We start from the raw sequence: 43,899 nt of genomic DNA on the forward strand, positions 1-43,899 counted from the left end.
CGTTCGATCGAGATAGCGATTGACCACGGCGTTGGCATACTCCGGCAGGTTTCGATGCCAGAGATCCATCAACAGAAAGGCAAGATCATAGAGGATGTCCGAGGTCGCAAGGCCTTCGTTGAAGTCGATGCAGTCGAACATGCGCGGACCCTCGGGCCCGAGGAAGATGTTGTGCAGATGAAGGTCGCCGTGGCAGTGGCGGATCATGCCTTGGCGCTCTCGTTCGTCGAGTAGAGTTGCGTGGCGATCGAGGGCCTCCCGGAAGAGCCTGTTCAGACGGTTTGTATCGTCGGCCCAGAAGAGCGGCACGGCGGAAAAAGCTGCATGGTTGATATCGAGAACGGCGGCGAGGTTGGCTTCGCCGCTTCCCGCGTGCAGCACCTCCGCCATCCCGTGAAAGTCCGCAATGCGCTCAGCCGTTTCTTCCATCAAGGTCTTCGGCAAGCTGCCCGTTTCCGCCATCCTGTCGAACAGCTTGTCCTGCGAGAAGCGGTGCATCTCGACCACGTAGTCGATAGGGGGCGCTTCAGCGTCGAAAGCGAGTTTGCCGGTCGTGTCCCGGCCGATGGTCCTCACACCGAAGTAGATCTCCGGCGCGGTTCGGGAGTTCAGCTCCACTTCTCTATGGCAGTATCGTTTTCTGAGATCGAGCGTCGAGAAGTCAGCATAGGGCAGCTTCACCGCGCGCTTCAGCTTGTAGGCCCTGTCGCCGGCCAGGAAGATGAGGGAGATGTGGGTTTCGATCACCTCGACAGGCGAGGTGATGCCATGGCTCTCGGGATCGCGGAGAAAGGCGATGGCGGCGGACTGGTCCTCGACTGGCATGCATCCCTCATATCTGACGGCTGCTTCAGTCTCACTCATCCGTTGCTCAAAGGCCAGCGTCTGGCGCATGGACCTTTGTCGCAGGAAAGAAGGGCCGGCGGTTGGCCGCCGACCCCTTCATAGCATTACTCGATGTCGAACTTGACGCCCTGGGCGAGTGGCAGAGTGCGGCCGTAGTTCACCGTGTTGGTCTGGCGACGCATATAGGCCTTCCAGCTGTCTGAGCCGGATTCGCGGCCACCACCGGTTTCCTTTTCACCGCCGAAGGCGCCACCGATTTCGGCACCCGAGGGGCCGATGTTGACGTTTGCGATGCCGCAGTCCGAACCGCGATCGGAGACGAAGGCTTCGGCTTCGCGGATGTCGTTGGTGAAGATCGACGAGGAAAGGCCCTGCGGTACGTCGTTGTTCAGTGCGAGAGCATCGTCAAAGTTCGAGTACTTGATGACATAGAGGATCGGCGCGAAGGTTTCCTCGACGACCGGGCCGCATTGTTCCGGCATCTCGACGAGGGCCGGGCGCACGTAGAAGGCATCTGCTGCTTCATCAGAGCGAACCCGATCACCGCCATGAACCTTGCCGCCATTGGCCTTGGCAGCTTCCAGGGCGTGCTGCATGCGCTCGTAAGAGCCCTTGTCGATCAGCGGTCCGATCAGATTGCCGGCTTCAAGCGGGTTGCCGATGGTCACAGAGCCATAGGCTTTGACGAGGCGCGGGACCAGCGTGTCGTAGACGCTCTCGTGGACGAAGAGGCGACGCAGTGTGGTGCAGCGCTGGCCGGCGGTGCCCATGGCGGAGAAAGCAACGCCGCGCAGCGTCAGATCAAGATCGGCGGTCGGGCCGACGATGGCAGCATTGTTGCCGCCGAGCTCGAGGATCGAGCGGCCGAAACGGGCAGCGACACGCGGGCCGACGGCGCGGCCCATGGCGGTCGAACCGGTTGCCGAGATCAGCGGGACCTTAGGGTTGTCGACGAGGATCTCGCCGATGTCACGTCCGCCAATGAGGAGCGTCGAAAGATTGGCGGGAGCCTTGCCGCCTTGCGCGTTGTAGCGCTTCACGGCCTTTTCGAAGATCGCCTGGGTGGCGATGGCAGTCAGCGGGGTCTTTTCCGACGGCTTCCAGATCGTCGAGTTGCCGCAGACGAGCGCGAGTGCTGCATTCCAGGACCAGACGGCGACGGGGAAGTTGAAGGCCGAGATGATGCCGGTGACGCCGAGCGGATGCCAGGTTTCCATCATGCGGTGTTCGGCGCGTTCGGTCGCAATCGTCAGGCCGTAAAGCTGGCGCGACAGGCCGACGGCGAAATCGCAGATGTCGATCATTTCCTGGACTTCGCCCAGGCCTTCCGAGGTGATCTTGCCGACTTCGATGGAGACGAGGCGGCCGAGTTCGGTCTTGGCGGCGCGCAGTTCTTCGCCGAGCAGGCGGATCAGTTCGCCGCGCTGCGGTGCGGGCACGAGGCGCCATTCGAGAAACGCCTTGTGGGCAGCTTCGATCGCCTTGCGGGTGTCGTCGGCGGAGATCTCGGCGACGGCTGCGATGGTCTCGCCGTTGATCGGTGAGCGAACTGAAAGCGTGCCGCCGGTCAGCGCCTTTGCGTCGACGCCGAAGCTTGCCATCAGCGATGCCGTTTCGGCGGAAAACTTGAGAGTGGCGAGTGTCATGATGGTCCTTCCGTCAGGTCTACCTGGTTCTTGTTCGTTCAAAATCGTGCGCCGGTCAGATGCGCCACCTGGGCGCCGGCCTCGTACCATGCTTCCTTGAGGGTGCGGAAGGCCGGTGCGTGTGGATCAGTCAGCGGTAGGGGCAGTTCGTCCTCTGACATCTGGCCGAGAATGTGGCTTGCGATGGTCTTGCCGAAGACGGTGCCGGGTGAGATGCCTCGGCCGTTGTAGCCGGAGAAGCCAATGACGCCCGGAGCAAACTTGTGGAAGCGCGGGAGCGCATTGGTCGTCATGCCGATCTGGCCATACCATTCGCTTTCGAAGGCGATGTCGCCGATCTGCGGGAAGATCGCTTTGAGTGCGCGTTGTGCCCAGGCGCGATGGATCCCAAGGCCGGTGCCGCGCAGGGCGCCGACGCTGCCGAAGACCATGCGGCCGGCCTTGTCCATGCGAAAGGAGGAGAGCACTTCCTTGGTATCCCAGCAACCCTGGCGCTCCGTCAGTATCGACTTACGCAAGTTGTCGCTGAGAGGGACAGTCGCAAAATTGAAGTAGGGGAGATGAACCTGCTCTTCGCGTACGGCGGCGAAGGGGCCGTTGCTATAGGCATCCGTTGCGACGACGATCCACTGGGCATCGACAATGCCTTCAGCCGTGGTGACCCTCCAGCCGTCGGCTGTCTTGTCATAGGCTGCAACCGGGCTTGCCGTGTGCAAAACCGCTCCGGCCCTTTGTGCCGCATGAGCAAGGCCCCGGGCGTAAGCGAGTGGTTGCAAGGTGCCAGCCCGGCGGTCAAGGAGGGAGCCCTGGTAGGCGCGGGTGCTGATCTTGGATTCCGTTTCTGCCTTGTCCAGCAAGTCGACGGGCGCGCCGCGGCGTTGCCATTGCTCGGCGCGCGCCTCGATCTCCTTCTGGCCGGCGCTGCCTACGGCGCAATGCAGGGTGCCCGAGCGCTCCAACTCACACTCGATCCCGTGGCGATCGATCAGCTCCATCACGGTCCGCGGTCCGTTGCCAAGAAGGTCCAGCAGCCGCTCGCCATAGACTGGGCCGAGTTCGCCCGGCAGGTCGTCTGGCATGACCCACATGCCGGCATTGATCAGGCCGACATTGCGGCCCGCACCGCCAAAGCCAATCTCCTTCGCCTCCAGCAGAACAACGCTGGTGCCGGCTTCGGCGAGGTGCAGGGCTGCGGAAAGGCCGGTATAGCCCCCGCCGACGATCACGACATCCGCAGTTGCGCCGCCGCGCAGGGGCGCCGTCTGGGGCGCGGCAGGGGCCGTCTTTTCCCAAAGTCCGTGGGAGCGAGGATCGTTCAGCATGGTGTGGCCCCGAGATCTGCGATGTGCCGGGGCTGGCCGCACGAGACCACTGCGTGTCCCATGTCATTCCGCCCCGTACAGTCTTGTGATTTCTAGAAGAGCGTTCTACGCCATTCCAGCGATAAATTCTCAAGAGATCATTCCAAAAAGGCATGACTATGCTGCCTGCCCGCCGCTTCCTTCCATCGCTGTCGCTGCTCACTGCATTCGAGGCCGCAGCCCGGACGGGGAGCATCACGGCGGCGGCACGGGAGCTCGATCTGACGCAGAGTGCGGTCAGCCGGCAGATCAAGGCATTGGAGAACCAGCTTGGTGTCGAGCTGTTTTTACGCGAACGCCAGACGATCCGGCTGACAGTCGCCGGTGATAGCTATGCCCGGGAGATACGGGAGGCGCTTCGCCGCATCTCCAGCGCGTCCCTGAACCTGCGCGCCAATCCGCATGGCGGAACGCTCAATCTCGCAATCCTGCCGACATTCGGTGCCCGTTGGCTCGCCCCGCGCCTCGGGCAGTTTCTGGCCACCAATCCCGGGATCACGATCAATCTGGTGACGCGACTGTCGCCATTCGACTTCCGACTGGATTCGATCGATGCGGCGATCCATTTCGGCGATGCCGTCTGGCCGGGTGCGGAACTGACACTCTTGATGCGGGAGGAGACGATTCCTGCATGCAGCCCGGACTTCAAACAGGCGCATGAGATCCAAGCGCCATCCGATCTTCTGCGCGTGCCTCTGCTGCATCTCACGACCCGGCCGGATGCCTGGGAACGTTGGTTCACGGAAACCGGCGTCGCCTTCGAGAATGTGCATGGCATGCTCTTCGACCAGTTCGCCACTGCATCGCAGGCGGCGATCGGGGGGCTTGGCGTGGCGCTGCTTCCGACCTTCCTGATCCAGGACGAGCTTGCACGGGGCGAGTTGGTGGCCGCAGTCGATCGCCCCATGCAGAGCGCGCAACGATACTACCTTGCCTTTCCGCGGGAAAGGGCGGCCTATCCGCCGCTCGTCGCCTTCCGGGACTGGATCGTCAAGGAACTTGCCGGGAGCTAGTGGTGGCTGATCATAATGAACTTGCTGCAGCCGCAATCCAGACGGCGAAAGCGAGATGGGTGAGATGGTGCAGGGTCTGGTCGGTGCCGAAAAGCCACCAATAGGCGGCCTGGTCCACCTTGAAGTGGTAACGCTGCTGGACCAGTGCCTTGCTTCTATCGATCAGTCCGTGAACGGCAAGATCGACAACCGCAAGCCAGGCGAGTTGCGGCGCCATCGTTAGGCAGATCAACAGGGTTCCCAAAGCATGCACGGCGATATGCGCGAACAAGGGTGCCATCCACCCTTCGATCCGCTCCTTGCCTTGTGCCATCCAGCTGGTCTGTAGCAGAAAATCGGCTAGGAGATGCTTGATGACGAACAGAGCGACGGCCCAGATCAGAAGATCATTGGCGATTTGCTCCGGTATGATGGGCATGAGTATTCCTTCGGCTTCCTATTCTGTCCGAAGATAGACCACTCTTCAAAACGCTGTGAAGCTGCCATTTAGTTTACCCAGATTTGGGCTTTGCACTTCCTTTACGCAATCGGCGTGTTTCGGAGCGCGAAATTAGGGAGATAGTAGTGACTGCCTCTGTCGTCACCAGCCGTCAGAAAGCACCTTTTCCAGCATGTCCGCGAAGAAATCGGCGCTCTCTTTGCCAAGGCAGAGCGGCGGCTTTATTTTCAGAACGTTAAGATGATCGCCCGTCGGTTGCATGATGACGCCGAGATCAAGCAGGCGGTCGCAGATGGCCGCAGTCTCTTCCGTCGCAGGTTCCAGCGTCTCGCGATCACGCACGAATTCCAGGCCGAGATAGAGGCCCATTCCGTGCACAGCGCCAACGATCGGGAAACGCTGGCCCAAAGCTTCAAGCCGTGCTTTCAGATGGTCACCGGTGTCTCGGGCATTTTGCTGCAGTTTTTCGTCCCGCATGATGTCGAGGACGGTCATCCCGACGACGCAGCTTACAGGGCTGCCGCCGGAGGATGAGAAGAAATAGCCTTCTTTTTCGAGGCTGTCGGCGATCTCGCGCCTGGTGATCACGGCGCCGAGCGGCTGGCCGTTGCCCATGCCCTTGGCCACCGTGATGATGTCCGGCACGACGCCCTGCTGTTCGAAGCCCCAGAAATGATGACCGAGGCGTCCGTATCCGACCTGAACTTCGTCGGCGATGCAGAGACCTCCACGCTCGCGAACGAGTTGATAGACGTCCCCGAGATAACCCGGCGGGAGGGGAATGCCACCGGCATTGCCGTACACGCTCTCTGCGATGAAGCCGCCCAGCTGTCCACCAGCCTCCTCGATCTCAGCGATTTTTGCCGCGACCGCCTGAACATAGCCATCGGTTGAACCCTCGCCGCGATACTTGCCGCGGTAGGTGTTTGGCGAAATCACCGGGTGCACCCAGTCCGGGCGTGTTTCCAGGGCGCGCGGATTGTCGGCGAGCGAGGTCGAGACCGCGTCGCTCGCAACCGTCCATCCGTGATAGGCCTCCAGGAGGCTCAGGATGTTGCGGTGGCCGCTATGGGCCCAGGCTAGCCGAAGCGCGAGATCCACGGCTTCGGAGCCGGAATTCACGAGGAAGACTGTGTCGAGGCCCTCCGGCGCGAGTGACGCGAGGCGATCCGAGAATTCGGCGACGGCGGCGTAGTGAAAGCGCGAGTTCGTGTTGAGCATGGCCCATTGTCTGCCGACCGCCTCGGCCAAACGTGTATTGCCGTGGCCTAGGATCGTGACATTGTTGACCATGTCGAGATAGGCGCGGCCGTTCACGTCGAAGAGATGCTCTCGCCAGCCCCGTTCGATCTGTGGTGGGTCGGCATAGTAGTTCTTCTGCGGCTTGGCGAAGCTGTTCTTGCGGCGTTCCAGAAGCGCATGGCTCTCCGGTGCCGGCGCATTGACGCCGACGCCGAGCAGCGTCGAAGGCGAGGGGCATATGCGGCGCCAGACAGCGCTTTGCTGCGGCTTGGCGAAGAGTGGGGGGACGAGATCCGGATCGCGGCAAAGCTGAATGCGCAGGCCGCCGACCCCGCCCGCTGCGCCGGCAACCGCACCGATCGCGTCGCCCGCCTTTACGGCCGTGCCATTTTCCAGGCTGCAGTCGATGCCATCCAGATGAAGCGACAGATCGGTCGATGACAGGATCAGGTGATGGCCGTCGAGCAGAATGGTTCCGTCGAACGGAGCGAAGGCTTCCGTTGCACCTGGCAGGCAGACGTCGATATGCAGAGCAAACGTTGCTGGTGGCGTTGGCGACAGTGGCTTGGTGTAGGACAGACGGAATTCGCCATAGCGGGTCGAAGAAACGCCCGTCTCCATCGCCGCGCGAGCCAGCAGCTTCCAGTCGATCTCCGGGTCGCTCCAGGTGTCGCGCGGCAGGTCCGGGCTCGTCACCGTCAGGTCCGTCAGGCGGAAGTCTGCGGGTGCGAGCGAGGGAAGAAGCGGATGGGACATCGTGAGCTCCGGCTCGTCCGGAAGCATGTCGGCGGCATCCAGGATGGCCGCTTCCATCAACGGATAGGGCACAGAGGTCGCCACCTCGAAAATCGTCCGCTCGTGCTCGATATTGCCGAGCACATAGTCATTGTCGGGGTCGATCGATAGCTGCTGTTCGCTGCTTGCGACAAGCACGCCTGCGCGCGCGACGATCAGCGGCCATAGTGCCTTCAATTCCACCTCGTTGAGCGGGTAGCGCGCGTGGAAGGCCTTGATGGCGGGCAGGATGAAGAAGGGGTCTCCATCGGCGTGGTGCAGGAGTGCGGCGCAGGTCACCGCGAGGTCGGCCACCAGCCATCCATAGAGAACATCACCGAAGTCGATGACGCCATCTGGCATCAGGCGGCCGGTTGCATTCGGTGTGGCCACCACGTTGTCGTCGGTGATGTCGTGATGAATGGCTTGAATGCGCAGTTCGGAGGCGAGTGGCTGCAGGCGCTTCACGGCCACGATCATCGCTTTGGCGATACGGTCCCGCTGTTTCTGGTCCGCGACCGATTTCAGGAGATGCAGTGCGACCGGGCCTGCGCGGCGCAGATCCCACTGCAGTTCCCGTTCCAGCCCGCTGTGACGGAAATCCTTGAGCCCGCTTGCAATCCTGGCGACCACGTCACCGAAAGACGCCACGACCTCAGGAGCAAGATATTTCTGGCGCGTCAGGGGCTCTCCATCCAAATAGGACAGGAGCCTGACCCAGTAGTAGTGCCCGCCAACTTCGATCTGGGGAATATATTCCCCGGTCAGGGCCGGGATCGGTTCGGGTATGCGCAGGCCGAGATCAAGATTGCGCAAGTGCTCCATGGCCCTGTTCTGGGCATCCAGTTCCTGCTGAGGATATTCCGCCCGTGTCACCTTGAGAACGAGCCGTTCTTCGCCGGTGTCGATCAGGAAATTGCGGTCCTGCTGGCTGCCGAGTTCCCGGATCGTGCCGCTGAAGCCGTAGAACTCGTTGAAGACGACCCTCGCATCGGCCAGCGTGACGTTCGGGCGCGGCAGTTCTGTGCGCTGGAGCAGAGCCGAGTCGGCCATACGTTTCCTCCCACGGGAATCATGTCGGGAGATTAGCAGAGCCTAGTGTCGCGTCTATCCCGCAGAACCGTGTGGGCAAACGACAAAGGGCGCCGTTTCCGACGCCCTTTTTATGCTCAGCCCATGCGCTCGGAGGCGTAGGAGCCTGGGCTTGCCGGGAAGACCACCGTACGGTTGCCATTGATGAAGGTGCGGTGATGGATATGGGCGTGGATCGCACGCGCCAGCACCTGGCTTTCAACGTCACGGCCGATCGACACGTAATCGTCTGCCGACTGCGCGTGGGTGATACGGGCGACATCCTGCTCGATGATCGGGCCTTCGTCGAGATCGGCGGTGACGTAATGGGCGGTGGCCCCAATCAGCTTCACGCCGCGTTCGAAGGCCTGCTTGTAGGGATTGGCGCCCTTGAAGGACGGCAGGAACGAGTGGTGGATGTTGATGATTTTGCCGGACATCTTCTGGCACATCTGGTCCGACAGGATCTGCATATAGCGTGCGAGCACGATGAGTTCCGTGCCGGTCTGCTCGACGAGATCCATGATGCGGGCTTCGGCCTCGAGCTTGTTGGCCTTGGTCACCGGGATATGGTGGAAGGGGATGTCATGGTTCACGACGACTTTCTGGTAGTCGAAATGATTGGAGACGACGCCGACGATCTCGATCGGCAGCGCCCCGATCTTCCAGCGGTAGAGCAGGTCGTTCAGGCAATGGCCGAAGCGCGACACCATCAAAAGGACCTTCATGCGCTTGGCGGCATCATGCAGGTTCCAGTTCATGCCGAATTTCTCGGCGACGGGAATGAAGCCCTTCTCGAGCTTGGCTTCGTTGGCGCCTTCCTCAGAGATGAAGGAGATGCGCATGAAGAACTGGCCCGTATGCAGATCGTCGAATTGCGAGCTGTCGACGATGTTGCAGCCCTGCTCGGCGAGATAGCCGGAAATCGCCGCCACGATTCCGCGGGTCGATTGGCAGGATACGGTCAAAACATAGCTCGTCATCGGTTCTCTCATCTCCTCGGCATGGCGCAGGCGCCGTGTCTCTATCGCATGTCCGGCACGATCGGAAGCGTGCCGTGTTGCTGATCCTCATCGTCTTTCAAAGGCTGTCGGCAAGCGCGCCTGCGGTTTCCGCACCTTTGCGATGGGCAGAGATTAGGGCAGGAAATGCAAAACCCCGTTCCCATTGCGTCTTTCCAGGGCGCATCTTCGCCGTTTCGTCTGGTGATCAGTGTGAAATCTTCTGAGCTGTTCTTGCCACTCACCGGCGATCCGCTCTTGGGGATTCAGGAGCGCTTCCCCAGCGTGCTCCTCAAAGTGTGATTTGAAGCGCGGTCTAGACCACACGCATGAATGCTCTTGCTAGAACCAGAATGACATTGTGCCGGGGACCCGTTAAAACCTCCGCGATATCCAGGCCAAGACAGGTTTGAAAATGATGAAACGGAAAATGACGCTTGGCCTGATTTCCGCTGCGCTGGCCATGGCAATGCCAGTCAATTCACTTGCTGCCACAAGCAGTGCCTGCTTTCGTGGAATAAACCTCGCCGGGGCGGAATTCGGCAATCTGCAAGGTGTATTCGGCGAAGGCTATATCTACCCCTCGCTTGAAACGGTCACCTATTTCGCAGGTAAGGGGTTCAATACGGTGCGGCTCCCGTTCCTTTGGGAGCGCTTGCAGCCGAAGCTGAACAGCGACTTCGACCCCGCCGAGCTCAGCCGTCTCAAGGAAACCGTCGCAACGATCGGATCCTTCAATCAGACTGTGATCCTCGATCCCCACAACTACGCACGCTACTTCGAGAAGCTGATCGGGACCGAAGAGGTTCCCGTGTCCGCCTTTGTCGATTTCTGGCAGCGTCTGGCGAAGGAGTTCGAGGGAGACCGACATGTGGTCTTCGGCCTGATGAACGAGCCCTTCGACATCTCGTCGACGGATTGGCGTGATGTCGCCAACGAAGCGATCGCGGGCATTCGCGAGGTGGGTGCAGACAACCTGATCCTGGTTCCGGGGACGTCCTGGACGGGCGCGCATAGCTGGTTCGGCGACTGGTATGGTGGGGCGAATGCAGAGGTGCTGTTGAGCATCAAGGACCCGGCTAACAATTATGCCTTCGAGCTTCACCAGTATTTCGACGACGATTTTTCCGGGACTTTGAACAATTGCAGCCGCGCAGCCGATGCCGTCGATGCCATCCGCGAGGTCGGCGAATGGTTGAAGGAAACCGGTCAGCGAGGCTTCCTCGGTGAGTTCGGTGTTCCGGGTACACCGGAATGTACGGCGGTGCTGACGGAGGTTGTGAAGCTGCTTGATGAGGACAAGACATCGTGGATCGGCTGGACCTATTGGGCGGCTGGTGACTGGTGGCCCGAAACCGAAGAGCTCAACATCCAGCCGACCAAAAACGGCGATCGACCACAGCTCAGTGGTCTCGCACCCGTGCTCAACGACTTCGTCGGCGCGGCGGACGGTTGCCCGGGCCTCGAGCGTCCCTGAGGCCGCCAGCCGCCCGAAACAGTGCAGAGGTTAAGCTGGTATCAACAGTTTTGGTATTTGCTCGGCGCAGTTCCGCACATTCGAAAGAGCTCCCGATTGGCCTTACCGGATCACATCGAGCTGGTCACGCAGACGCCTGATCTGGCGCATGACGCCGTCACGGTTGTCGTGACTGTGCCGACCTTTCGGCGACCGGTGCACCTTATCAAGACGCTTGAAAGTCTGGCGGCCCAAAGGACAAACCGTCGCTATGCCGTCGTGCTGGTCGACAATGACAGTGATCACCGCGAGGGTGTGGTGGCGGCCCGGCCGCTGTTTGAAACGGGGCAGATCAACGGTATACTGATCGTTGAGACGCTCAGGGGAAATTGTAATGCCTACAATGCTGCCTGGCTGACGGCGCTTCAGCACTTCCCCAACATGAGCCATCTGCTTGTTATCGATGATGACGAGATTGCCGATCCGGACTGGATCGAGGCCATGAGCCGCACCAAGGAAATGTTTGGTGCCGATCTGGTCGGTGGCCCGCAAGTGCCGGTCTTCCCGACGACTGAAACCGGCGATGTGCCTCGACATCCGGTGTTCACGCCGCCTTATCAGACGACTGGGCTTGTCCCGCTCCTCTATTCCTCCGGCAATCTCCTGGTCTCCCGCGTTCTGCTTGAGGCAAATACCTATCCGTTTCTCGATCCGAGGTTCAACTTCACCGGTGGCGGGGATGCGAACTTCATCGATCAGTCGGTGCGCAAAGGTTTCAAAGCCGCTTGGTGTCACGAGGCGCCGGTCCTCGAGACCGTGCCTGCAAACCGTCTTGAGCGATCCTGGCTGCGCGCGCGCGGCATTCGCGATGGTGTGATCTCCAGCCTGGTCGAAAAAGGTCGGCGCGCCAGCGAGCCCTTGGGGGGCTTCCGGGTGTTCCTGAAGAGCATTGCCCTGCTGACCCTCTCGCCGTTGAAGGCGATCATGGCCGCTCGCCGCCTCGGATCGCTGCAAAACAGCCTTTATTTCGTCCATGTCGGCCTTGGCCGGACGCTCGCACATTTCGGATATGCCGATGAACAGTATCGACATACGGACGGGCGCTGACCCTGACGTCGCGGGGCTGAGGCCTGCCTATCCCGCGCAGATGCTGCGCCGGGCGGCCGTCGTCGTGAGCATCCTGTTGTTTGCGGTCATGCTGATCTCGTTCCAGCCTTTCTCGCCGGTTCACGAGGGTGTGGAAGAAGGCGGCAATCTGGTCAATCAGCTGGGTTTCGGCCTGCTCGGCCTCATTGCGCTATGCTCACTGCTGACGCTCGCCGATCTGCGCAGGCTGCCGTCCCTAATCGGTCCGGTCTGGTTGCTGATGATCGGTTTTCTTGTGCTCTCCGGATTCGCCGCTCCAGATCCGAGTGCGACGTTGCGCGGCATCATTCTCACCCTGATCGTGATGATGACCATCGTGACCGTGCTGGCGCTGCCGCAGGATGGAGATGGCTATGCCCGCATGTTGAGCGTGGTCGCAGGCATCCTGATCTTCATCTGCTATGCTGGGCTACCCTTGGTCCCCTCTCTGGCAACCCATGGCTTCGACGCGCTGGAGCCTCAGAATTCCTATCTCTGGCGCGGGGTCTTCACGCACAAAAATATCGCCGGGCCGGTCATGGCGGCATTCGCCTTTGCAGCCATCTACCTCTGGCGACGCGGCGACCGCTGGGCCGGCGTGGTGATCGGGGTGTCGGCCCTGATTTTTGTCAGCCAGACGGGCTCCAAGACCACGCTTGGACTGGTGCCCGTTGCGGCGCTCCTGGTTCTTGTTCCGAGTGCGATCGGGCTTCGCGTGCTGACACCGATCGCGGTGTTCTTCTGCCAGCTTGCCTTCGCTCTCCTGACCTTTGGTTCCGTCCTCATCGAACCGATCCACCAGTTCGTTCTGTGGCTCGGCATCGACCCGACATTTACCGGCCGTGTCTCGATCTGGAAATTCGGGCTCGATGCACTGGCCGATCGCCCGCTCACGGGCTTCGGCTATGAGAGTTTCTGGAGTACGGATCTGGTCCGCTATGCCGCCAATCCCTATTATCTCGACTGGGATGTGCGCGGCATCGTGCATGCCCATAACGGCTATCTCGATATCGCGATCTCCATGGGGATACCTGCCCTCATCGTCGCGCTGGCGGTCCTGATCCTGCTTCCGCTGGTCGACTATATGCGTTGCAGGCCGGCCCGGGAGAACAGGTTGCTCGCGGACTTCTTCATGATGATCGTGTTCTTCACGACGCTGAATGCGATGATGGAGAGCTTCTTCTTCCGTCGCATGGACCCGGTCTGGATGCTCTGCTTCTACGGGGTGATCGGCCTTAGGCTCGTGGCGAGAGTGCCCATCCCGCGAACACTTGCTTGAGCTACCTTTCGTTCAGGCCTGCGCGTCTTCGCGGCGTTTCCACAAGCGTCTCAAATTCAGGCCAAGGGCGAGCAGGACGCCGATGCCAAATCCAGCGATCAGACCGCCGAGTGCTATGACCTTGCGAGAGGGACCGACCGGATCCAGCGGTGGGCGCGCCTCCGACAGGACCTGAATATTGGCGAGTGTAATTGCTTCCTGTTCCCCGGTTTCGCGGGTTCTGAGCAGGAAGGATTCGTAGACAGAACGGCGTGCCGCCGCCTCGCGCTCGAGTTCCCGCAAGGTGACGAGGCTGTCATTGTTCGATGCTTGGGTGTCCTTGAGTTCCCGCAGGCGGCTGGTGAGTGCCACTTCCTGCTGGAGGGAGCGGTCCAGTTCGACCTGGAGGGCGCTACGGATGCGGCCGAGTTCCTCACGGATCTGGTTGAGCATCCCGCTGGCCTGCGATTGTGCCTCGATATATCTCGGGTGTTGCGGTCCATAGCGGGCCGCGATCGATTCGAGTTCCTTGCGCAGATCGGCATAACGCGTGCGCAGGACCGCGATTGTGTCGGAACTCACGTCTTCGGGGAGCGCCAGTTCACCGCCGCTGGAGGCTGCCATCTTCGCGATGCTGGTAATCTTGGCGCGCAGGCCGGCGGTTTCGACGCGCAGCGAACTCAGTCTTTCGTTCAGCAGTTTCAGATCGTTGTCCACGATCGGTCTGCCGTCGACATTCACGAGGTCATTCGAATTGCGGAAGCTTTCAGCGGCCTTTTCCGCCTCTTCGAGCTTCATGCGCAGGTCGGTAAGGCGGCTCGACAGTTCGTCCGATGTGCGGCGAACAGCGTCCGATTGCATCGAGGCCAGTTCGCGCTGAAAGACGTCGCTGACAATGTTGGCCAGACGCGCGGACTTCTCCGGATCCCGCGTTTCTGCGGAGATCGAAAAGATGAATGTCTTCTGATCCCGGTTGACGTTGATCACCTCATAGAGGTGGTTCAAGACCCGAGACTCGACGTTCTGGGCGTCACCCTGGGACGCTGTCGACCAGAGGGCGCTCAGGCCGGAGGGGCGGAGGGTGCCGTTGAATTCCGGGTCCTGCTTGAGATCGGCTTGCTCGATGACTTTCAGCAAGACACTGTTCGACTTGACTATACGTGCCTGACTTTCGACCACGGCGAGCGAGGCATCGGTCGGCAATTGATCGGTGGTCAACTGGTCGCCGACGGTGCGGATCTGTCTTGGGTCGACGAGGATGTCACTGCTGGCGACCCAGAGTTTCGGCAGGGTCATGGCATAACCAGCACCAAAGAGGCCGCCGATCACGGTCGAGGCAATCAGAATGCGATGGGACCGTTTGAGAATGTCGATGACGAGGAAGGGGTCGATCAGAGGCTTCCATTCGGCTTCGTCCCTCGGGACGGTGTTGCCGTCGCGGTTCTCATCCAGACGACTGGCCGTGGAGATTTCGGGCGAGGGCTCCTGCGTCGGGATGGCGGCCGGAGTGGGAGGTCTGGTTTCCCCGACCTCCATGCTGTTCACCTGGCCCTCGAGCATGGATACGCGGGCGCGCAGAAAATCAAGGTAGTCGTCGTGGCGTTCCAGCATGTCCCGCAGGGAAGGCCGCCCGACAGGGGTGTCTGCGGAGTGTCCGGATAGGCGCTCTGCGCCTGCGGCGCCGGGCTCTTTGCCTCCGTGACTGGTGCGATCATCGCGCAGATACATGTCAGCCCTTGCTTCGGGAAATGGTTCGCGTTGCGCAAATTTAATTTTTTATCAAAAACAAATGGTTAAAAGATCGGAAAATTAACCGTTGGGACGTAGCTTCTGCAGGTGTCGCCGCCGTCCGAAATGTGACCTGCGCCTTCAGCAACTCTGGACACCACGTGAACGCGATCCTTCGGCACCTTTCTGCAAACAGACAGCTCCTAAACTCCTATTTCTCGGTCATATCGGGATCTGCGGGACGGCTGGTTGTCTCTCTCGCCTATTTCGTCGTGCTGGCCAACACGCTGCCCCTTGCGGATTACGGCATCTTCGCCACGGCGTCGGGCGCCGGGCTCGTCCTCTCGCGGCTCCTGGCGCTCGGTTTCAGCTCACCGCTTTATCGCATTGCGGTCGTCAAGCCGCGGCTTCTCGGCGTCTACACGGTTGGCTATCTGCTCGCTTCTCTTCTCTCCCTGCCGCTCGTCGTCGTCGCGGCGCTGCTGATCTATTTTCTGTTCTTCTCCGACGATGTCGGCCTGCTCACCTTTTCCCTGGTGCTCATCGCCGAGATTTTGCTATGGCGGTCGGCCGAGATCGTCATCATCGTCAACAATGGGCTCAAGCGTTTCGGGCTCGCTGCTCTCCTGGTGATCTTTGGAACTGCTGCACGCGCGGCGGCCGCTGGCCTCTTCTGGAGCCAAGCCTCGGTCCAGGACCTCGACCATTGGGCGTGGTGGTATACGGGCGCCAATGCCGCATCGCTGGTCGTTGCCCTCTACTTCTACCCCCGCGTTCGGCTGCGTTACGATATGCGGCTCTATCTTCGGCGGGTGCAGGATTCTCTCGCCGTCGCGGGTGCTGAACTGCTGTTCTACCTGCAGTCGGAGCTCGACAAGCTGATGGTGCTCGGGATTGGTGGGCCGGCCGTTGCCGGTGTCTATGCGATCATCATGCGGGTCGTGGACCTGACTGCGCTGCCGATCCGCTCCTTCAACACGATCCTGGTGCAGAAACTGATGCAGAGCCCTGACATGTTGAGGTCACCCAAGGTCAGGGTCCTCATCGAAGCGGGCTTGATGATCGTCTCCGTTGCCGGGCTCGCAACACTCGCCTTCCTCCTGCACCTTTATCCGAATGCGCTCGGTCGCAACGTGGCACCAGTTGCCGAGTTGCTGCCGCTTGTTTTGCTCGTTCCGGGGTTTCGCAATCTCGCGGAGTACCAGGGGGAGCTGATGTATGCGCGTGGGCAAAGCTGGCTGCGTACGCTGTGTCTTGCACTTCTGACGCTGAGCAAGGCCGGGATGATCGCGCTCCTGCTCAACAGTTTTGCACATGAGGGGCAGGACTGGATCATCGCTTTGAACGGTGTCTTTGCCGGCCTCTATGTTATCTCGGCGATCTTCACCTACTCGAGTCTCAGGTTGCCGGCCAAGCGGGTCTGACGTTCTCGCCGCGAAGCTCACCAATCGTGGTCAAAGGCCGAGGATCCGTCTGATTTCTGCGGGTTCAAGACCCAGGAAGGACTGCATGCCGAGCGCGACCTGTTCAGGTGCCATGTCGGCCACGAAGGCGCGGAATTCGGCTTCCGTTGGCGGTGGAGCCAGCCAGAAGACCTTGCAAAGCTCCGTCTGGTCGTGGAAGTGCCCCGCGCCGTGCTCGACGTCATCCACGAAGCGGCCGTACATCATGCATTCCGAGAAACGGCGCTGCTTGCCCATTGCCGCGATCCAGTGCTCGCCCGTGACGCTTTCGATCCGCGCGCACATGTCCCTGATGCTGCTTCGCCTCCAGGCGATCATCGTGCCGACATAGTCGTTCGTGGAGCGCTGCGTTTCGGGCAGGCCGAACAACTTCCCTGCATTGGCGGACCAGCGGCGATGTTCGCCCATGGAGTCTGCCGTCAAGGCGCCCGGCCTGACCAGCAGGCGCAGCGCATCGTCACGCCAGAGCTGGCTGCAATCATAGGGCCGAAGGAAAGCAACATCGGAATCCAGATAGAGAAACGCATCGTCCTCGACCAGGTCGGCGATGGCTATCCGGCGAAACTGCTGCACATGCCAACCGCGAAGCGGCTTGGTCTTCAACGATAGCCAGATGCGACGTCGGCCCATGGTCAGCGGATCGGGAAAGACCTTCAGCCAGGATGGCAGGAGGTCCTTCTCTCCGATGATCACCCTGCGCGGCGATTGCAGTTGCCGGAACAACGGAACATCGCGGTCTTCAACGAGCACATAATGTTTGCTGTATCCCGTGACATGCGCGTCCAGCGTCTCGCAGAGCAAACGAAAACGTTCGAAATCCGCATGATAGCTCGCGGTGACAATGGCTGTCCTCATGACCGAGCTTCCTTTCCGCCTGATGTCGCCCCGGTCAGCATGTCGAGCATTCGCCCGATACCGGCATCCATCAGCTCAGCTTGTGCCTCTGCAAAGAGCCGGCCATCGAGCCGCTGAAGGTCGCCCGCCCGTGCCCGGCGGATCTTCTCGTTAAGCGCCGCAGCGAAACTCTCGGGATCATCTGCAATGGTGCAATTGTCCGGGATCGCTGCAATGCCGCGAACCGAGCTTGTCGTCGCCACGCTTGGCAGGCCGAGCGAGAAGGTCTCGATCGTCTTCAACTGAACGCCCGTGCCTGCCCGACTGATCAGCGGGATCACGGCGCTTTCAGCGACGAAATCGGTCGCGCGTTCTACCCTTCCGACGAAGTCGACATCGGGCCAGGTGGAGGCAAGATCGGCCGGCGTGCTGCCAGCGACACTGATGCGCACATCGTCGAGCAGCCTCGGCTTCACGTTGTTCAGAAACCATTCGAGGCCGATCCGATTGGGATGCCATGTCCAGGTGCCCAAGAGGGCAAGATCATGCGCCAGTTTTCTCGTCTCCGGGAGCTGCGTCGATCTCGCAATGCTCAAGGGAAGGAACACGGAGCGGTCCGGCGGAACGCCGAGATCCACCGCGTCCTCGGCAGCGAAGGTCACGACGCCGGTCGACCGGTCCCGGAGCCTGTGCTCAAGTGTCTTCAGAAGGCTCGCATCACGGGCGAACAGAATGCGCTTGATCAAGGAGCCGGCATTGCGGGCGTTCTCGGCCGACGAGCGATGCTCGACATTGTGAGCGACAAAGATCGATGGCTTGCCGATGAAGATATCCGGAAAGGCTCCCGCGAGGGCGACGCCGTTCAAGACATAGGCGTCGAACGGGCCGGCGGCTGTGATTGCGCTTCGCACAGCCTCTTTTCGTATCACACGCAGTTTCGCGCTCGACATCGGCAATCCTGTCGCGAGGGACATGAGTAGCCATTTGATCTTCAGCCAGGGACCAGCCTTTTCGGTGCGCACCTCCACCTCGCCCAGAACTGCCTCTGCATCCGGAGCGACGGCCTGACCCGGCCAAGCGCAGCCGATGACCGTGGTGCGCACGCCTGCCCGTGCCAAGCCTTCCAACAGGGCTGCATTGGCAAGTTCATAACCTGTTGAAGGATTGGATTGTGCAACGAGCGACGTGACGAAGACCAGATGCAAGGACAAATCGCCACCTATGCGAGACACGATACTTTTTCGAGATGCAATTCTTAAACCTTATTCTCAGTTAGGGGCGTGAACATTCCTTTAAACCTGGCCACTTCAGTACCCCATTAACTCCGAATTCATGCCTCGACACCTAACGTTTCACAGGTTCGTGACGGGGCTTTGCCTATTGAAGGCAGACGTCCCTCTCGGTCTCGTAAGTTGTTCATACATGTCACGGGTGGCCAGCCTTGCGAGGTAAGGGCGCATTACGTGATCGGAAGCACGGCGCATTGCTTCCCTTGTTTCAGTTGTTTGCATGCCGGGTTGGTCCTGCTGCCATGCATCTTTGATTGGTATTGCGTTCTGGGAGTGCAGCGAGAATGGACGCCAGATTACAAGAGAGCCGGGATCTGCCGCTTGCGGTCGATCTGGATGGAACGCTGATCGCGACGGATCTTCTATGGGAGACGATCTTTCTTGCCTTCAAGACCAACCCGCTCATCGTTTTTCTGCTTCCGATCTGGGCGCTGGGTGGCAAAGCGCGTCTCAAGCTTGAGCTGGCTCGACGGGTCACGCTCGACGCATCGCGGCTGCCATATCGTCAGGACTTCCTCGACTATCTCAGGGCGGAACGGGCTTCAGGCCGCACCATCGTTCTCGCGACCGCAGCGGCGGAGCCCCTGGCGCAGGCGGTTGCCGCGCATCTCGGCATATTCTCCAGGGTATTTGCCACACGCGATGGGATAAATCTCGCCAGCAAGGCGAAAGCCGCGGCGCTGGTCGACGAATACGGGGAATACGGGTTCGACTATGCGGGCAATGATCGCGCTGACCTTGCGATTTTCGACCGCGCCCGCAACGCCGTCGTCGTTGCGCCTGACCGGGCGGCCTCGCGCTTCCAGCAGGCGCATGACACCATGCGTTTCGACGCGCCCCGCACAGGCCTCAAGACCTACCTCAAGATGTTGCGTGTGCATCAGTGGCTGAAGAACCTTCTGGTGTTCGCTCCGCCGGTGCTGGCCCATGATTTCCTGATTGCCGAAACGATGTTTTCGGCGACGCTGGCTTTTATCGCCTTTTCGGCGTCGGCCTCGGCGATCTACATCATCAACGACATCATCGATCTGCCGCTCGATCGCGTGCACCCGCGCAAACGGCATCGGCCGTTTGCCAGCGGTGCGCTGTCCATCCCCTTTGGCCTTGCCTGTTCTGCCGCGCTTCTGGCGATTGCGGCGGCGATCTGCTTCTTCCTGCCGCCGATGTTCGCCGCGATTATCGCTGTTTATATCGTCACCACCACGGCCTATTCGCTGGCGATCAAGCGGATGCTGCTGCTCGACGTCATTTGCCTGGCCGGCCTGTACACGCTGCGCCTCTTGGGCGGCAAGCTGGCGGCGAACATCCCAATGTCCTTCTGGCTGATGGCCTTCGCCTTGTTCTTCTTCCTCTCGCTCGCGTTCCTGAAGCGTTATGTCGAACTGCAGCATTCTGGAGCCCCGGAGCAGTCACGCATCGCCGGCCGCGGATATCGGCCGGAGGATATCGGCATCGTCGGACAGAGTGGCGTGTCTTCCGGTTTCACGGCGGTTCTCGTTCTCGCGCTCTACATCAACAGCGATGTCGTCGGGAACCTCTATTCCGAGCCCTGGCTGATCTGGCCGCTGGTGCCGATCGTGCTCTACATCAACATGCGCGTCTGGGTTCTCGCCCATCGCCGGGAAATGAACGAAGATCCGGTCGTTTTCATCGCCTCGGACTGGCGCAGCCAGATCTTCATTGCGATCGGTGCGGCACTCCTCATCGTCGCCGGGATGGTGTGATGCTGGGCGCTTTCGACAGCTTTGGACGGGTCGATCGGCGACAGCGCATGGCGCTACCGGTGGCCGACGCCCTCGCAAGACTGCGGGGCCCGGCTGATGGCGCTGGTTTGTCGCTTCTGCCGTTCGGCAATGGTCGGTCCTATGGGGACAGCTGCCACAATGACGGCGGCGCGCTGGTGCCGATGCGTGCGCCCTCGGCCGATATGTCGCTCGACCCCGAAAGCGGTCTCCTCGACGCTGCCGCAGGTGTGACGCTCGAGGATATCATCGCTCTAATCGCACCACATGGCTTCTTCCTGCCTGTGACACCGGGGACGCGTCATGTGACGCTCGGCGGGGCCATCGCTAACGATGTCCACGGTAAGAACCATCATCTGCGCGGCACCTTCGGCTGCCATGTGGAGAGCTTCGAACTTCTGCGTTCTGATGGCGAAACCCATCACTGTTCGACAATGAGCAATCCAGCTCTGTTTGCCGCAACGATCGGGGGCATGGGACTGACCGGGATTATCACCCGGGCACGGCTCAAGCTGATGCGTGTGTCTTCGCTGGATATTGACGAAGAGGTCGTCGCCTTCGCCAATCTTGACGACTACTTCGATAGGGCCGAAGACGCCGATCGGATCAACGAATATGCGGTGGCCTGGGTCGACCAGTTGGCGGCGGGTCGTTCCGCAGGACGCGGCGTGTTGATCACCGGCAACCATGCCGAAAACGGCAATCGTGACGTCGAGACGCGGGCCAGCCGACTGGCGGTCCCCTTCGATCTGCCATTCTCGGCCCTCAATCGCCTCAGCCTTTCGGCTTTCAACGCAGCCTATTTCACGGCGAAGAGCCGGAAACACGGCGTGCACCGGGCGAGCTACGGAAGCTTCTTTTATCCGCTCGATGGCGTCGGTCACTGGAACAGGCTCTACGGTCCGCGTGGCCTTTTCCAGCACCAGAGCGTCATTCCGTTCGAAGCCGCACGGCAGACGATCCCACTGTTGCTCCAGGCGAGCCGGGATGCTGCTCACGCCTCCTTCCTGACGGTGTTGAAGCGTTTCGGCGATATCGGTTCTCCGGGTCTCCTGTCTTTCCCGCGACCGGGCTACACGCTGACGATGGACTTTCCCAACCGCGGCGCGCGGACGCTTGCTCTCCTTGCGAGGCTGGACGAGCTGACGATCAATGCCGGCGGTCGCGTCAATCCCTACAAGGACCAGCGGATGAGCCCGGCCACCTTCAAGGCCGGCTTCCCCAGCTGGTCCGAACTCGAGACGTGGCGCGATCCGGGGTTCTCATCGAACTTCTGGCAACGCGCTGCACTGCATTCACCGCACTCATGACGAGACCGGACAGACCATCCGACGAGAGGACATCATGAAATATATTCCCTTCATCCTGTTCACGGTGATGACCAATGCCGCCGCCCAGCTGATGCTGAAATACGGCATGATCACGCTGGGGCCGATCAGCTTTTCAGCGGATACGATGATCCAGCGGATCTTCCAGATCCTGTTCAATCCGTGGGTGTTTTTCGGCCTGGCCATGTTCGTGGTGTCGATGGCTTCGCATCTCTACGTGCTCTCGAAGGTGGATCTTTCCTTCGCCTATCCATTCCTCAGCCTTGCCTATGTCGCCGTCGCTCTCTGCGCCTGGCTTCTGTTCAAGGAGGAGCTCGGTACGCTGAAGATTGCTGGCATCGCCTTCATCTGCATCGGCACCGTCCTGATTGCCCAAAGCGGCAGTAGCAGCACCAAAACAGCGGAAGACAGCTCGATTGCGAAGGCGGTCGAGACCTGAGCTTCAACCAATCTGACACGATAAAAAACCAAGAAGAAAACGGGGTTTAGAACATGAGACACATCATTTTCGGTGGAGACGGGTTCGTTGGACGCTACCTGGCACCCAGACTGCTTGCCGACGGTCACGAGGTCGTCGTCGCCGATATCGTAAAGAGCGACCTGCCGCATTACCGTGATGCGCGTTTTGTCCCGACGGATGTCACGGATCCGGATTCGATCCGCAAGCTCGGCATCGGCGCCGACGACATGGTGTACAACCTGTCCGCCAAGATGCTGTCGCCGATCCAGGTGCGCGCCAAGCGGCACGACTTCTTCTTCCCTGTCAATTTCTACGGCACAGAGAACATCATCAAGGCCATGGATGCGGCCGGCGCGAAGTCGCTGGTACACTTCACCACCGACATGGTCTATGGCCATACCTATAGCTGGCCGCAGACGGAGGATCATCCGTGCAAGCCGCTCGGCGAATATGGGCTTTCCAAGCTGAAGACCGAGGAACTGGCGGCGGACTGGCGCAAGCGCGGCATGAATATCAGCCTGTTTCGCCCGCGTCTGATTATCGGTCCGGGACGTCTCGGCATCCTCGCCAAGCTCTTCAAGCTGATCGACAACAACCTGCCGGTGCCAATGATCGGTTCGGGCAAGAACCCCTACCAGTTCATCTCGGTGTTCGATTGCGCCTCGGCAGCGCATGCCGCCTACAAGGCCGGCGTACCGAACGAGGTCTATAATCTCGGCTCGCTCAACCCGCCGCCGGTGAAGAAGCTGCTTGGCGATCTGGTCAAGCATGCGGGCTCGAAGTCGATCCTGGTGCCGACGCCCGCCTGGGCAGTCAAGCGCACGCTCGATTTCCTCGATCTCATCAACATGCCGCTGATGGACCCGGAGCAATATCTGATCGCCGACGAGATGTGCATCCTCGACGTGTCCAAGGGCGAACGCGAACTCGGCTGGGTGCCGCAGTATCGTGACGAGGACATGCTGATCGCCGCCTATAGCGAATACAGGAAGTCGCTCGAAGGCCGTCTTGAACCCCATGCCGCAGCATCGAAGGCTGCGTGAGGAGACAGTGATGAATACTGCAGTCAGACTGAACGAACAGCCGACACTCGATGCGGTCAAGGTGCCCCGCGCCAAGACCGAAAAGCCGAAGCTTCTGTCGGTCGATCAGGCCAAGGCGCTTGACCTTCCGCAGATGACCGACCTTTTCACGCAGCACCTCAATCCCGGCCAGCTGCATTTCATGAAGTTGCTCGGCTTCCACAAGATCAAGGTCGAGCGTGCCGAGGGCATGTATTACTACGACCAGAACGGACGGAAGATCCTTGACTTCTTCGGCGGCTTCGGTTCGCTGGCCTTCGGCCATAACCACCCGCGCATCATCGAGGCGCGCAAGACCTTCCAGGACGAGAAGCGCCACGAGATCGCGATCGCCTTCATGTCGCAATATGCGACGGCGCTCGCCCATAATCTGGCGGCCTGCTCGCCCGGTGATCTCGACATGGTCTTCCTTGGCTCGTCCGGTTCAGAAGCCATGGAGGCTGCGATCAAGGTGGCCGAGCGGGCTGCCGGCCCGCAGAAGCCGAAGGTCGTCTATGCGGAGAATTCCTTCCACGGCAAGACCAAGGGCGTGCTCTCGATCACTGATGGTTCGCTTTATCGTGGCCAGTTCAAGCTGGTCGACAACACCGTTCGCGTACCGTTCGGCGATATCGAAGCGATCGAGAACGCCTTCCGCAGCGATCCCGAAATCGGTGTCATCGTGCTCGAAACCGTCCAGGGCGGTGGCGGCATCATTCAGGCGGATGCTGCCTTCTGGCAGAAGCTGCGCCAGCTCTGCGACCAGTATGGCGTGCTATGGGTTGCCGACGAGGTCCAGTGCGGTCTCGGCCGTACCGGCAAGTTCTATGCGTTCGAACACTATGGCGTCGTGCCTGATGTCACGGCGCTTGCCAAGTCACTCGGCGGCGGCAAGACCGCGATGGCGGCGATGATCGCGCGGCGCGAGGTCTACATGAAGGCCTATGGCACGCCGAAGACGGCGATGATCCACGCCATGGCGACCTTTGGCGGCATCGGCGAAGCCTGCATCACCTCGATCGAAGCCCTCAACGTTCTCTATGACGAGGGCCTGATCGATCGCACCGCAGAGGTCGGCGATTACCTGCTCGACCAGCTCCGGACTCTGCAGACTCGCTATCCGAGCCTGATCAAGGAAGTCCGTGGCCAGGGGATGATGGTGGGCCTCGAATTCCACGACTTCTCGCAGACCATGCCGCTGGTGCTGCGTCCGGTCATCGCGATGCTCGACGACAAGCTGAAGGGCTCGCTGCCGGGCTTCATCGGCAGCCATTTGCTCCGTGATCACGGTGTGCTGGTGGCCTTCACCGAGTATAACCGCAACGTCATTCGCCTCGAACCGCCGCTGATCTGCGAGCGGGAACATGTCGACCAGTTCATCGCGGCGCTGGACGAGGTGATGTCGCGCGGGATCATCCGGATCGTGAAGGATTTCGTCACCGCTCAGGTGAAATGACCCCCTCGACCATGAACGCCTGCCGGCCGGGCCTCGCGCCCGGCCTTTTTATTGGGGCTTCAACATGCCCGGACGTAGCAGGAGATCCCAGCAAGGGTCGAGAGCGACCACTTGGCGTCCGCCGAGCGCTGCCGCATAACGTTCCTCAAGCATCCGCCGCCCGGTCGTGACAGGGCATTTCGGGCGAAGTACGCCGTCGGTTGCTCGAACCGCTTCCAGTGCTTCGGGTGACACCTGTCTCACGGTTCGGAAAGGGTCTGCCCCGATCTGGATCTTGCGGGTCGCGTCGCGGTCGAGGATCCAGGGAAACGGATTGACGAAATCGAGGGTCATCAGATTTTCCAGACGGATCTGGTTATCGGTCTCGAACTGCAGAAGCGCCTTGACCAGGATGTCGGCGGAAATGACCCAGTAGGTCTGATAATCGAGCTCGCTGTAGAGTTGCCAGCTCGGTAGTTGACCCTGGTTTGCCAGGTCAATGTATGCCGCTCCCTGGGTGGCGTAATGGTTCTCCAGCATGATTGCCCGCTCCATCACATCCGGTCGCGTCGAGACCTGCTGCATGTTGCGCAGAAGAGGTGCATCGGGCTGAACGTAGGTCGGAGCGACGGCGACCGATCGCAGGGTCTTGTGTGCGACCTTGCTGATTGTCGGGACGGTGCAGAAGGCGGCCAGGACGAGAAAGGCGACCTTTGTCCGGTCGACCACTTGCGGCAGGCGGTCATAAACCATCAGCAGAACCGGCCAGATGAAGATGAACTCCTGGCTGCCCGTGTTCTGGGTTTCGAGGATCGTTCCGCCGAGCAGGGAGATACCGAACCACCAGCAGGATCGGTCGAAGAACCGTCTCTGCTCTGATGCATAGTTGAGATCCGCCCAGATCATCACTAGCAGAAGCAGACCGGCCGGCATCAGCACGTCGAGCTTGCCGGAGGCGACGGTCAGGAACCGCGGCAACAAGGCATCCTGGTTCATGGCGATCAGGTCTAGGATATCCCGGATATAGGCCGAGATCATGCCGGTGCCGAGTTCGATGACCACGAGTGGAAGCAGAAAGGCGACGGCGGCGAGCACAAGATTGCCAAGTGAAATGCGGCCAGCGAGCAGGGCTCCGAGGCCGATCAAGCCGCCGACGAGGAAGCCTGTGATCTTGGTGAGAAACAGGGCCAGCATGACCAGGGCGCAGAAGAGCGCAAAGCGCGGGCCGCCGCGCATGAAAACGAGGCCGGCGGTCAGCACATAGAGAAGAAGCGAGGTTTGCCTGTTGTAGATGCCGAAGCCGTCAAGTCCCGGATAGGAATGGAAGAACTGGGCATTTGCCGGGAAGGCGGCAAAGACGAGAAAGGGGATCAGCAGGGCGAAGGCCGTGACGCGGCTTTTCTTTTCGGCGTCGATCAGCACCAGCGTCATCAGCGGTGCGGTGACCGCAAGCTGTGACCATTGGACCAGAAGGAGCGGTTGGGCACGCGGGAAGAGGTCGAGCCCCCAGGCAAAAAGGTAGTAACCCAGCGCGCCCACAGGCGTGGAAAAGTCGAGGCTTGGGATCTGGCCCATTCGGATGCGCTGTGCGGCATCCAGATAGATATAGGTGTCCCAGTACATCGGGCCGATCGGCACCGCGAGCGGGAGTGTGAGCAGGACGAAAAGTGCTGCGACCGTCAGCCAGAGCCAAGCGATCGGAGACAATAGAAGATAAGACAGCGTTTTTCGATCACGCGTCTTCGAAGCCGAAATATCCACCACCGCTATTGTCCCGTCTGTCAATGCTCTGCCACAAATCGGGCCATGGTGTGCATGAAAGCTTAACAGGCCGGAAACGGCGCCGATCATCGTGCCTGGTCTGTCGCCTTGCGCGGGCGCTCAGGGGTAGAGGTGTTCCTGCCCCTTGCGGTCGCGCACAGCGTACCGGCCATCACCGAGATCACGGACTGCATCTTCCCCGAGTGCCACCTTGCCATGCCCGCCGGGTAGGTCGAGGATGTAGTGGGGGATGCAAACGCCTGATATCCGCGTGCGCAGTTCGCGCATCAGGGCCTGCCCTTCGGCGATCGACAGGCGGAAGTGGCCGGTGCCCGGCGCCATGTCGGGGTGATGCAGATAGTAGGGCTTGATGCCGGTCTCGACGAATGCCCGCATCAGCGATGTCAGTGTCTCGGCGTCATCATTCACACCCTTGAGGAGCACGCTTTGGCTAACCAACTGGACGCCGCCGGCGGTCAGTCGCCGACAAGCCCCGCGCACCTCCGGGGTCAGTTCACGGGGATGGTTGGCGTGCAGCGCTAGGATCACGCTTTTGCCGCTCAGCGTCAGCGCCTCGACCATCTCTGTCGTAATGCGTTCGGGATCGACGGCCGGCACGCGGGTGTGGATCCGCAGGACCCTCACGTGATCCATGGTAGCCAGACGCTCGGAGACTTCCCGCAGGCGTCGTGGAGACAGGATCAGTGGATCACCGCCGGTCAGGATGACCTCCCAGATGCCCGTATTTGCCGCGATATAGTCGAGCGCGTTTTTCAGGCGCTCACCCGCAAGATTGCCGTCGCCCTGCGGCCCAACCATTTCGCGGCGGAAGCAGAAGCGGCAATAGACCGGACAGACATGCACGAGCTTCAGGAGAACCCGGTCAGGATAGCGGTGAACGATACCCTCGACAGGAGAATGCGGATGGTCGCCGATGGGATCGAGGCGCTCTGCCGGATGATCGATCAGCTCCGCCGCGGATGGAATATACTGTGCGGCAATCGGATCGTGCGGATCTGTCGGGTCGATGAGGGCGCGCACCGTGGGAGTGAGCGCTATCGCGTAGCGCTCAGCCACAGCGTCGAGCCTTGCATTCTCCTCCTCGCGGACGAGGCCTTGTGCGACGAGGTCGGCGACGGAGCGTAGGGTTGTCTCAGCCAAAATGCGTCTCCGCCACCGGCGCCCAGATCACCTGATCGATCCTCAGCGCGCCTGTCGCCAGCATCACGAGACGGTCAAAGCCGAGCGCGATGCCCGATGCTTCCGGCATCTCCGCGAGGGCTTCGAGGAAGTCCTCATCGAGTGGATAGGTCTCGCCATAGACGCGGCTCTTCTCTTGCATTTCAGCTTCGAAGCGCCGGCGCTGTTCGGCCGGGTCGGTCAGCTCACCAAAGGCGTTCGCAAGCTCAACCCCGCATGCATAGACTTCGAAGCGTTCCGCGACGCGGGGATCGTCGGGGCACGGGCGGGCGAGCGCTGCTTCTGCCACCGGGTAGCGATCGAGAATGGTGACGCGGCCGTTGCCGAGGTTGGGTTCCACCTTTTCGACGATGACCCGGCTGAACAGATCGGCCCAGGTGTCGTCATCTGCCGTCCTGATACCGGCGTCCGCAAGTTGCCTGGCCAATGCATTGCGATCCGTCGTTCCATCCGTTCCGATCGTGGCCAATAGATCGATGCCGGCGTGGTGCGCGAAGGCGTCCGCAACAGAGATCCGCTCGGGCTCCGCGAATGGGTCTACGAACTTGCCGGCGAATGTGAATTGCTGCGTTCCGACCGTTCGTGCGGCCAAGGCGATCAGATCGACGCAGTCGCGCATAAGTTGCTCGTATCCCTCGCCGACTCGATACCACTCCAGCATGGTGAATTCCGGGTGGTGCAGGGGTCCGCGCTCGCGGTTGCGATAGACATGCGCAAAACAGGAGATCCTGGCTTCACCGGCGGCGAGCAGTTTTTTGCAGGCGAATTCCGGCGAGGTGTGTAGGTAGAGCGGCACAGCAGAGCCATCATGACCGATCGCTTCGGTCTGAAAGGCATGCAGATGGGCTTCATTGCCGGGGGATACCTGCAGGGTCGCTGTGTCGACCTCGACGAAGTCCTGTTCGCCGAAGCGAGCGCGAAATGCGGCCTGGATCCGGTTGCGCCCAATCAGGAATGGCCGTCGATCAGCATGTGCCGACGATGTCCACCACGCAGGGGATGAACGGCTGCGGTCAGACATTCCGGATTCTCGATCCTTCTATCAACACGGGCTGGCTATTTTGCCGGATTTGGGTTAGTCCCGCCCGAGAAATTCGAAGACGTCAGCAGGGACGGCCGTCCTTTACGACGGGTCTCACGCAGATACAAGGAATTCCAATGGTCAAGGTTATCGCCTCTTCCGTCCGCAAGGGCAATGTTATCGATGTCGACGGCAAGCTCTATGTCGTGCTCACTGCCGAAAACTTCCACCCCGGCAAGGGCACGCCGGTCACCCAAGTCAACATGCGCCGCATCGTTGATGGCGTGAAGGTTTCCGAGCGCTGGCGCACGACCGAGCAGGTCGAGCGCGCGTTTGTCGAGGACGTCAACCACCAGTTCCTCTATGAGGACGGCGAAGGCTTCCACTTCATGAACCCGGAAAACTATGACCAGGTCGTCGTAGATGTCGAGACGATGGGTGATCAGAAGGCCTATCTGCAGGAAGGCATGGTCTGCATTCTTTCGATGCATGAAGGCGTCGCGCTCGCCATCCAGCTGCCCCGTCACGTGACGCTCGAAATCACCGAGACCGAGCCGGTCGTCAAGGGGCAGACGGCTTCGTCGTCCTACAAGCCCGCGATGCTGTCCAACGGTATCCGTACCATGGTGCCGCCGCATGTTGATGCCGGTATCCGCGTGGTTATCGCCACCGAAGACAATTCCTACGTCGAGCGCGCCAAGAACTAAGAGCTGTCGCTCCACCGATACCGAAAAGCCCGGCGTGGATCACGCCGGGCTTTTTTGTTTGCTCGTCATTTCCCCTAATGCCGGCGGGGCGCAGGGGGCCCCGCCGGCCGTTCTCACCGGTCACGCATGCGCCATCACGGAGCGCATGCGTGATCAGCGTCCGGCGAGAATGGGACTGCCGAAGTTCGATGCCTTGGGGCGGGCGGCAGTTGCCTTCATGGCATCGCCCCGCTCGAGCAACATGATCTGCTCCTTCAAGTGCAGCTTGATCTTCTTCAAGGCGCGGACCCTGATCCCATCTGGCTGCGGACGGCGCTGTTCCTCGTCAATCTTGGCGGCGACGATCGAATGGCGGGCTCTGAGGGCTTTGAGCAGTTGCTTCATGGCGATCTCCTTTCGTGCCCTACAAATATGAGGCCTCTCGGTTGATTGTTCCAATTCATTGATTGTATAAATCTCATAGTTTTTCTCTATGAGGTGAGTGATGCCCTTTCGCCCCAGTCATCGCCAGTTGGACTATCTCGTCACGCTTGGTGAGACCGGACATTTCGGCGAGGCAGCAAGACGCTGCAATGTTTCTCAGCCAACGCTCTCGGTCCAGGTGGCTCTTCTTGAAAAGCAGCTCGGGGTAACGCTGATTGATCGGATGCCGGGTCAGGTGGTGCCGACCCCGATCGGGGCTGAGATCATTACGGCTGCAAAGGTCATCCTGAACGGGTTGGATGAGATCCGCGTGCTTGCAACAGGCTCAAAAGCCAATCTCGGTGGGGCAATCCGGCTTGGTGTCGCACCCTCGTTCGGGCCTTATTTCCTGCCCTATCTGCTTCCACCGCTTCACCGGCAGTATCCGGAACTCAAGATCTACATCCGAGAGGATCGGCCGCGCCAGTTGGAGCGGGCCGTGCTTCAGGGGGAGACGGATTGTGGACTGGGCCCTCTGCCTTCGGCGGACGACGGCTTCGTCTCGCAACAGATTTGCCGCGAGCGCATCTTTCTCGGGGTACCCAAGGCACATCGACTGGCTGCCTATGACACGGTCCCGACGGAAATGCTGAAGGGCGAGAAGTTATTGACGCTTGGTTCTGGGCATCGGTTGATGGATGAGGTGCGCCGTCTGGCCGATATGAGCGGGGCTACGCTCGCCGAAGAATACGAGGGGTCCAGCCTCGACGCGATCCGTCAAATGGTTTCGATCGATATGGGTCTGTCGCTCTTCCCGGAGCTCTATGTCCGATCGGAGTTCGGCAAGGAAGATGGTATAAAGCTGCTGACAATCGACGGCTGGCAGGGTGTCCGCGACATCGGCTTTTTTTGGCGGCAGTCGTCGGCGCGGGGTCGCCATTTCGAGGCGCTGGCCAGCCTCGGGCGCGCGTTAGCGGATCGTATATTCTTGCCGGACCAGCAAAAGTGAAAATCCCCGGCGAACCGGGGATTTTCGGATGTGATCAGGCAATGCCGCCGAGGCAGATGTATTTGATCTCCGTATAGTCATCGATGCCGTATTTCGAGCCTTCGCGGCCGAGGCCCGACTGCTTGATACCGCCGAAGGGCGCTACTTCCGTGGAGATGAGCCCCGTGTTGACGCCGACCATGCCGTATTCGAGTGCTTCGGCAACCCGGAAGATCTTGGCGATATCCTTCGAGTAGAAATAGGAGGCGAGGCCGAACTCGGTAGCGTTGGCCAGCTCGATGACTTCGTCTTCCGTCTCGAACTTGAAGAGCGGCGCGACCGGCCCGAAGGTCTCTTCAGTCGCGACCTTCATGACGGTGGTGACGCCGGTCAGGATCGTCGGTTCGAAGAACAGGTCTCCGGCCGCAGATGGCTTGCCGCCCAGGGCAACCTGGGCACCCTTGGACACGGCATCCGCCACATGCTCCTTGACCTTCTTGATCGCCTTGGCGTCGATTAGCGGTCCCGTGGTAACGCCATCAGCGAAGCCATCGCCGACCTTCAACTGCCCAACCTTCTCAGCCAGCTTCTTGGCGAAGGCGTCGTAGATGCCCGACTGGACATAGAGGCGGTTGGCGCAGACACAGGTCTGGCCGGCATTGCGGTATTTCGAGATCATGGCGCCTTCGACGGCAGCATCGAGATCCGCATCGTCGAAGACGATGAAGGGTGCGTTGCCGCCGAGTTCGAGGCCGAGCTTCATGATCTGATCGGCCCCCTGACGCATCAGGATGCGTCCGACATTGGTCGAACCGGTAAAGGTCAGCTTGCGGACCTTGTCATTGGCGCAGAATTCCTGGCCGACCATGGCAGCATCCGTCGAGGTCAGCACGGAGAAGAGACCGGCGGGCAAGCCGGCGCGCTCGGCGAGAACGGCAAGAGCCAGTGCCGAGAGTGGGGTCTGGGCGGCAGGCTTCGAGACCATCGCGCAACCGACGGCGAGTGCCGGGGCGACCTTGCGGGCGAGCATGGCGTTCGGAAAATTCCAGGGCGTGATCGCGCCGACGACGCCAATCGGCTGCTTGATCACTATGATGCGCTTGTCAGCCTGATGACCCGGGATCGTGTCACCATAGACACGCTTGGCTTCTTCGGCGAACCACTCGACGTAAGATGCGCCGTAGAGGATCTCGCCGCGGGCTTCGGGCCAGGGCTTGCCCATTTCCAGCGTGAGGATCGTGGCCAGGTCGTCGGCATTCGCGACCATCAGATCGTTCAGCTTGCGCAGAACGGCGGCGCGCTCCTTGCCGGTCTTTTTCGCCCAGGCCTTTTGGGCGGTATGGGCCGCATCGATCGCCTTTTCGACTTCTGCCTTGCTCAGATCCGGAAGCACGGCGATCACATCGCCGGTGGCCGGGTTGGTCACTTCGAAAGTCTTGCCCGACTGGCTGGCTGCCAGCCACTCATTGCCAACAAGTGACTTGTCGGTCGCAAGTGTCGCGTCCTTGAGTTTGTCTGTCAGAATGTTTGAGATGGTCATGCGTCAGGCTCCTGCTGCGACTTCGCGGATCGAGGCTTCGATCAGATCGAGCGCCTCGTTGAAGACCTCGTCCTGAATGGTGATCGGGGCGAGGAAGCGGATGACGTTGCTGTAGACGCCGCAGGTCAAAAGGATCAGGCCCTTCTCCAGCGCCTTCAGACGCACCGCATTGGTGAAATCCGCATTCGGCTTGTCGGTTCCCGGGATCTTGAATTCAACGGCGTTCATGAAGCCGAGGCCGCGGATGTCCATGATCTGGGGAATGTCCGACCGCAGGCTTTCGAGGCGCTGCTTCAGACGGTTGCCGAGCTGGTTCGCGCGGTCGCAGAGGTTTTCCTCTTTGATCACGTCAAGAACGGCATGAGCAGCTGCGATCGCCAGCGGGTTGCCGGCATAGGTGCCGCCGAGGCCGCCGGGGCCAGGGGCATCCATCAGTTCGGCGCGGCCGGTGACGGCGGAGAGCGGGAAGCCGCCGGCAAGGCTCTTGGCCATCGTCGTCAGGTCCGGAACGGCATCGTAGTGCTCCATGGCAAACATCTTGCCGGTGCGGGCAAAGCCGGTCTGGACTTCGTCGGCGACGAGGAGAATGCCGTGTTCGTCGCAGAGTTCGCGCAGGGCCTTCATCAGAGCGCGCGGAACGTCATAGAAGCCGCCTTCGCCCTGAACCGGTTCGAGGATGATGGCTGCGACCCGCTTCGGGTCGACATCGGCCTTGAACAGTTTGTCGAGCACGTCGAGCGAAGTCTCGACGTCGATGCCGTGCATTTCAAGCGGGAAGGGCACGTGGAAGACGTCACCCATCATCGGGCCGAAGCCGACCTTGTAGGGCACGACCTTGCCGGTGAGCGCCATGCCGAGGAAGGTGCGGCCATGGAAGCCACCGGTAAAGGCGATGACGGCCGAGCGGCCGGTGGCGCAACGGGCGATCTTGATGGCGTTCTCAACGGCTTCGGCGCCCGTCGTTGCGAAGATCGTCTTCTTCTCGAAATTGCCTGGCACCATCTTGTTCAGGCGTTCGGCGAGTGCGACGTAGTTCTCATACGGCACGACCTGGTGGCAGGTGTGGGTGAAGCGATCGAGCTGGGCTTTCACGGCTTCCACGACCTTGGGGTGGCGATGGCCGGTATTGAGAACGGCGATGCCGCCGGCAAAATCGATATAGCGATTTCCTTCGACATCCCAGATCTCCGAGTTCTCAGCCTTGTCGGCATAAATCTGCGTGGTCATGCCGACGCCGCGGGAGATGGCGTCGTTCTTGCGGGCTGAGATTTCGGCGTTCTTCATTGTTTTCGTCCTGTGCGAAGGGTGGCCAGCGGCGTCGCAGACGGTTGCGATCACGCGGTAATATATTTCCTACATTTTTTCTGTAGACTTGCAATATGTCTTGTCGCCAGTATCACGCAGGACTGCGACATTTGATTGAGGGCAGCGTGGACGATATCCGGTTCAAGATTGCGGAGGCAGCACGCATGGCAGGGGTGTCGCCATCGACGCTTCGCCTCTGGGAAAGTCAGGACCTGATCCAGCCGATCCGGACACCGACTGGCCAGCGAGTCTATGATCGGGTGCTGGTGGATCGGCTGAAGCGGATCGCCTGGCTGCGGACGGAGAAGGGCCTTAATCCGGCAGCGATCCGCGAGACGCTGCGGGAATTTTCGTCTGATGCCGACGAGGACAGCGTCGAAACTGAGGATGATACTTCCGATATCCGCGCAGGCACGCGAATGCGGCGTCTGCGGCGAGAGGCGGGCAAGACGCTCGAATACGTCGCCCAGGCGACAGGTGTTTCGGTGTCACAGCTTTCGACCTTCGAGCGGACATCGCAAGGGCTGTCGTTCACCGCCCTGCATGAAGTTGCCCGGCATCTCGGCACGACACTCGCGTCGCTCAGCGGCCAGGAAGAGGGCAGGGGCGGCGAAAGCCTTATCCGCGACGGCAAATGGTTGTCATGGCCGACTACCTCCTCCGGCGTCGCCGTCCAGGTTCTGGCGGAGGGCCGGAACCTGATGGAGTGCAACCGCTTCCAGCTTGCGCCAGGGGCGTCGAGCGAGGGCGCCTATCAGCACGAGGGAGAGGAGTTCATCCACATGCTTTCCGGAAGCCTCGAGATCATCCTCGACGGTGACCAGTTCTTCGAACTGCATGCCGGCGACAGCTTCTATTTCGAAAGCCGCAGGCCGCATTCCTGGCGCAACATCTCGAGCGGTGAGACGGTTCTTATCTGGATCAACACGCCCGCGACCTTCTGAGGTGAAGCAAAGAAAAACCCGGCTACCGTTTCCGGTGCCGGGCTTCGTGTGTTTACAGGAGGCACTTACCTGCTGGCGACGACCGCCTTCGATCCGTCCCATGCATAACCGCCACCGATCGCAACGTTCAGCTGAACATAACCATTTGCGAGCTGCTGGACAGCCTGAGCAAGGTTGGCCTGTGCGCTTGCGACATTCCGCTGGGCATCGAGAACGTCGAGCAGCGAGGAAGCGCCATCACGGTAGCTCGCAGTGGCGAGCGACAGGGCTTCTTCGTAGGAACGAACGGTAGCCGTCAGAGCCGAAACCGTCTGGCGTGTGCGGCTGACAGCAACCAGCGCGTTCTCGACTTCAGAAACAGCGCTCAAGACCGTCTGCTTCCACGCGAGATAGGCTTCGCGCGCTGCCGCTTCCCGCGCCTTGATCGTGGCGACGCGTGCGCCGGCGTCGAAGATCGGCAGGTTCAGGCTCGGGCCAAAGCCCCATGATGTCGCGCTGCCGCTCGCTGCCGATGTGGCAACCAGGGTCGGCGAAATCGAGCCGCTGAGAGTGATCGACGGATAAAGCGCTGCTTCCGCAACGCCGATTTCGGCGGTTGCTGCTGCGAGATTGCGCTCTGCTGCGCGGATGTCCGGGCGGTTGCGGATCAGGTCTGCCGGAACGCCGGCATTAACGCTACGACGGGCGTAAGGCTGGGCCGCACCCTTCTGCAGGTCGGCAAGCAGGCTGGTTGCCGGCAGGCCGAGCAGCAGCGAAATGCGGTGCACCGATTGACGGAAGGAGATCTCAAGGGCCGGAATCTCCGCAAGCGTCGAATTCACCAGGCCCTCAGACTGGACAACGTCGAGACGCGAGGCCGCGCCGGCCTCAAGTTGCAGGCGTGTCAGTTCGAGAGTTTCGCGACGCGAAGACAGATTCTTGCGGGCGATCGCGATACGCTCCTGAAAATAACGGGCATCAACATATGCCGTTACGACGTTGGACAGGAATGTCAAACGAGCCACATCCGTCTGCGCATAGGCTGCATCGAGCGTTGCCTTTGCGCTTTCCTTGGAGCGGCGATACTGGCCGAAAAGATCAACCAGCCAGGAAACGCCGAGCGTGCCGCTCGTCGTGTTCGTGGTGTCGCTATCACGGGTTCTCTGCGCGCCGCTGCCATTGGTCTTCGATACCTGATGATCGGCAGAGACGCTGAGCTGGGGGAACGCTGCCGAGTCGGCCGCTTCGAAGCTGGCTTCTGCGGCCGTGATGCGCTCTATCGCCTGCAGTACATCGAGGTTCTGGGCGAGGCCGGTTTCAACCAGGCCGTTCAGACGGCGGTCGTTGAAGGCAGTCCACCAGGGAGCCAACGTCACGTCTGCCGAAGCGCGGGCGCTGCCTTCAGAGAATTTGACGGGGAGGGCTGTCTGCGGCACCTCATGGTTCGGACCGACGACACAGCCGGAAAGGAGGAGCATTGCGAGTGGTGCGGCGGCACGAATCTTGAGCATCACGTGTTCCTGTAAAAGTCCCCCGGTCTTGCCACGACGAGGTTTTCAATGACCCCGAGCCAACGACCGACTTACACACGCAGGCTACCGCAGCAGCCTACGCATTAGTTGGTTAACATAGTTTGTCAATCTTCACGACGACAGCGCTTCCTTCGGTTTTGCACCGCCGAAAATCTGCCGGATGATGACGAAAAACGACGGTACGAAGAAGATTCCGAGCGCCGTGGCCGTAAACATGCCGCCTAGGACGCCAATACCGATGGAATTCTGCGCTGCAGAGCCTGCGCCGGTCGCGATGGCGAGCGGAACCACACCCAGAATGAAGGCCAGCGAGGTCATGATGATGGGACGCAACCGGAGCTTTGCAGCTTCGAGTGTTGCATCAATGACACTGATTCCCGCAGCCTGGCGATCTTTCGCGAACTCCACGATCAGAATCGCATTCTTTGCCGCGAGACCGATCGTCGTGAGCAGTCCGACCTTGAAATAGACGTCGTTCGACTGCCCGAAGACATAGGCCGCAGCCACCGCTCCCAGAACACCAACCGGCACCGCCATGATGACCGAGAACGGGATCGACCAGCTCTCATAGAGCGCCGCAAGGCATAGGAAGACGATCAGGACCGAGAGCGCGTAGAGCATCGGGGCCTGCGAACCGGACAGGCGCTCCTGATAGGAGATGCCCTGCCAGGCTACGGTGTAGCCACCACCCAGATCCGCCGTCAGTTGCTCCATGGTATCCATGGCCGTGCCGGAGCTCACGCTGCCGCCTGCTGCCCCTTCCATCGAGATCGCGCCGACGCCGTTGAACCTGCTGAGCGTCGGTGCGCCGCTGATCCACTGCGTTTTGATGAAGGACGAGAAGGGAACCATCTCGCCGTTGGCATTGCGGGCGTGCCAGTCGTTGATCGCGGTTTCCTGCATGCGGTAAGGCGCGTCGCCCTGGACATAGACCGGCTTCAATTCGCCGTTCAGGGTGAAGTCGTTGACGTCACGGCCAGCAAAGATGGTCGACAGCATGCTGTTGACGGTTGCGATGTCGAGGCCCATTGCTCCCATCTTTTCCTGGTCGAGCAGAAGCTTCAACTGGGTTTCAGCCGGCGGGTTGTTCGAGCGCAGCGAGCTCACGTTCGGATTGGAGCTGCCCACCTGCATCAATTGCTGCGATGCGGCCGTCAGCGCTTCGGTGCCTCTGTTGCCGCTATCGACCAGATACATGGAGAAGCCACTCGATGTGCCGAGACCGGGGATCGCAGGCGGCGCCAGGGGGAAGACCATCGCATCACGAAGCGTGAAGAAATAGCCCATGGCGCGCTGGACGACGGCAGGCGCGGCAAGCTGTGGGTCTTCGCGGAGTTCGAAGTCCTTCAGCTTGGCAAAGACCAGCGCGTAGTTCGGGCCGGCACCGACAAAGGAGAAGCCGGAGACGGAGAAAACGTCCTGGATCGCGTCCTTTTCCTGGTCGAGGTAGTAGTCCTCGATTTTCTTGATGATCTCTTCGGTGCGCGGGACCGTTGCGCCGTTCGGCAGCTGGACGATCGTCATCAGCACACCCTGGTCTTCTTCCGGGAGGAAGGAGGAGGGCAGGCGCATGAAGAACCAGCTCATGCCAGCGATCACGACCGCGAACATCAGCATGACCCGAAGCGGGCGATTGAGAAGATAGCCGATCGACGAGACATAGCCGCCGGTCGCACGATCGAAGTTACGGTTGAACCAGCCGCCAAGACCGCCCTTCGGCTTGTGATGGTCGACCGGCTTCAACATCGTGGCGCAAAGCGCTGGCGTCAGAACGAGTGCGACGACAGCCGAAAGCAGCATTGCCGAGACGATGGTCACTGAGAACTGGCGGTAGATGATGCCGGTCGAGCCGCCGAAGAAGGCCATCGGAATGAAGACAGCCGTCAGGACAAGTGCGATGCCGACGATAGCCCCGGTGATTTCGCCCATCGACTTTTCGGTGGCTTCAAGCGGAGACAGTCCTTCCTCGGACATGATACGTTCGACGTTTTCGACGACGACGATCGCATCGTCGACGAGCAGACCGATCGCCAGAACCATGGCGAACATGGTGAGGGTGTTGATCGAGTAGCCCGTCAGCGCGAGGATGCCGAAGGTGCCGAGAAGAACGACGGGCACCGCAATCATCGGAATGATCGTGGCGCGCAGGTTCTGCAGGAAGACGAGCAGCACCACGAAGACCAGCACGATGGCTTCGAGCAGGGTATGAACAACCTTTTCGATCGACAGCTGCACGAAAGGCGTGGTGTCGTAGGGATAGGTTATGACCACGTTTTCCGGCAGCGAGGGGGCAATCGTGGCAAGCTGCGACTTCACGCGTTCTGCCGTATCCAATGCATTGGCACCGGTTGCCAGGTTGATGGCGAAACCGGTCGCCGGATTCCGGTTGGAGCGGGTCTTGGTGGCGTAGCTTTCCTGGCCGACCTCGATGCGCGCGACGTCGCTCAGTCGCACGGTGGCGCCGTCGGTCTCTGTCTTCAGGATGATGGATTCGAAGTCTGATACGGACTGCAGCTGGCTTTGCGCGGTCACGGTTACCGTCAGCTGCTGACCGGCCGGTGCCGGCTGGCTGCCGAGGGCGCCAACGGAAACCTGCGTGTTCTGCGCCTGGATGGCGGCGGTCACGTCCGTCGGTGTCAACTGGAACTTGTTGAGTTTGAACGGGTCGAGCCAGACGCGCATGGCATAGCCGGTGCCGAACACTTCAAGGCTGCCTACGCCTTCCAGACGCTTGATCTGATCCTCGATCTGCGAGGAGAAGATGTCGCCGAGTTCGACATTGCTGCGGGCGCCATCGGTGGACACCAGTGCGCCGACCAGCAGGATGCTCGAGGTCGAGCGTGTCACCGATATGCCGGCCGACTGGACGATATCAGGCAGCTGCGACTGGACCAGCTGCAATTTGTTCTGGACCTGAACCTGGGCAATTTCGGGATCGATCGAGTTGCCGAAGGTCAGTGAGACGGAGGCGGAGCCGGTGCTCGACGATGACGTCATATACGTCAGGTCATCGAGGCCGGTCATGCCGTCTTCGATGATCGATGTGACGGATTTCTCCACCGTCTCCGCGCTTGCGCCGTTATAGCTTGCCGATATCTGCACGGTAGTCGGTGCGATTTCCGGGTACTGCGAAATCGACAGCGTCGAAATCGCGAGCGCGCCGCCGAGCATGATGATGATCGCGATCACCCATGCAAAGATCGGGCGTCGAATGAAATACTGGGCCATGGATTATCCTCTACGCCTCGATTGCCTGGTCTGTCGCACAATCAGGGTTGTGCGGCAGGGGCGGCAGCCGGCGCCGCAGTTTCCTGGACGATTCCGTTCTCATCAATCTGTGCTTCTACCGGCTGGACGGGGGCGCCGTCGCCAATCCACTGGAAGCCGTCGACGATGAGCTTGTCGCCATCATTGATGCCACTGGCGACGAGCCAGTTGTTGCCGGAAACCTGCGCTTCGTCGAAGATCCGGGTCTCGACCGTGTTCTCGGCCGTGACGAACTTTGCGGAAAGCTCGCCATTGGCGCTGCGCGTGGCTGCGCGCTGGGGGATCAGGAAGCCGTCTTCCGTGCCGACGGTCACCGTGGCGCGGACGTACATGCCTGGCAGGATGAGACCATCGGGATTGTCGAACACAGCACGGATCGAATAGGTGCCGGTCGTCTGACTGACCGCCATTTCCGACATGTCGAGCTTGCCGACAACTGGGTATTCGTGGCCGTCCTCAAGCGTCAGCCGGATTTCGGATGCGCCGTTTTCGTTGCGGTTGATGCGACCCTCGGTGATGGCCTCGCGCAGACGAAGGAGATTGACGCTCGATTCCGTCAGATCGATGTAGATCGGGTCAAGACGGCGCAGGGTCATCAGGCTGTCGGTCTGGTTCGCCGTGACGACGTTGCCGACCGAGTAGCGCGATGCGGTCGTCACTCCTTCGAAGGGCGCGCGAATTTCTGTGAGGGCGAGCTCGATCTCGGCGGAGCGCAGCGCTGCATTTGCCTGGGCGACATCGGCCTCAGCCTGCAGAAGCGTGACGCGGGCGTTTTCGAGCTCCACCTGGGTGGCGCCGCTGCCGACCAGCCGTTCCTGACGCGCAAGATTGGTCCGTGCCGTCGGCACGCCGGCTTCAGCCTTCTGCAGACTGGCCTGAGCCTGGGCCTGGGCGGCGCGGTAAGTGTCGTCTTCGATCTTGTAGAGCAGATCTCCCGCCTGGACTTCGCTGCCTTCCTTGAAGGCAATTTCCTTGATGATACCGCTTACGCGTGGGCGAATTTCTGCGGTCTGGAAGGCTGCTGCGCGCCCTGGCAGGGTACTGGTCAGCGGTTGCGGCGCCTTCTTCATCATGAGAACGCTCACCGCTGCAGGTGGGCGTTCGCCGCCAGACGCCGCGGCGCCGCCGTCAGCCGTGCCCTGATCGGAGCAACCCGCCAGGGCCGCGGTGCAAACGAGAATGGCGGAGGCAAGTCTGAAGCTTGGGCGCATCAAGGAATCCCACTGAGAAAGGTCACGGAACATTGCGAATCAGGTACCAGCGCCACTGGGTTCAGGGGCTGGCAAGCCGAAGAGAAGGGGCGCATCCAAGCGATGCGGTTCTCTTCAGTCGAAGTGACGTAAATAAACAATCGTCACTTTGCAAGTGGCGACCGCAGTGCAGCATCGATCAGGCCGACGACTTCCCGACAACGTGTTGCCATTATGCCAGCCTTCTCCATCCCTGTCATGACAGGGTGAATGACACAGGCTAGGGCATCGAAGGTCGCGTTTGCCAATCTCGGTACGTCGTCTGCATTGTAGACGCCTTCCTCAATACCGGCCTGGATGATTTCTGCGATCATGCCGACGACGATCTCGCGGAACCGATCGCCACAATCGAGTTCCTCTGTGATCGTCACGAGGATCATCTCGAAAACGAAGGGTGCATCCTTCTGCTCGGCAAGATGCTCCTGCATAAGATGATGGGCGAGCGCGCAAAGTCGTTCGGGCGCGGGCTTGTCGCTGGCCAGCGCCTTCAACGCATGCAGCGTCTGTTCGATCGCGCGGGTTGCGATCGCATCGACAAGGCTCGTCTTGGTTCTGAAATGCTTGAAGACATTGGCCGGTGACATCGACAGTTCGGCCGCAATGTCTGCGATCGTGACGCTGGCATAGCCATGAGTCCGGAAAAGCTTCTCGGCGGTGTTCAGGATTTCTTCGCGCGTCTCTTCAGCGGGCCTGCGCGGACGACGCACGGGAACGCCGTCACCCTTGTCGGGGCAGCATGCGCCAGATCGTGCGCGAGGGTCCTGATCCATGGGGCCGCCTTTCTCAGGGGAAGTACGAGGCCAGATTTTGGCGGATACGGGCGAGGGGGCTTTCGCCACTGTCATCAGGCTGGAACGGCAGCCCCGTGATCGCTTCGAAGGCCTTAATATAGACCTTAGATGTCTCCTCGACCAGTGACGCTGGAATTTCCGGGATGGGATCGAGATAGGGATCGCAACGTTCTGCAACCCAGGCGCGGACGAAATCCTTGTCGAAACTTTGCGGTCGTTCACCCTTTTCAAAGCTTGCCTGGTAACTGTCGGCAATCCAGTAGCGGCTGCTGTCAGGGGTGTGGATTTCATCGGCGAGAATGATCGTGCCGTTCTCGTCCGTGCCGAATTCATATTTCGTGTCGACGAGGATCAGGCCACGCTTTTCGGCAAGCTCCTGGCCACGAGCGAACAGCGCCAGTGCGTAGCGCGACAGTGTTTCCCACTGCTTGGCCGTCAAGAGCTCCTTCTCGATGATCTCGGCTGGCGTTAGGGGCTCGTCGTGGCCACCGTCGAATTCCTTGCTGGTCGGCGTGATGATCGGGGTAGGGAGCTTTTCGTTGTCGCGCATGCCGTCGGGCAGAGTGATCCCGTACATCTCGCGCTCGCCCTTCTTATAGAGAGTAAGGATCGATGTCCCCGTGGTGCCGGCGAGGTAGCCACGCACCACGATCTCCACCGGGAGGATCTCCAGGCGCTTTCCGACGACGACATTGGGGTCGGGGTAGGAGATGACATGGTTCGGGCAGATGTCGCTGGTCTTTTCGAACCAGTAGCGGGCCGTCTGGGTCAAAACCTGACCCTTATAAGGGATGCAGGTGAGAATCCTGTCGAAAGCGCTCAGGCGATCGGTGGAAATGATAACGCGGCTGCCATCGGGAAGATCGTAGTTTTCGCGCACCTTACCGCGATAGTAGTTCGGTAGTTCCGGATAATGGGCTTCGGAAAGGATGCGCATGGATGTCCTCGATGTCTCTTCGGAGGTGGAGGGTTTGACAGGGTGGCTGTTGCCCCGCGGTACCCGAAAGAGATGGCGGTTTCAAAGAAAAAGCGCATGGGGACCGCCCATGCGCTTTCGATATCGTCATGTGGTCAAACGGCTGCGCGATGCAGGCGCCCGTTGAAGAGTCCGTTGTCCGTTGCCTGTCGAAGCGACTTGGCGGCCGCGAGCACCGCGATATCGACGAGCGGCTCGATCAGGATCACCGTCATATAGGCGGCACCGAAGGTTGCAATGCTTGAGAGGCTCTCCGCGGTGAAACCGTGGCCGTAGAGCGCCCAGAAGGCGACCCAGGCAACGATCCCGCCCTGATAGGCGGTGGATAGCGCAAGTGCATCCTTATAGCCAACATCCACATAAGCTTTCTTCTCCGGAATGATGTGCGCGGCGAGCTTGCTGATGACAAAGAGCGGCACGATCAGTGTCGTGACGTTCATCCCGTATTGCGGCAAATCGAACGGCGCAAACAATAGCCCCTGGAGCAGGAGCCCAAGAGCCAGGCCGATCGAGGCTGCGCCGGCACCGAAGATCAGGAAGAGTGTCGAGCCGAGGATGAGATGCACTTCGGAGACGCCGACCGGATGATGGGGCAGGACTTCGAAGAAGGAGAAGACGAGAGCTGTCGTGATCAAGGTCCTGGCCGCAAGACCGGTCGGGGTCGCTTTCGCCTTGAGGTCGTCGACAACCATCTTGCCGACAAGCCCGAAGGAGAGTGCTGCTGTCGCGTAGCTTAAAGCGAGTTTGGCGCCGTCCACGACGCCGGGTTCAATATGCATAACTATGTCCTTTCGTCCGCGCCCACCGCGCGGGAGAGTGAATGCCGCGTTCACGGCGCCAAGCGATGGCAGGTCTCCTGGCTCACGGGTCAGGGCTTCGGTCCGCCTTATCAGCTGAAGGCCAATGGCTTTTCGGACGTCGCTCGCCGTTCACAGTTGCGGGGGCAGCCACGGTTTCGGCCCCTGATGGGTAGTCCTCACCGTATTCCCTCTTCGTCCGCCCTTCCGGTCTTGTCGGGGCGGAACCATCACAGAGGAGAGATTAGGTCCTGTGATGAAGCGATGTCCAGCAGTTTGCGACGTCAGTGGCCGGTAAACTGCGACAGTTTGGCAAAAGCCAATTTGCCACATTGTGAGGTGAGGGGTGTCCATCTGCGGAGAGACCGCAGACATAGAAAGGTTACGACATGGCTCAGATGATTTACCGCGTGCCGCTGTTTGGCTGGATGCTGAGGGAAGCGATTTACGGACCGACGACCGCCAAGGTCCTGTTCGTGGTCAATATGCTTTTGCTCTGGCTGCTCGCCATTGTCGCATTCGGCTATCCCGCGATCATCCTGCCGGCGCTTGCAGCCGTGCCGAGCATGTTTGTGGTGCTGCTGCTGATTACCAAAGGGTAAAGGGGAAGCCCGGTCTTTTAACTCTGGCCCAGAGTTCCCATATAGGGATTGACGAGCGCGCCATCGTGTTCGCCCGGCAAAAGTGGCCGGATGCGGGGACGTGCAAGTGAGGGCCGATTTTTTTCCTTTGAAATCAGTCACTTGAAAAAAACGACAGTTTTTTGACAATTGGCTGTTGACGGTTTGCGGGAGTAGCCGTATAAGCCGCTTCACCGAACGAGAGGCGGCGCCGAACGGCCCGCCGGACTGGTTCAGAAAGATCTCG

35 protein-coding genes and 1 riboswitch (1 of these 36 cut by a window edge) are annotated in these 43,899 nt (G+C 60.5%); of the genes, 14 read left to right on the forward strand and 21 right to left on the reverse strand.

The window, feature by feature from the left end; genetic code table 11:
• The 3 genes from BW978_RS21075 to BW978_RS21085 form a co-directional block, all read right to left on the reverse strand.
• Positions 1–825, reverse strand: partial view of a bifunctional aminoglycoside phosphotransferase/ATP-binding protein gene (locus BW978_RS21075; protein ID WP_076397797.1) — the 5' portion only. 699 nt of this gene lie to the left of the window's left edge; 825 of the gene's 1,524 nt are visible here — the first part of the coding sequence; it begins with the start codon at positions 823–825; the stop codon falls past the left edge of the window.
• Positions 826–950: 125 nt separating this feature from the next.
• Positions 951–2,492: an L-piperidine-6-carboxylate dehydrogenase gene (locus tag BW978_RS21080; protein WP_076397798.1), complete on the reverse strand. Its 1,542-nt coding sequence runs from the start codon at positions 2,490–2,492 to the stop codon at positions 951–953.
• A 38-nt stretch (positions 2,493–2,530) separates the two neighbouring features.
• Positions 2,531–3,814, reverse strand: a complete 1,284-nt coding sequence (locus BW978_RS21085; RefSeq protein WP_076397799.1) for an NAD(P)/FAD-dependent oxidoreductase — start codon at positions 3,812–3,814, stop codon at positions 2,531–2,533.
• Positions 3,815–3,966: 152 nt separating this feature from the next.
• On the opposite strand from BW978_RS21085, the gene BW978_RS21090 reads away from it, so the two are divergent.
• Positions 3,967–4,866: a LysR family transcriptional regulator gene (locus tag BW978_RS21090; RefSeq protein ID WP_076397800.1), complete on the forward strand. Its 900-nt coding sequence runs from the start codon at positions 3,967–3,969 to the stop codon at positions 4,864–4,866.
• Between the two features lie 10 nt (positions 4,867–4,876).
• On the opposite strand, the gene BW978_RS21095 is transcribed toward BW978_RS21090, so the two are convergent.
• The 3 genes from BW978_RS21095 to purU form a co-directional block, all read right to left on the reverse strand.
• Complete coding sequence (locus BW978_RS21095; RefSeq protein ID WP_076397801.1) at positions 4,877–5,284, reverse strand: DUF3307 domain-containing protein; 408 nt, start codon at positions 5,282–5,284, stop codon at positions 4,877–4,879.
• 162 nt (positions 5,285–5,446) lie between these two features.
• On the reverse strand, positions 5,447–8,374 hold the full coding sequence (locus BW978_RS21100) for an aminotransferase (protein ID WP_076397802.1): 2,928 nt from the start codon (positions 8,372–8,374) through the stop codon (positions 5,447–5,449).
• A 116-nt stretch (positions 8,375–8,490) separates the two neighbouring features.
• The gene (purU, locus tag BW978_RS21105; RefSeq protein WP_076397803.1) at positions 8,491–9,375 is read right to left on the reverse strand and encodes a formyltetrahydrofolate deformylase; all 885 of its coding nucleotides are present in this window, start codon (positions 9,373–9,375) and stop codon (positions 8,491–8,493) included.
• Between the two features lie 433 nt (positions 9,376–9,808).
• On the opposite strand from purU, the gene BW978_RS21110 reads away from it, so the two are divergent.
• The 3 genes from BW978_RS21110 to BW978_RS21120 all read left to right on the forward strand — a co-directional run bounded on the left by BW978_RS21110 (position 9,809) and on the right by BW978_RS21120 (position 13,253).
• Entirely contained in the window at positions 9,809–10,870 is a 1,062-nt protein-coding gene (locus BW978_RS21110; protein WP_244552023.1) for a glycoside hydrolase family 5 protein, read from the forward strand.
• A gap of 96 nt (positions 10,871–10,966) precedes the next feature.
• Complete coding sequence (locus tag BW978_RS21115) at positions 10,967–11,956, forward strand: glycosyltransferase family 2 protein (protein ID WP_076397804.1); 990 nt, start codon at positions 10,967–10,969, stop codon at positions 11,954–11,956.
• A gap of 40 nt (positions 11,957–11,996) precedes the next feature.
• The gene (locus tag BW978_RS21120) at positions 11,997–13,253 is read left to right on the forward strand and encodes an O-antigen ligase family protein (protein ID WP_139330629.1); all 1,257 of its coding nucleotides are present in this window, start codon (positions 11,997–11,999) and stop codon (positions 13,251–13,253) included.
• A gap of 12 nt (positions 13,254–13,265) precedes the next feature.
• Here the strand turns inward: BW978_RS21120 and BW978_RS21125 are convergent, their stop codons facing one another.
• Complete coding sequence (locus BW978_RS21125; RefSeq protein ID WP_244552024.1) at positions 13,266–14,843, reverse strand: GumC family protein; 1,578 nt, start codon at positions 14,841–14,843, stop codon at positions 13,266–13,268.
• Positions 14,844–15,121: 278 nt separating this feature from the next.
• Between BW978_RS21125 and BW978_RS21130 the strand changes: the two genes are divergently transcribed.
• Positions 15,122–16,384, forward strand: a complete 1,263-nt coding sequence (locus BW978_RS21130; RefSeq protein ID WP_076397807.1) for a lipopolysaccharide biosynthesis protein — start codon at positions 15,122–15,124, stop codon at positions 16,382–16,384.
• Positions 16,385–16,414: 30 nt separating this feature from the next.
• Here BW978_RS21130 and BW978_RS21135 read toward each other — a convergent pair whose 3' ends face one another.
• Both BW978_RS21135 and BW978_RS21140 read right to left on the reverse strand, forming a co-directional pair.
• On the reverse strand, positions 16,415–17,278 hold the full coding sequence (locus tag BW978_RS21135; protein ID WP_076397808.1) for a DUF6492 family protein: 864 nt from the start codon (positions 17,276–17,278) through the stop codon (positions 16,415–16,417).
• Complete coding sequence (locus BW978_RS21140) at positions 17,275–18,468, reverse strand: glycosyltransferase (RefSeq protein ID WP_076397809.1); 1,194 nt, start codon at positions 18,466–18,468, stop codon at positions 17,275–17,277. Before BW978_RS21140 ends, BW978_RS21135 begins: the two co-directional genes overlap by 4 nt.
• Positions 18,469–18,830: 362 nt before the next feature.
• On the opposite strand from BW978_RS21140, the gene BW978_RS21145 reads away from it, so the two are divergent.
• The 5 genes from BW978_RS21145 to BW978_RS21165 are packed head-to-tail and all read left to right on the forward strand — an operon-like array spanning position 18,831 to position 24,593.
• On the forward strand, positions 18,831–20,270 hold the full coding sequence (locus BW978_RS21145) for a UbiA family prenyltransferase (RefSeq protein WP_076397810.1): 1,440 nt from the start codon (positions 18,831–18,833) through the stop codon (positions 20,268–20,270).
• Positions 20,270–21,598, forward strand: coding sequence for an FAD-binding oxidoreductase (locus BW978_RS21150; protein ID WP_076397811.1), 1,329 nt, complete (start codon positions 20,270–20,272; stop codon positions 21,596–21,598). Before BW978_RS21145 ends, BW978_RS21150 begins: the two co-directional genes overlap by 1 nt.
• Positions 21,599–21,632: 34 nt before the next feature.
• Positions 21,633–22,055 carry an EamA family transporter gene (locus BW978_RS21155; RefSeq protein WP_054148622.1) on the forward strand — a complete coding sequence of 141 codons (423 nt, stop codon included), beginning with the start codon at positions 21,633–21,635 and terminating at the stop codon, positions 22,053–22,055.
• A gap of 53 nt (positions 22,056–22,108) precedes the next feature.
• Entirely contained in the window at positions 22,109–23,119 is a 1,011-nt protein-coding gene (locus BW978_RS21160; protein ID WP_076397812.1) for an NAD-dependent epimerase/dehydratase family protein, read from the forward strand.
• A gap of 10 nt (positions 23,120–23,129) precedes the next feature.
• Positions 23,130–24,593, forward strand: a complete 1,464-nt coding sequence (locus BW978_RS21165) for an aspartate aminotransferase family protein (protein WP_076397813.1) — start codon at positions 23,130–23,132, stop codon at positions 24,591–24,593.
• 48 nt (positions 24,594–24,641) lie between these two features.
• Here BW978_RS21165 and BW978_RS21170 read toward each other — a convergent pair whose 3' ends face one another.
• The 3 genes from BW978_RS21170 to epmA all read right to left on the reverse strand — a co-directional run bounded on the left by BW978_RS21170 (position 24,642) and on the right by epmA (position 28,554).
• On the reverse strand, positions 24,642–26,336 hold the full coding sequence (locus BW978_RS21170) for a hypothetical protein (RefSeq protein WP_083697671.1): 1,695 nt from the start codon (positions 26,334–26,336) through the stop codon (positions 24,642–24,644).
• A 117-nt stretch (positions 26,337–26,453) separates the two neighbouring features.
• Positions 26,454–27,494, reverse strand: a complete 1,041-nt coding sequence (locus BW978_RS21175) for a lysine-2,3-aminomutase-like protein (protein WP_076397814.1) — start codon at positions 27,492–27,494, stop codon at positions 26,454–26,456.
• A complete protein-coding gene (gene epmA, locus BW978_RS21180) occupies positions 27,487–28,554 on the reverse strand; it encodes an EF-P lysine aminoacylase EpmA (protein WP_076397815.1) in 1,068 nt (355 codons plus the stop codon). Before epmA ends, BW978_RS21175 begins: the two co-directional genes overlap by 8 nt.
• Positions 28,555–28,691: 137 nt before the next feature.
• On the opposite strand from epmA, the gene efp reads away from it, so the two are divergent.
• On the forward strand, positions 28,692–29,261 hold the full coding sequence (efp, locus tag BW978_RS21185; RefSeq protein WP_076397816.1) for an elongation factor P: 570 nt from the start codon (positions 28,692–28,694) through the stop codon (positions 29,259–29,261).
• Between the two features lie 153 nt (positions 29,262–29,414).
• Here efp and BW978_RS21190 read toward each other — a convergent pair whose 3' ends face one another.
• Positions 29,415–29,645 carry a YdcH family protein gene (locus BW978_RS21190; RefSeq protein ID WP_076397817.1) on the reverse strand — a complete coding sequence of 77 codons (231 nt, stop codon included), beginning with the start codon at positions 29,643–29,645 and terminating at the stop codon, positions 29,415–29,417.
• A 100-nt stretch (positions 29,646–29,745) separates the two neighbouring features.
• Between BW978_RS21190 and BW978_RS21195 the strand changes: the two genes are divergently transcribed.
• Complete coding sequence (locus BW978_RS21195; RefSeq protein WP_076397818.1) at positions 29,746–30,672, forward strand: hydrogen peroxide-inducible genes activator; 927 nt, start codon at positions 29,746–29,748, stop codon at positions 30,670–30,672.
• 34 nt (positions 30,673–30,706) lie between these two features.
• Here BW978_RS21195 and BW978_RS21200 read toward each other — a convergent pair whose 3' ends face one another.
• Positions 30,707–32,191, reverse strand: coding sequence for an NAD-dependent succinate-semialdehyde dehydrogenase (locus tag BW978_RS21200; protein ID WP_076397819.1), 1,485 nt, complete (start codon positions 32,189–32,191; stop codon positions 30,707–30,709).
• Between the two features lie 3 nt (positions 32,192–32,194).
• The gene (locus BW978_RS21205) at positions 32,195–33,475 is read right to left on the reverse strand and encodes a 4-aminobutyrate--2-oxoglutarate transaminase (RefSeq protein WP_076397820.1); all 1,281 of its coding nucleotides are present in this window, start codon (positions 33,473–33,475) and stop codon (positions 32,195–32,197) included.
• Between the two features lie 95 nt (positions 33,476–33,570).
• On the opposite strand from BW978_RS21205, the gene BW978_RS21210 reads away from it, so the two are divergent.
• A complete protein-coding gene (locus BW978_RS21210) occupies positions 33,571–34,440 on the forward strand; it encodes a MerR family transcriptional regulator (RefSeq protein WP_076397821.1) in 870 nt (289 codons plus the stop codon).
• Between the two features lie 65 nt (positions 34,441–34,505).
• On the opposite strand, the gene BW978_RS21215 is transcribed toward BW978_RS21210, so the two are convergent.
• From BW978_RS21215 to BW978_RS21240, 6 genes are all read right to left on the reverse strand, one after another.
• Complete coding sequence (locus BW978_RS21215; RefSeq protein WP_076397822.1) at positions 34,506–35,930, reverse strand: efflux transporter outer membrane subunit; 1,425 nt, start codon at positions 35,928–35,930, stop codon at positions 34,506–34,508.
• Between the two features lie 132 nt (positions 35,931–36,062).
• Positions 36,063–39,179 carry an efflux RND transporter permease subunit gene (locus tag BW978_RS21220; protein WP_076397823.1) on the reverse strand — a complete coding sequence of 1,039 codons (3,117 nt, stop codon included), beginning with the start codon at positions 39,177–39,179 and terminating at the stop codon, positions 36,063–36,065.
• 41 nt (positions 39,180–39,220) lie between these two features.
• A complete protein-coding gene (locus tag BW978_RS21225) occupies positions 39,221–40,429 on the reverse strand; it encodes an efflux RND transporter periplasmic adaptor subunit (protein WP_139330627.1) in 1,209 nt (402 codons plus the stop codon).
• Positions 40,430–40,572: 143 nt separating this feature from the next.
• Positions 40,573–41,238, reverse strand: a complete 666-nt coding sequence (locus BW978_RS21230; RefSeq protein WP_083697672.1) for a TetR/AcrR family transcriptional regulator — start codon at positions 41,236–41,238, stop codon at positions 40,573–40,575.
• Between the two features lie 13 nt (positions 41,239–41,251).
• Positions 41,252–42,196, reverse strand: a complete 945-nt coding sequence (locus BW978_RS21235) for a phosphoribosylaminoimidazolesuccinocarboxamide synthase (protein ID WP_076397824.1) — start codon at positions 42,194–42,196, stop codon at positions 41,252–41,254.
• Between the two features lie 134 nt (positions 42,197–42,330).
• Entirely contained in the window at positions 42,331–43,014 is a 684-nt protein-coding gene (locus tag BW978_RS21240) for an energy-coupling factor ABC transporter permease (protein ID WP_076397825.1), read from the reverse strand.
• A 49-nt stretch (positions 43,015–43,063) separates the two neighbouring features.
• A riboswitch (cobalamin riboswitch) is annotated at positions 43,064–43,279 on the reverse strand.
• Positions 43,280–43,421: 142 nt separating this feature from the next.
• Here BW978_RS21240 and BW978_RS21245 point away from each other — a divergent pair.
• Positions 43,422–43,634 carry a hypothetical protein gene (locus BW978_RS21245; protein WP_076397826.1) on the forward strand — a complete coding sequence of 71 codons (213 nt, stop codon included), beginning with the start codon at positions 43,422–43,424 and terminating at the stop codon, positions 43,632–43,634.
• The last annotated feature ends 265 nt before the right edge of the window (positions 43,635–43,899 follow it).

This window comes from Rhizobium sp. RU33A, from assembly GCF_900156055.1.
In the GTDB taxonomy this organism is placed as follows: domain Bacteria; phylum Pseudomonadota; class Alphaproteobacteria; order Rhizobiales; family Rhizobiaceae; genus Allorhizobium.

Coding starts and splice junctions, on each gene's coding strand:
- BW978_RS21155 (WP_054148622.1), top strand. CDS start 21,633: ATGAAATATATTCCCTTCATCCTGTTCACGGTGATGACCAATGCCGCC.
- BW978_RS21215 (WP_076397822.1), bottom strand. CDS start 35,930: ATGCTCAAGATTCGTGCCGCCGCACCACTCGCAATGCTCCTCCTTTCC.
- BW978_RS21145 (WP_076397810.1), top strand. CDS start 18,831: ATGGACGCCAGATTACAAGAGAGCCGGGATCTGCCGCTTGCGGTCGAT.
- BW978_RS21220 (WP_076397823.1), bottom strand. CDS start 39,179: ATGGCCCAGTATTTCATTCGACGCCCGATCTTTGCATGGGTGATCGCG.
- BW978_RS21135 (WP_076397808.1), bottom strand. CDS start 17,278: ATGAGGACAGCCATTGTCACCGCGAGCTATCATGCGGATTTCGAACGT.
- BW978_RS21160 (WP_076397812.1), top strand. CDS start 22,109: ATGAGACACATCATTTTCGGTGGAGACGGGTTCGTTGGACGCTACCTG.
- BW978_RS21080 (WP_076397798.1), bottom strand. CDS start 2,492: ATGACACTCGCCACTCTCAAGTTTTCCGCCGAAACGGCATCGCTGATG.
- BW978_RS21200 (WP_076397819.1), bottom strand. CDS start 32,191: ATGACCATCTCAAACATTCTGACAGACAAACTCAAGGACGCGACACTT.
- BW978_RS21165 (WP_076397813.1), top strand. CDS start 23,130: ATGAATACTGCAGTCAGACTGAACGAACAGCCGACACTCGATGCGGTC.
- efp (WP_076397816.1), top strand. CDS start 28,692: ATGGTCAAGGTTATCGCCTCTTCCGTCCGCAAGGGCAATGTTATCGAT.
- BW978_RS21210 (WP_076397821.1), top strand. CDS start 33,571: ATGTCTTGTCGCCAGTATCACGCAGGACTGCGACATTTGATTGAGGGC.
- BW978_RS21205 (WP_076397820.1), bottom strand. CDS start 33,475: ATGAAGAACGCCGAAATCTCAGCCCGCAAGAACGACGCCATCTCCCGC.
- BW978_RS21195 (WP_076397818.1), top strand. CDS start 29,746: ATGCCCTTTCGCCCCAGTCATCGCCAGTTGGACTATCTCGTCACGCTT.
- BW978_RS21225 (WP_139330627.1), bottom strand. CDS start 40,429: ATGCGCCCAAGCTTCAGACTTGCCTCCGCCATTCTCGTTTGCACCGCG.
- BW978_RS21085 (WP_076397799.1), bottom strand. CDS start 3,814: ATGCTGAACGATCCTCGCTCCCACGGACTTTGGGAAAAGACGGCCCCT.
- BW978_RS21235 (WP_076397824.1), bottom strand. CDS start 42,196: ATGCGCATCCTTTCCGAAGCCCATTATCCGGAACTACCGAACTACTAT.
- BW978_RS21095 (WP_076397801.1), bottom strand. CDS start 5,284: ATGCCCATCATACCGGAGCAAATCGCCAATGATCTTCTGATCTGGGCC.
- purU (WP_076397803.1), bottom strand. CDS start 9,375: ATGACGAGCTATGTTTTGACCGTATCCTGCCAATCGACCCGCGGAATC.
- BW978_RS21100 (WP_076397802.1), bottom strand. CDS start 8,374: ATGGCCGACTCGGCTCTGCTCCAGCGCACAGAACTGCCGCGCCCGAAC.
- epmA (WP_076397815.1), bottom strand. CDS start 28,554: ATGTCTGACCGCAGCCGTTCATCCCCTGCGTGGTGGACATCGTCGGCA.
- BW978_RS21120 (WP_139330629.1), top strand. CDS start 11,997: ATGCTGCGCCGGGCGGCCGTCGTCGTGAGCATCCTGTTGTTTGCGGTC.
- BW978_RS21150 (WP_076397811.1), top strand. CDS start 20,270: ATGCTGGGCGCTTTCGACAGCTTTGGACGGGTCGATCGGCGACAGCGC.
- BW978_RS21240 (WP_076397825.1), bottom strand. CDS start 43,014: ATGCATATTGAACCCGGCGTCGTGGACGGCGCCAAACTCGCTTTAAGC.
- BW978_RS21245 (WP_076397826.1), top strand. CDS start 43,422: ATGGCTCAGATGATTTACCGCGTGCCGCTGTTTGGCTGGATGCTGAGG.
- BW978_RS21190 (WP_076397817.1), bottom strand. CDS start 29,645: ATGAAGCAACTGCTCAAAGCCCTCAGAGCCCGCCATTCGATCGTCGCC.
- BW978_RS21125 (WP_244552024.1), bottom strand. CDS start 14,843: ATGCTGGAACGCCACGACGACTACCTTGATTTTCTGCGCGCCCGCGTA.
- BW978_RS21090 (WP_076397800.1), top strand. CDS start 3,967: ATGACTATGCTGCCTGCCCGCCGCTTCCTTCCATCGCTGTCGCTGCTC.
- BW978_RS21110 (WP_244552023.1), top strand. CDS start 9,809: ATGATGAAACGGAAAATGACGCTTGGCCTGATTTCCGCTGCGCTGGCC.
- BW978_RS21230 (WP_083697672.1), bottom strand. CDS start 41,238: ATGGATCAGGACCCTCGCGCACGATCTGGCGCATGCTGCCCCGACAAG.